48 protein-coding genes, 27 tRNA genes and 3 pseudogenes (1 of these 78 running past the window's edge) are annotated in these 54,771 nt (G+C 70.9%); 55 read left to right on the top strand and 23 right to left on the bottom strand.

The annotated features are described in order from the left end of the window. A pseudogene (locus MILUP08_RS35820) lies at positions 1 to 929 on the bottom strand (hypothetical protein); the annotation flags it as partial. Between the two features lie 356 nt (positions 930 to 1,285). Here MILUP08_RS35820 and MILUP08_RS33700 point away from each other — a divergent pair. Both MILUP08_RS33700 and MILUP08_RS10200 read left to right on the top strand, forming a co-directional pair. Continuing rightward, positions 1,286 to 4,450 (top strand): AfsR/SARP family transcriptional regulator, encoded by a 3,165-nt coding sequence (locus tag MILUP08_RS33700; RefSeq protein WP_007457287.1) that lies wholly within the window; start codon positions 1,286 to 1,288, stop codon positions 4,448 to 4,450. A gap of 119 nt (positions 4,451 to 4,569) precedes the next feature. Further along, entirely contained in the window at positions 4,570 to 5,163 is a 594-nt protein-coding gene (locus MILUP08_RS10200; RefSeq protein ID WP_007457289.1) for a hypothetical protein, read from the top strand. Positions 5,164 to 5,262: 99 nt separating this feature from the next. Here the strand turns inward: MILUP08_RS10200 and MILUP08_RS10205 are convergent, their stop codons facing one another. Then, positions 5,263 to 5,967: a class I SAM-dependent methyltransferase gene (locus MILUP08_RS10205; RefSeq protein ID WP_083915818.1), complete on the bottom strand. Its 705-nt coding sequence runs from the start codon at positions 5,965 to 5,967 to the stop codon at positions 5,263 to 5,265. A gap of 612 nt (positions 5,968 to 6,579) precedes the next feature. Between MILUP08_RS10205 and MILUP08_RS10210 the strand changes: the two genes are divergently transcribed. Then, on the top strand, positions 6,580 to 7,800 hold the full coding sequence (locus MILUP08_RS10210; protein WP_007457295.1) for an MFS transporter: 1,221 nt from the start codon (positions 6,580 to 6,582) through the stop codon (positions 7,798 to 7,800). Positions 7,801 to 8,221: 421 nt separating this feature from the next. After that, entirely contained in the window at positions 8,222 to 8,629 is a 408-nt protein-coding gene (locus MILUP08_RS10215; RefSeq protein WP_007457297.1) for a nitroreductase family deazaflavin-dependent oxidoreductase, read from the top strand. A gap of 12 nt (positions 8,630 to 8,641) precedes the next feature. Here the strand turns inward: MILUP08_RS10215 and MILUP08_RS10220 are convergent, their stop codons facing one another. Continuing rightward, a complete protein-coding gene (locus MILUP08_RS10220; RefSeq protein WP_007457299.1) occupies positions 8,642 to 8,977 on the bottom strand; it encodes a hypothetical protein in 336 nt (111 codons plus the stop codon). Positions 8,978 to 9,240: 263 nt separating this feature from the next. On the opposite strand from MILUP08_RS10220, the gene MILUP08_RS10225 reads away from it, so the two are divergent. The 32 genes and pseudogenes from MILUP08_RS10225 to MILUP08_RS10365 all read left to right on the top strand — a co-directional run bounded on the left by MILUP08_RS10225 (position 9,241) and on the right by MILUP08_RS10365 (position 15,714). Continuing rightward, a complete protein-coding gene (locus tag MILUP08_RS10225; RefSeq protein ID WP_039905762.1) occupies positions 9,241 to 10,470 on the top strand; it encodes a cytochrome P450 in 1,230 nt (409 codons plus the stop codon). Further along, positions 10,467 to 10,694, top strand: a complete 228-nt coding sequence (locus MILUP08_RS10230; RefSeq protein WP_007457303.1) for a ferredoxin — start codon at positions 10,467 to 10,469, stop codon at positions 10,692 to 10,694. The genes MILUP08_RS10225 and MILUP08_RS10230 overlap by 4 nt, the downstream gene beginning before the upstream one ends. A 127-nt stretch (positions 10,695 to 10,821) precedes the next feature. Then, positions 10,822 to 10,953 carry a hypothetical protein gene (locus MILUP08_RS37085; RefSeq protein ID WP_007457305.1) on the top strand — a complete coding sequence of 44 codons (132 nt, stop codon included), beginning with the start codon at positions 10,822 to 10,824 and terminating at the stop codon, positions 10,951 to 10,953. A gap of 73 nt (positions 10,954 to 11,026) precedes the next feature. Then, positions 11,027 to 11,099, top strand: a tRNA-Trp gene (locus tag MILUP08_RS10235). Positions 11,100 to 11,209: 110 nt separating this feature from the next. After that, positions 11,210 to 11,285, top strand: a tRNA-Pro gene (locus MILUP08_RS35680). Position 11,286: 1 nt separating this feature from the next. Further along, a tRNA-Ala gene (locus MILUP08_RS10240) sits at positions 11,287 to 11,359 on the top strand. Between the two features lie 16 nt (positions 11,360 to 11,375). Beyond that, a tRNA-Glu gene (locus MILUP08_RS10245) sits at positions 11,376 to 11,450 on the top strand. Between the two features lie 56 nt (positions 11,451 to 11,506). Beyond that, positions 11,507 to 11,582: transfer RNA gene (locus tag MILUP08_RS10250), tRNA-Thr, on the top strand. Position 11,583: 1 nt separating this feature from the next. Further along, positions 11,584 to 11,656, top strand: a tRNA-Gly gene (locus MILUP08_RS10255). Positions 11,657 to 11,719: 63 nt separating this feature from the next. After that, a pseudogene (locus tag MILUP08_RS10260) lies at positions 11,720 to 12,142 on the top strand (HNH endonuclease); the annotation flags it as partial. Positions 12,143 to 12,195: 53 nt separating this feature from the next. Beyond that, a tRNA-Gln gene (locus MILUP08_RS10265) sits at positions 12,196 to 12,269 on the top strand. Between the two features lie 62 nt (positions 12,270 to 12,331). Next, positions 12,332 to 13,126, top strand: coding sequence for a group I intron-associated PD-(D/E)XK endonuclease (locus MILUP08_RS10270; protein WP_007457310.1), 795 nt, complete (start codon positions 12,332 to 12,334; stop codon positions 13,124 to 13,126). 168 nt (positions 13,127 to 13,294) lie between these two features. Continuing rightward, positions 13,295 to 13,370, top strand: a tRNA-Thr gene (locus MILUP08_RS10275). A 5-nt stretch (positions 13,371 to 13,375) separates the two neighbouring features. Then, positions 13,376 to 13,448: transfer RNA gene (locus MILUP08_RS10280), tRNA-Thr, on the top strand. An 8-nt stretch (positions 13,449 to 13,456) separates the two neighbouring features. Then, positions 13,457 to 13,531: transfer RNA gene (locus MILUP08_RS10285), tRNA-OTHER, on the top strand. A gap of 10 nt (positions 13,532 to 13,541) precedes the next feature. Then, positions 13,542 to 13,617, top strand: a tRNA-Leu gene (locus MILUP08_RS10290). Positions 13,618 to 13,622: 5 nt separating this feature from the next. Continuing rightward, positions 13,623 to 13,695 (top strand) — tRNA-Ala (locus tag MILUP08_RS10295). Positions 13,696 to 13,721: 26 nt separating this feature from the next. Continuing rightward, positions 13,722 to 13,794, top strand: a tRNA-Asp gene (locus MILUP08_RS10300). A gap of 5 nt (positions 13,795 to 13,799) precedes the next feature. Continuing rightward, positions 13,800 to 13,889, top strand: a tRNA-Ser gene (locus MILUP08_RS10305). A 1-nt stretch (position 13,890) separates the two neighbouring features. Continuing rightward, positions 13,891 to 13,963 (top strand) — tRNA-Ile (locus tag MILUP08_RS10310). 189 nt (positions 13,964 to 14,152) lie between these two features. Then, positions 14,153 to 14,225: transfer RNA gene (locus MILUP08_RS10315), tRNA-Arg, on the top strand. 4 nt (positions 14,226 to 14,229) lie between these two features. Next, a tRNA-Pro gene (locus tag MILUP08_RS10320) sits at positions 14,230 to 14,303 on the top strand. Between the two features lie 5 nt (positions 14,304 to 14,308). Then, positions 14,309 to 14,381: transfer RNA gene (locus MILUP08_RS10325), tRNA-Pro, on the top strand. 616 nt (positions 14,382 to 14,997) lie between these two features. Beyond that, a tRNA-Lys gene (locus tag MILUP08_RS10330) sits at positions 14,998 to 15,068 on the top strand. 4 nt (positions 15,069 to 15,072) lie between these two features. Further along, positions 15,073 to 15,145, top strand: a tRNA-Arg gene (locus tag MILUP08_RS10335). A gap of 5 nt (positions 15,146 to 15,150) precedes the next feature. Further along, positions 15,151 to 15,224 (top strand) — tRNA-Glu (locus tag MILUP08_RS10340). 1 nt (position 15,225) lies between these two features. Then, positions 15,226 to 15,302, top strand: a tRNA-Asn gene (locus MILUP08_RS10345). A gap of 1 nt (position 15,303) precedes the next feature. Next, positions 15,304 to 15,375, top strand: a tRNA-Val gene (locus tag MILUP08_RS10350). Positions 15,376 to 15,395: 20 nt separating this feature from the next. Next, a tRNA-His gene (locus tag MILUP08_RS10355) sits at positions 15,396 to 15,471 on the top strand. Position 15,472: 1 nt separating this feature from the next. After that, a tRNA-Tyr gene (locus tag MILUP08_RS35685) sits at positions 15,473 to 15,556 on the top strand. Between the two features lie 5 nt (positions 15,557 to 15,561). Further along, positions 15,562 to 15,634 (top strand) — tRNA-Arg (locus tag MILUP08_RS10360). A gap of 9 nt (positions 15,635 to 15,643) precedes the next feature. Then, a tRNA-Cys gene (locus MILUP08_RS10365) sits at positions 15,644 to 15,714 on the top strand. A gap of 157 nt (positions 15,715 to 15,871) precedes the next feature. Here MILUP08_RS10365 and MILUP08_RS36605 read toward each other — a convergent pair. Beyond that, the gene (locus tag MILUP08_RS36605) at positions 15,872 to 18,142 is read right to left on the bottom strand and encodes a glycoside hydrolase family 44 protein (RefSeq protein ID WP_007457316.1); all 2,271 of its coding nucleotides are present in this window, start codon (positions 18,140 to 18,142) and stop codon (positions 15,872 to 15,874) included. 428 nt (positions 18,143 to 18,570) lie between these two features. Between MILUP08_RS36605 and MILUP08_RS10375 the strand changes: the two genes are divergently transcribed. After that, the gene (locus MILUP08_RS10375) at positions 18,571 to 18,900 is read left to right on the top strand and encodes a TraR/DksA family transcriptional regulator (RefSeq protein ID WP_007457320.1); all 330 of its coding nucleotides are present in this window, start codon (positions 18,571 to 18,573) and stop codon (positions 18,898 to 18,900) included. A 48-nt stretch (positions 18,901 to 18,948) separates the two neighbouring features. Here the strand turns inward: MILUP08_RS10375 and MILUP08_RS10380 are convergent, their stop codons facing one another. Further along, positions 18,949 to 19,191, bottom strand: coding sequence for a cation:proton antiporter regulatory subunit (locus MILUP08_RS10380; protein ID WP_007457322.1), 243 nt, complete (start codon positions 19,189 to 19,191; stop codon positions 18,949 to 18,951). Positions 19,192 to 19,352: 161 nt separating this feature from the next. Beyond that, a complete protein-coding gene (locus MILUP08_RS10385) occupies positions 19,353 to 19,562 on the bottom strand; it encodes a hypothetical protein (RefSeq protein ID WP_007457323.1) in 210 nt (69 codons plus the stop codon). Between the two features lie 180 nt (positions 19,563 to 19,742). On the opposite strand from MILUP08_RS10385, the gene MILUP08_RS10390 reads away from it, so the two are divergent. Then, positions 19,743 to 20,288 (top strand): GNAT family N-acetyltransferase, encoded by a 546-nt coding sequence (locus tag MILUP08_RS10390; RefSeq protein WP_237747051.1) that lies wholly within the window; start codon positions 19,743 to 19,745, stop codon positions 20,286 to 20,288. A gap of 133 nt (positions 20,289 to 20,421) precedes the next feature. Next, positions 20,422 to 20,502, top strand: coding sequence for a helix-turn-helix domain-containing protein (locus MILUP08_RS37375; protein ID WP_007457325.1), 81 nt, complete (start codon positions 20,422 to 20,424; stop codon positions 20,500 to 20,502). On the opposite strand, the gene MILUP08_RS10395 is transcribed toward MILUP08_RS37375, so the two are convergent. Beyond that, positions 20,499 to 21,407 carry a methyltransferase domain-containing protein gene (locus MILUP08_RS10395; RefSeq protein ID WP_007457326.1) on the bottom strand — a complete coding sequence of 303 codons (909 nt, stop codon included), beginning with the start codon at positions 21,405 to 21,407 and terminating at the stop codon, positions 20,499 to 20,501. The genes MILUP08_RS37375 and MILUP08_RS10395 overlap by 4 nt on opposite strands. A 274-nt stretch (positions 21,408 to 21,681) precedes the next feature. On the opposite strand from MILUP08_RS10395, the gene MILUP08_RS10400 reads away from it, so the two are divergent. Beyond that, entirely contained in the window at positions 21,682 to 21,951 is a 270-nt protein-coding gene (locus tag MILUP08_RS10400; RefSeq protein WP_007457327.1) for a hypothetical protein, read from the top strand. A 198-nt stretch (positions 21,952 to 22,149) separates the two neighbouring features. Here MILUP08_RS10400 and MILUP08_RS10405 read toward each other — a convergent pair whose 3' ends face one another. Together MILUP08_RS10405 and MILUP08_RS10410 are read right to left on the bottom strand one after the other, a co-directional pair. Continuing rightward, the gene (locus MILUP08_RS10405) at positions 22,150 to 22,977 is read right to left on the bottom strand and encodes an SAM-dependent methyltransferase (protein ID WP_007457328.1); all 828 of its coding nucleotides are present in this window, start codon (positions 22,975 to 22,977) and stop codon (positions 22,150 to 22,152) included. Between the two features lie 217 nt (positions 22,978 to 23,194). After that, a complete protein-coding gene (locus MILUP08_RS10410) occupies positions 23,195 to 24,568 on the bottom strand; it encodes a carbohydrate-binding protein (RefSeq protein ID WP_007457329.1) in 1,374 nt (457 codons plus the stop codon). A gap of 274 nt (positions 24,569 to 24,842) precedes the next feature. On the opposite strand from MILUP08_RS10410, the gene MILUP08_RS35825 reads away from it, so the two are divergent. Beyond that, on the top strand, positions 24,843 to 25,013 hold the full coding sequence (locus MILUP08_RS35825) for a hypothetical protein (RefSeq protein WP_007457331.1): 171 nt from the start codon (positions 24,843 to 24,845) through the stop codon (positions 25,011 to 25,013). 40 nt (positions 25,014 to 25,053) lie between these two features. Here the strand turns inward: MILUP08_RS35825 and MILUP08_RS10415 are convergent, their stop codons facing one another. Both MILUP08_RS10415 and MILUP08_RS10420 read right to left on the bottom strand, forming a co-directional pair. After that, positions 25,054 to 25,443, bottom strand: a complete 390-nt coding sequence (locus tag MILUP08_RS10415; RefSeq protein ID WP_007457332.1) for a hypothetical protein — start codon at positions 25,441 to 25,443, stop codon at positions 25,054 to 25,056. Between the two features lie 169 nt (positions 25,444 to 25,612). After that, positions 25,613 to 27,373, bottom strand: a complete 1,761-nt coding sequence (locus MILUP08_RS10420) for a DUF1996 domain-containing protein (protein WP_007457336.1) — start codon at positions 27,371 to 27,373, stop codon at positions 25,613 to 25,615. A 184-nt stretch (positions 27,374 to 27,557) separates the two neighbouring features. On the opposite strand from MILUP08_RS10420, the gene MILUP08_RS10425 reads away from it, so the two are divergent. Further along, a complete protein-coding gene (locus MILUP08_RS10425; RefSeq protein ID WP_007457337.1) occupies positions 27,558 to 28,778 on the top strand; it encodes a cellulose binding domain-containing protein in 1,221 nt (406 codons plus the stop codon). 52 nt (positions 28,779 to 28,830) lie between these two features. Then, a complete protein-coding gene (locus tag MILUP08_RS10430) occupies positions 28,831 to 29,967 on the top strand; it encodes a glycoside hydrolase family 53 protein (protein ID WP_007457340.1) in 1,137 nt (378 codons plus the stop codon). Positions 29,968 to 30,088: 121 nt separating this feature from the next. On the opposite strand, the gene MILUP08_RS10435 is transcribed toward MILUP08_RS10430, so the two are convergent. Continuing rightward, complete coding sequence (locus tag MILUP08_RS10435; RefSeq protein WP_007457341.1) at positions 30,089 to 30,511, bottom strand: hypothetical protein; 423 nt, start codon at positions 30,509 to 30,511, stop codon at positions 30,089 to 30,091. A gap of 135 nt (positions 30,512 to 30,646) precedes the next feature. On the opposite strand from MILUP08_RS10435, the gene MILUP08_RS10440 reads away from it, so the two are divergent. The 3 genes from MILUP08_RS10440 (at position 30,647) to MILUP08_RS10450 (ending at position 33,201) form a co-directional block, all read left to right on the top strand. Then, positions 30,647 to 31,804: a sensor histidine kinase gene (locus MILUP08_RS10440; RefSeq protein WP_007457343.1), complete on the top strand. Its 1,158-nt coding sequence runs from the start codon at positions 30,647 to 30,649 to the stop codon at positions 31,802 to 31,804. Continuing rightward, entirely contained in the window at positions 31,801 to 32,442 is a 642-nt protein-coding gene (locus MILUP08_RS10445; protein WP_007457345.1) for a response regulator, read from the top strand. The genes MILUP08_RS10440 and MILUP08_RS10445 overlap by 4 nt, the downstream gene beginning before the upstream one ends. 69 nt (positions 32,443 to 32,511) lie before the next feature. After that, the gene (locus MILUP08_RS10450) at positions 32,512 to 33,201 is read left to right on the top strand and encodes a phosphotransferase (protein WP_007457347.1); all 690 of its coding nucleotides are present in this window, start codon (positions 32,512 to 32,514) and stop codon (positions 33,199 to 33,201) included. A gap of 118 nt (positions 33,202 to 33,319) precedes the next feature. Here MILUP08_RS10450 and MILUP08_RS10455 read toward each other — a convergent pair whose 3' ends face one another. From MILUP08_RS10455 to MILUP08_RS33705, 3 genes are all read right to left on the bottom strand, one after another. Further along, entirely contained in the window at positions 33,320 to 34,201 is an 882-nt protein-coding gene (locus tag MILUP08_RS10455) for a fructosamine kinase family protein (protein WP_007457349.1), read from the bottom strand. A gap of 122 nt (positions 34,202 to 34,323) precedes the next feature. After that, positions 34,324 to 34,971: a response regulator gene (locus tag MILUP08_RS10460; RefSeq protein WP_007457351.1), complete on the bottom strand. Its 648-nt coding sequence runs from the start codon at positions 34,969 to 34,971 to the stop codon at positions 34,324 to 34,326. Further along, positions 34,968 to 36,074, bottom strand: coding sequence for a sensor histidine kinase (locus tag MILUP08_RS33705; protein ID WP_144056896.1), 1,107 nt, complete (start codon positions 36,072 to 36,074; stop codon positions 34,968 to 34,970). Before MILUP08_RS33705 ends, MILUP08_RS10460 begins: the two co-directional genes overlap by 4 nt. 138 nt (positions 36,075 to 36,212) lie before the next feature. On the opposite strand from MILUP08_RS33705, the gene MILUP08_RS10470 reads away from it, so the two are divergent. Continuing rightward, positions 36,213 to 36,806, top strand: a complete 594-nt coding sequence (locus MILUP08_RS10470; RefSeq protein ID WP_007457354.1) for a CDP-alcohol phosphatidyltransferase family protein — start codon at positions 36,213 to 36,215, stop codon at positions 36,804 to 36,806. A 17-nt stretch (positions 36,807 to 36,823) separates the two neighbouring features. Continuing rightward, positions 36,824 to 37,273, top strand: coding sequence for a VTT domain-containing protein (locus MILUP08_RS37380; protein ID WP_007457356.1), 450 nt, complete (start codon positions 36,824 to 36,826; stop codon positions 37,271 to 37,273). A gap of 351 nt (positions 37,274 to 37,624) precedes the next feature. Here the strand turns inward: MILUP08_RS37380 and MILUP08_RS37385 are convergent. Together MILUP08_RS37385 and MILUP08_RS10480 are read right to left on the bottom strand one after the other, a co-directional pair. Beyond that, positions 37,625 to 38,518 (bottom strand): annotated as a pseudogene (locus MILUP08_RS37385) (MFS transporter); the annotation flags it as partial. A gap of 50 nt (positions 38,519 to 38,568) precedes the next feature. After that, positions 38,569 to 39,093, bottom strand: a complete 525-nt coding sequence (locus tag MILUP08_RS10480) for a hypothetical protein (RefSeq protein ID WP_007457360.1) — start codon at positions 39,091 to 39,093, stop codon at positions 38,569 to 38,571. Positions 39,094 to 39,158: 65 nt separating this feature from the next. Between MILUP08_RS10480 and MILUP08_RS10485 the strand changes: the two genes are divergently transcribed. Further along, on the top strand, positions 39,159 to 39,656 hold the full coding sequence (locus tag MILUP08_RS10485) for a YcxB family protein (RefSeq protein WP_039907627.1): 498 nt from the start codon (positions 39,159 to 39,161) through the stop codon (positions 39,654 to 39,656). Positions 39,657 to 39,695: 39 nt separating this feature from the next. Here the strand turns inward: MILUP08_RS10485 and MILUP08_RS10490 are convergent, their stop codons facing one another. Beyond that, a complete protein-coding gene (locus tag MILUP08_RS10490) occupies positions 39,696 to 41,657 on the bottom strand; it encodes a GTP-binding protein (RefSeq protein WP_007457364.1) in 1,962 nt (653 codons plus the stop codon). A gap of 447 nt (positions 41,658 to 42,104) precedes the next feature. Between MILUP08_RS10490 and MILUP08_RS10495 the strand changes: the two genes are divergently transcribed. The 3 genes from MILUP08_RS10495 (at position 42,105) to MILUP08_RS10505 (ending at position 45,883) form a co-directional block, all read left to right on the top strand. Then, positions 42,105 to 43,421, top strand: a complete 1,317-nt coding sequence (locus MILUP08_RS10495; protein WP_007457367.1) for a cellulose-binding domain-containing protein — start codon at positions 42,105 to 42,107, stop codon at positions 43,419 to 43,421. A 169-nt stretch (positions 43,422 to 43,590) separates the two neighbouring features. Next, positions 43,591 to 44,202 (top strand): YdeI/OmpD-associated family protein, encoded by a 612-nt coding sequence (locus MILUP08_RS10500; RefSeq protein ID WP_007457369.1) that lies wholly within the window; start codon positions 43,591 to 43,593, stop codon positions 44,200 to 44,202. Positions 44,203 to 44,287: 85 nt separating this feature from the next. Further along, the gene (locus MILUP08_RS10505) at positions 44,288 to 45,883 is read left to right on the top strand and encodes a Na+/H+ antiporter (protein WP_007457371.1); all 1,596 of its coding nucleotides are present in this window, start codon (positions 44,288 to 44,290) and stop codon (positions 45,881 to 45,883) included. Between the two features lie 22 nt (positions 45,884 to 45,905). On the opposite strand, the gene MILUP08_RS10510 is transcribed toward MILUP08_RS10505, so the two are convergent. The 4 genes from MILUP08_RS10510 to MILUP08_RS10525 all read right to left on the bottom strand — a co-directional run bounded on the left by MILUP08_RS10510 (position 45,906) and on the right by MILUP08_RS10525 (position 48,566). Continuing rightward, positions 45,906 to 46,208, bottom strand: a complete 303-nt coding sequence (locus MILUP08_RS10510) for a winged helix-turn-helix domain-containing protein (RefSeq protein ID WP_007457373.1) — start codon at positions 46,206 to 46,208, stop codon at positions 45,906 to 45,908. 3 nt (positions 46,209 to 46,211) lie between these two features. After that, positions 46,212 to 46,667, bottom strand: coding sequence for a hypothetical protein (locus MILUP08_RS10515; protein ID WP_007457375.1), 456 nt, complete (start codon positions 46,665 to 46,667; stop codon positions 46,212 to 46,214). A gap of 137 nt (positions 46,668 to 46,804) precedes the next feature. Then, complete coding sequence (locus tag MILUP08_RS10520) at positions 46,805 to 47,557, bottom strand: GNAT family N-acetyltransferase (protein WP_007457377.1); 753 nt, start codon at positions 47,555 to 47,557, stop codon at positions 46,805 to 46,807. Between the two features lie 4 nt (positions 47,558 to 47,561). Continuing rightward, a complete protein-coding gene (locus MILUP08_RS10525; protein WP_007457380.1) occupies positions 47,562 to 48,566 on the bottom strand; it encodes an RNA polymerase sigma factor in 1,005 nt (334 codons plus the stop codon). A 261-nt stretch (positions 48,567 to 48,827) separates the two neighbouring features. Here MILUP08_RS10525 and MILUP08_RS10530 point away from each other — a divergent pair, with 261 nt between their 5' ends. Continuing rightward, positions 48,828 to 51,740 carry an AfsR/SARP family transcriptional regulator gene (locus MILUP08_RS10530; protein ID WP_007457384.1) on the top strand — a complete coding sequence of 971 codons (2,913 nt, stop codon included), beginning with the start codon at positions 48,828 to 48,830 and terminating at the stop codon, positions 51,738 to 51,740. Positions 51,741 to 51,925: 185 nt separating this feature from the next. Here the strand turns inward: MILUP08_RS10530 and MILUP08_RS10535 are convergent, their stop codons facing one another. After that, positions 51,926 to 52,909: an NADP-dependent oxidoreductase gene (locus tag MILUP08_RS10535; protein ID WP_007457386.1), complete on the bottom strand. Its 984-nt coding sequence runs from the start codon at positions 52,907 to 52,909 to the stop codon at positions 51,926 to 51,928. Between MILUP08_RS10535 and MILUP08_RS10540 the strand changes: the two genes are divergently transcribed. Together MILUP08_RS10540 and MILUP08_RS10545 are read left to right on the top strand one after the other, a co-directional pair. Further along, positions 52,890 to 53,954 carry a GlxA family transcriptional regulator gene (locus MILUP08_RS10540; RefSeq protein ID WP_337588106.1) on the top strand — a complete coding sequence of 355 codons (1,065 nt, stop codon included), beginning with the start codon at positions 52,890 to 52,892 and terminating at the stop codon, positions 53,952 to 53,954. The genes MILUP08_RS10535 and MILUP08_RS10540 overlap by 20 nt on opposite strands. A gap of 221 nt (positions 53,955 to 54,175) precedes the next feature. Beyond that, positions 54,176 to 54,771 carry the 5' end (the start) of an alcohol dehydrogenase catalytic domain-containing protein gene (locus MILUP08_RS10545; RefSeq protein WP_007457389.1) on the top strand. Its footprint extends 613 nt past the window's final position, so 596 of the gene's 1,209 nt are visible here — the first part of the coding sequence; it begins with the start codon at positions 54,176 to 54,178; its stop codon lies off the right edge, out of view.

Consider the following 54,771-nt stretch of genomic DNA (forward strand, 5'->3'; position numbering starts at 1 on the left):
GNGGCGAGGGCGGGTTCGGCTTTGCCGTCGCCGGTGAAGTCGGCGACGACGAGGCGTCCGTTGACGGGGCCGAGGCTGTAGGGGCCGGAGGTGTACCAGCGGCCGCGGCTGGTGAGGCCGGCGTCGAAGACGTAGAAGCCGAAGGTGCCGTTGCCGAGGTCGTAGGCCATCACCACGTCGTCGGTGCCGTCACCGTCCACGTCACCGGAGGCCATCCGATCGCCCACATTCGCGAGGTCGAAGGAACCCTCACCCTTGTAGTCGGTCGTGTGGTCGAACGCCGAACCGGTCGAATTCCATCGGTGGATGGTCATGGTGCCGTCACCGTCGTCGTGCCCCAGCGCCGGCGCCTTGCGTGCCGCCGCCCCGGCGATCAGGCCGGTGCGCCGGATCGGCTTGTACGTCCTCAGGTCGCTGGCGCTGTTGAACCCGCGCGAGCCGACGTTGTTGTCCTTGTACGGGTTCTGGACCGTCTGGCCGGTGTCGTTGAAGGAGTAGACGTAGGCGCCCTTGCTGTGGTCGCCCCGGTCGGCCCAGTGCGAGAAGAGCTCGATGTGGCCGCTGCGGACCATCGCGTCGCCGGCCTGGAAGCTGTCGATGCTGCCGAGGGTGTCCCAGCGGGAGTTGTCCCCCTGGAAGTCGTCGGTGACGTAGCTGGTGTTCAGGTGCCAGGCCATCGACACGAGACCGGAGCAGTCGCGCCGGTAGGTCTTGTCGCCGTCCACGTCGCTCGCCCAGGAGCCGGTCTGGGTGTAGGTGAGGTCCCGGTCCACCCAGTTCTGTGCACGGGACAGGATCTCGCTGCGGCTGATCGGGCCTTCGATGGTGGAGGCCTGGGCGGGCGCGGACGACACGCCGACCAGGCCTGCGGCGATCATCGTGATGGTGCCGAGGATCGCGGCCGGTCTGCGGGCTCGGAAGCGACGCATGGGTGTTCCCTTCGTGGTGGGGTTGAACGGGAGTGCTCGCGAACGTGAGTCGAGGTGCACGGCAGCCATTGGCTGGACCCGATGCGACAGGTAAAGTCGCAGCGCACGAGCCACCGTGGGGCCTGCCCCGATGGCTGGTCCCAATTGGTCCTGCTGTGCGGTTGTGTGTTCGCGACCCTTTCGTCGGAGGTGGGATGAGGGCCTGCCGCTCCGGTGAGTGGTCCGTGAGCTGCCGGTGCGGTGGCTGGCAGAACCCTCGCAGCCACATCGGGTAGCGAACCTGGATGGATCCTTGACAACTTCGGACGCCCTGCTCGCGGGCCGTCCAGCGGCGCTACGGACGCGGGGGCGAAGCCGTGGAACTATGCATACTGGGTGATCTCCGTGTGGTCGCGGCCGGCCGGCTGCTCGAGTTGGGTCCACCGAAGCAGCGGCTGGTGTTCGCGGCGCTCGCCGTGGACGTGGGCCGCAGCGTGCCGATCGAGGCACTTGTCGACCGGGTGTGGGACGACGCCCCGCCGGCCGACGCCCGGGGCGTCCTGTACACGTATCTCACCCGAATCCGGCGGATCCTGGTCGCGGCCCAGTCCGCCGAGACGGTCCCCATCACCGTCGGCCGCAGCCAGACCGGTTACCTGCTCGACGTCGACCCGGACCGCGTCGACCTGTACCGCCTGCGCCGCCTCGCTGAGCAGGCGCAGGGCCTCGCGGCCGACCACCCCGACCGGGCGGCGCTGCTGCGGGAGGCGGTCGAGCTGTGGCGGGGCGACCCGCTCGACGGGCTGCCCGGCGCCTGGGCGGCCCGGGTTCGGGAGAGTCTGTGCCAGCAGCTCGTCCGGGTGCTGCTCGACTGGGCCGACAGCGAGATCGGCCAGGGCCGGCCGGGGCAGGTCGTCGACCGGCTCACGGTGGCCCTGGAGCGCAGCCCGCTCATCGAGCCGCTCGCCGTGAGCCTGATGCGCGCCCTGTACTTCAACGGTCGCCGAGCCGAGGCGCTCGACCTGTACGCCCGGACCCGCGTCACGCTCGCCGACGAGCTGGGCATCGACCCGGGAACCGACCTTCAGGATGTGCACCGGGAGATCCTGCGGGGCACGCTGCGTGCGCCGAGGGTGGCTGCCACCCCTGTCGAGGCGCCCCGAGTGGCGCAGCCCGCGGTCGCCGTGCCCGCGCGTGTCGAGGCCCAACCGGAGCCGGCGCACCATGCTCCGACGGGGCCCGGCTGCCAGCTTCCGGCCGACCTGCCCGACCACGTCGGCTGCGAACCGGAGATCTCCTGCGCGTTGAGTGTGCTGCAACCCGCCGATGGGCGCCTCAAGGGCAACGCCGCGCCCGTGGTGATCCTCTCCGGCCCGGGCGGGGTGGGTAAGACGGCGCTCAGCATCCGGCTCGCGTACCTGCTGCGCCACTCGTACCCCGACGGGCAGATCTTCGTCGCCCTCGCCGGCCGAGGCGGCGACTCCGGGGAGGCCCTGGACCGGGTGCTGCGGGCTCTCGGCGCCACCAACATCCAGCAGTTGCCCACGCTTGAGGACAAGCTCGGACAGTACCGCGCCATGCTGAGCGGACGCCGGTTCCTCATCGTGCTCGACTCGGCGGTCAGCGCCGAGGAGGTTCGCCCGCTCGCGCCCGGTGGGCCGGGCAGCGCCCTGATCGTGTCCAGCCGGGCCCTGCTGACCACCATCCCGGGCGCCGAGCAGATCGAGGTGCCGCTGCTCGACCGAGCCGATTCGGTCGTCCTGCTGGAGCGCATCGTCGGGCCGGGCCGGGTGGCGGCCGAGCCGGAGGCGACCGCCGCGCTGGTCGAGATGTGCGCGGGGCTGCCGCTCGCCCTGCGGATCGTCGGCGCCCGGATCGCGGCCCGACCGCACCGCCGGATCGCCCGCCTGGCCGAGCGGATGCGCGACGAGCGCGCGAGGCTCGACGAGATGACCGCGGACGGGCTGGCCGTCCGGGTCAGCGTCGCGGTCGGCTACCAGGCGCTCGACCCGCCGGCCCGCCGGGCGTTCCGGTTGCTCGGCTTTCTCGGGGTGCCGAGCTTCGCGGAGTGGCTCGTGGCGGCACTCGTCGGTGGCTCGATGGACGACGCCGAGGAACTGCTGGAACAGCTCGCCGACGCCCGCCTGGTGACCGCCGTTCCGGACCCGACGCACCGGCTGCTCCGGTACCACATGCACGACCTGGTCCGGCTGTTCGCCAGGGAACGCGCCGTCGAGGAGGACAGCGACGGCGCGCTGCGCGCCGCGGTGGCCAGAGTGCTGGTGACGGCCACCGAGCTGGGCGAGCGGCTCAACCAGCGGCTGCCGTACGCCGTCCCGCCGCTCTACCGGCAGACGCCGCTGCCGGTGGACGTGCTGACCATTCCGCTCCCGGCGGACCACCAGCTGCCCGGTTGGCTGGAGGTCGAGGCGCCGACGCTGATCGTGGCGGTGGAACGGGCCGCGGAACTCGGCATGGACGTGGCGGCGTGCGCGCTGGCGGACGCGTTGGTCTACGCGTCCTTCGCGGTTCGCAACGACTTCGTCGGCTGGGGGCGCACCCACGCGGCGGCGTCGGCCGCGGCCCGGGCGGCCGGCAACGCGGTCGGCGAGGCGGTGATCGAGTGCGGCATCGGGCTGCTGCGTTACAAGGAGGACCGGTTCGCCGAGGCCGAGCGGAACTTCCGTACCGCCATCGACCTGTTCGGAGCCGCCGGCCACGAGCACGGGTCGGCCGCGGCGCGCAGCGGTCTCGGCACCGTACTGCGTGAGGTGGGCCGGCATCGGGAGGCGGTCCCGCTGCTGACGACGGCCGCCGAGGTGCTGGGCCGCTTGGGGGGCGAGAACGCCGCCGCGCACGCGACCTACGGCATCGGCTGCTGCCTGCGGGAGCTCGGCGACGACGAGGCGGCGCTGAGCTGGATCGGTCGTGCCGTGGACACCTACCGGTCGCTGGGCCACGCTCGCGGCGAGGCCATCGCCGCGCGGGGGATCGGCCTGGTGCACAGGGCCCGGGGTGAGCTGGCCGACGCGGAGCGCTGGTGCGCCCGCGGCCACGACCTGATCGTGGCGAGCGGTGACGAGCTGCTCGCCTGCTACACCGAGCAGGCGTTGGCGAAGGTGTGGATCCGGCAGGGCAGGATGAGCCGGGCGCAGGAGCCGTTGGAGCGCGTCCTGGAGACGTGCCGGCGGCTGCACGACCGGTTCGGGGTGGCGCTGGTCCAGCGAACCATCGGCGAACTGCACCTGGCGGCCGGCCGGCCGGACACCGCCCTGGAGAACCTTCGGCTCGCGCACGGCGGGTGGATCGAGCTGCACCACGATCTCGGTGCCGCACGGACGCTGCGTGACCTGGGTGCGGCTTACGCCGCGCTGGGCGACGTCGCGTCCACCCACCAGGCATGGGAGACCGCCGCGGCGACATTCCGCCGGCTCGGCACCCGGGAGGCCGGCGAGGCGCCCGGCTGGCATGAGCGGTGGGGGTGTGGGTGCGACGCGCCCACACCGGTGGGCGTGGCCGTGTCGGTCGCGCACCCGGCCTGAACCCGCCCTGGCCTGCGCTTCCAGGTTTCGTCCAGATCGCCGGCAGGCCGGCTCCCTAGCGTCGGAGCAGCACCGGGCACCCACCCGGGCAGCAGCTTCGACGATATGGAGAGACGTTCATGACGATCCGACGCAGCAGCGCGTACCTGGTGGTGGCGGTGACCCTGGCCCTTCCGGCGGCCGGATGCGCGCACCCCGACCGGACCGGTGCCACGGCCGGTGGCCCGGCGCCGGCCTCGTCCGGGTCGGCCGCCGCGCCGGACCCGGCGGGCATCGCCGTCGGACCGCAGGCGACGCCCACCACCTCCGGCGTCCCCACGCCACCGGCTCCCGTCCCCGACGCGGCCCGGCCCGGTACGGGAGCCGGCCGGGCGGCCGACCCCGCTCCCGCCGCCAGCAGGCCCACCCGGCTCGCCGCCCTGCCGACCACCGACACCGACCCGTCCTGCCGGCCGCCGGTCCTGCTCGAGGCCACCGGCGCCGCGCTCGACGGGCAGACCGTCGACGACGTGCAGGTGCTCGGCTGCCGCAACGGCTTCGCCCGGCTGATGGCGATCGCCCCGAAGTCGGCCGAGATCCCCGGCGGCGACCAGGTGTTCCTGCGCAAGGACACCAAGGGCTGGAGGGTCGTCGGACGTACCTCGGCGTCCACCGACTGCGGCGACCCGGGCCTGGTCACCGCGGTCCGGGCGGTCTGCACCGGCCTGGCCTGACGGCCGGCGGCGGCGGTCGCCACACCCGCAGCGGACTCACGAGCCGGGGAGCAGGCGGGAGCACAGGGTGAACTGAACGGCCTTCAACGCGGTACGTCCTCAGCGGTTGCGGTGCGGACGCCGTGCGCGAAGGAACGCGGTGGCCATCGTGCGCCGCGTCGGCGTGCCGGCCGCGGCCAGGGCGATCATGTACGTGTCGAGACGTTCGCGTTCCTCGTGGGTCAGGGCGGCGGCGATCGCTTCGCCGTACGTCGGGACCAAGGGGTTGGGCGCCACACACTTGAGTGTTTCCCAGTCCTCGATGGGGTCGGCGGGCACGTCGACCTGGGCGCGGTAGTCCAGTTCCACCGCCTCGAAGCCTGCGGTCACCGCCCAGTCGACGATGTCACGCTCGTCGAAGTCCATCATCGGTCGCGTGAGTTCCTCGTTGGTGCCCCGGTAGACGTCGCTCACCTTGGTGATCAGGTCGTGCACGGGCGCGGTGCCCACGCCGAACAAATCATCCGGCCGTAGCCGCATCACGAAGCGGTTGATGGGCTCGAACAGGGAAATCCGTCCGCCCGGCCGCAGGACCCGGAAGAACTCTGCGAAGGTGGCGGCCTTGCGATCGGAGTAGATGAGTACCGACCGAGTGGTCACGACGTCGACAGAGGCGTCAGCGATTCCGGCGAGATCGTCAGCCGACGCTTCCACAAAGCTGCACCGTCCGTCGCCACTGGCGGTGCGCCGGCACTCGTCGAGCACATCCAGTGAGACATCGCTGAAAAATGACCTGACCGTTCGGGCCGAGTCGATCCAGCGCACCGAACCCGATCAGACCCGTCCCGCAGCCCACGTCGAGGACCACATCGTCGGCCGCCAGGCCAGCTCCCTCAAGGACGCCGTCACGGAACGCCGCCACATCTCGGGCGTTGCGGGCGCGCAAGCCCGCGCTGTTGCCGTCCCGGCGGGTCAGGAGCCACTGTGCCCACTTGTCCGGTGTCACCGGGTCACCGTAGCCCGGACGCGCTCACGGACATTGGCGACGGCGCTCGGATCTGCCGCTGACAGGGCGCTGCGGCCGTGGGCGTGCTTCCCGGTCGACCGATGCGGATGCGGGAGCCAGCGCTGGTGCCAACCGAGACGCTGGGCTGACAGCTCACGATCGGTGGGCGGCCCGGTGCGAGCCCGGTTGGGGGAGCAGGTGGGGAGCAGGTGGGGTGACCTGAACGTCTTGAAGTGGGTGCGGTGTGACCTCCCAGTGACATCCGAAGCGGTCAGCCTGCTGCTTCCATGACAGCTACCGGTGCCGGACTTCATGTCGGAGGGCCTCTGGGGCAGGGTGTCGCGCAGCGATTGCGCGGTGCCGGGCGCGTACCAGGTGGTGCAGCGTTGGCCCAAGGTCAACATCCCCGGATCGAGTACTAGACTCCGGGGATGTCCGAGCACCGCCCCCTTCCTCTGTGGGCGGGACGCACGGCCGCGCTGCTGGGCATCGTGCTCGTCGCATTCACTCTGCGTCAGGCGGTGGCGACGATATCGCCGATCCTCGGCGACATCCGGGTGGACATCCCGATATCGAACATCGGCGTCGGGCTGCTCGGCACGTTGCCACCGGTCCTGTTGGCGGCATCCGGGTTCGTCGCGCCGCGCGTCGCCCGTGGCTTCGGCCTCGACGGCGGCATCATGCTCGCGCTGCTGCTCATGACCCTCGGCCATCTCGTGCGTGCGTTTGCCCCGGGCTTCGCGGTGCTGCTCGTCGGCAGTGTCGTCGCGCTCGCCGGTACGGGCATCGGCAATGTGCTGCTGCCGCCTGTCGTGCGGCGCTACTTCCCCGACCGGGTAGCGCTGCTGACCGCCGTCTACGTCTGCATCGTGGGCGTGGGCACTGCCGTGCCCGCCGCGGTCGCCGCTCCGGTCGCCGAGCAGATCGGCTGGCGGTTCCTGCTCGGTATCTGGTCAGTGAACTCGGTGGTCGCGCTCGTTCCGTGGCTCGTCATCATCGCGCGGGAACGCCGCCAGCGACTCGCGGCTGCCGTCGCCGTTGAGTCCCCGCCTCCCGCCCTCGTCACGCGACTGTGGCGGTCACGCGTGGCCCTGTCGATCACCGTCGTGTTCTCGACCAGCACGATCTGCACCTACGCGGCTTTCGCATGGCTGCCCGAGATCCTCGGCGACATCGCCGGCTCGACGCCGACCGAGGCGGGTGTGCTGCTCGCCGTCACCGGCATCATCAGCGTGCCCGGCGCATTCGTCGCGCCCCTACTCGTCGCGCGGCTGCGCAACGTGGGCTGGCTGATCGCCGCCGGTATCGCGAGCTTCTTGTGCGGGTACCTCGGCCTGCTGTTCGCGCCCGCGACACTCACACTGCTCTGGGTGCTGCTCATCGGCTCGGGGTCGATCCTGTTCCCGGTCTGCCTCGTGCTCATCAACGTTCGCACCCGTTCCCACGGCGGCACCGTCGCGCTGAGTGGCTTCGCCCAGGGGGTCGCGTACGCGCTCGGCGCGCTCGGTCCGCTGCTCGTCGGGCTGCTGCACGACGTGAGCGGCGGGTGGGCCCTGCCGCTGCTGTTCCTGCTCGCCGTCACTCTCGTGGCGGCCATCTCAGCGATCACGCTTGCACGACCCGCGTTCGTCGAGGACGAACTCGCCCGCTGACGCCCCGCCGGACCGCCCTGGCGATCCTTGCCCGCGCCGCCGCCCACCGCGATCAGCCCGACCCGCCTGGGGGATGGCGCTGACCGTCGACACCTGCTGGGGCTACCTGCCTTCGAGTGTGAGGTGGCCCCCAGGGCCGGACACCTCCGGAGTTGGAATCGGTGGGGTGGAACCGTCTGTGGCTTGCAAGGACTGTGGTGCCGTGGTCGCCTTGCGGACGGATGACTGCCGGGTGGCTCAGGAGACGTGCTTCCACCCAGCGGCGGTTGCCCGGGAGCCGTGTAACGATGAGCCTGGCCGCGACACCGAGCGCTACGCCTTGTGGTCGCTGGCCTCGTCGGTGCGTGTTCGTAGTGTCAGGCGCCGGCTAGGACTGTCAGAACCGTCTATAGGGGCCGGTTCGGGGAGGCGAGGAGAAGGCATGAGCGACTGGAACGAAAAGATCATCGCTGAGTTTCGCGCCAACGGCGGCCAGGTCGGCGGTCAGTTCGCCGGCGCGCCGCTGCTGCTGTTGCACACGGTCGGCGCCAAGAGCGGCGAGCCTCGCGTGCACCCGATGATGTACCAGAAGATGGATGGCGGCTACGCCGTGTTCGCGTCCAAGGGTGGCGCGCCCACCAATCCCGACTGGTACCACAACCTGCTGGCTCAACCGCACGTCCGCGCGGAGATCGGTACGGACAAGGTCGAGTTGGTCGCCCGAGTTGCCACGGGGAGCGAGCGGGAGCGGATCTGGAGCGCGCAGAAGGCCGCATATCCAGGCTTCGCCGACTACGAGCGGAAGACCAACCGACAGATCCCAGTCGTCGTACTGGAACCCGCGCCCTAGGCAGAGGGTGGATCAACCCACGGCGCGGCGAACTCGGTGCCGGGGTTGATGACCACCCAGACGGCGGCCGAAAATGACCTCGCTCGCGGCCGCCGCGGCGAGAACGACGATGCTCTCCGGGGCCGACTCGATCCGGTCGCACAGGTCAACAGCCCGCCAGGGCCACGCGACGCCGCAGACCTCGGCTTTCATGCTCCCGATCCTGTGCAGGTCGGCCAGGTCGACCGTCGCGAGGAAACAGCCGTCCGGGGCTTCGCCGGCGCCGGTCAGGTCGGCCGCCAGACCGATGACCCCTGTTTTCCTCGCGACGGTCGCGGGTGTCGGGCCCAGCTGCCGCTGGTCGCCCACCGCCAAGAAAATGGTGGCGACGCGGCCGCGCAGACCGGCCTTGGAGAGGCCCGCAGGCGGTACGCCACGAGAGCGCTGCCGCGTACGGACGCGGATGAACCTCCATGGCGATCATCGACGTCTACCGCTACGATCCGATATCGAAAGATTACTCAGCGTTGATGTGTGTGTGCTGTGTGTCGGCCCCGGATGCCGGCAGACCGGCGCCGCTGCGAACGTGGCGTCTGCCTCAGGAACACGCCGTCTCGACGAAGGGAATCCGGATGACGGAGAGCGCGCAGACCACCGAGAGCCGAACCGTTCCGCCCGCGCGGCCGTACCCGTTCAGCGTGCCCGACCGCCTTGTCGTCGATCCCACCTACGGCGAGCTGCGCGAGAACGAGCCGATGACCCGGGTACAGCTCCCCTACGGCGAGGAGGCGTGGCTCGCCACCCGCTACGAGGACGTCCGCACGGTCGTCGGCGACGTGCGGTTCGGTCGCGCCCCAGCGGTCGAGCGCGACGAGCCGAGGCTCACCCCGCGACAGCAGTACAGCGGCATGCTGACCATGGACCCGCCCGATCACACGCGGCTGCGCCGGTTGGTGGCGAAGGCGTTCACGGCACGTCGGGTGGAGGCACTGCGACCCCGAACCCAGGAGATCGCCGACAGGCTCGTCGACAACATGGTCGGGCTCGGTCCTCCGGCCGACCTGGTGGAGCACGTCGCGACGCCGCTGCCGATCCAGGTGATCTGCGAACTGCTCGGAGTCCCGTACGCCGACCGCGACCGCTTCCACATCTGGTCCGAGGCGATCGTCTCGACCACCTCGCTGCCGCTGGAAACGATCCAGGAGTACCTGAACAACCTCTGGGGCTACATGGGTGGTCTGGTCGCCGAGCGCCGCCGCGAGCCGGGAATCGACGACCTGCTCGGCGCGCTGGTGCGGGCCCGCGACGAGAATCAGGATCGGCTCAGCGAGACCGAGCTGGTGGAGCTGGCCGGCGGGCTGCTCGCGGCCGGCCACGAGACCACGGTGACGCAGATCCCCAACTTCGTCTACGTCCTGCTGCACAATCCGGACCAGCTCGCTCGGCTGCGTGCCGACCCGTCGCTGGTGCCGGCGGCGGTCGAGGAACTGTTGCGGTACGTGCCGCTCGGCGTCGGCTCCTCCTTCGCCCGGTACGCCAAGGAGGACGTCGAGGTCGGCGGGGTGCTGGTCCGGGCCGGTGAACCGGTTCTCGGCTCACTGTCGTCGGCGAACCGGGACGGGACGGTCTTCGCCGACCCGGACCGGCTGGATCTCGACCGCGAGCAGAATCCGCACCTGGGCTTCGGGCACGGCGTGCACCACTGCGTCGGCGCCCAGTTGGCCCGCATGGAGTTGCAGGTCGCCGTCTCCACCATCGTGACCCGCCTGCCCGGACTGCGGCTCGCCGTACCGGAAGAAGAGCTGCAGTGGAAGCGCGGCATGTTGGTGCGGGGCCTGCTCGGGATGCCGGTGGCCTGGTGAGCACCGCCTGGCGGATCGGGGTGGACGAGCGCCGCTGCATCGGCACGAGCATCTGCGCCGGTACCGCGCCCGAGCACTTCCGCCTGGTCGACGGCGTGTCCACGCCGCTGGCCGACGTCGTCGCCCCGTCCGAGGTCATCCTCGCCGCCGCCGACTCTTGCCCGGTGGAGGCGATCACGGTCCGCGACACCACCGACGACCGGCTGATCGCGCCGCAGGAATGACCCGAAATCGAGCCCGGCCGCTCGAACCGGCAAGGAGAAGGTAGCTCGGAATATCCGTTGCCATCCGATCGGCACAACGCCTACCTTGAATGAGCAAGGCAGTCCCGACCAACCCAAGGAGTTCCCCGTGTTGCAGCACTCCTACACCGAAACCACGCGGTTCATGCCGCGCGGCGGTGTCGTGCTGCCCTCGATCGGGCGAGCCCACGACCTGTGCGCGAGTGAGCAGAACTGGAAGCCGGGGTGGCGGCGCGAATAGCGCCAGCGCAAGCTGCGAAGCCGCCCACCCCGACAGGGACAGGGCGGCTTTCTCGTTACTGGAACAACTTCACAGGGGCGTAGCTCAACTGGTAGAGCACCGGTTTCCAAAACCGACGGTTGCGGGTTCGAGTCCTGCCGCCCCTGCTTTTCGCCCCGGCTGCGGCCGGCGGCGTCGCAAATTCTCAACTCCACAGTGGATGGCAGAAAGCGAGACCCCGGCCGGCGCCAGCGCGGGCCGGCCGGGGGCACCACCTCCGGGACGAGGGAGACGGCTGACCCGCTCGCTTTGGGAGCGAGAGACACGGGGTTCGACACCCCGGTCCCGGACCATGGGGTTGTAGCTCAGCTGGGAGAGCGCCGGTTCGGCAGACCGGAGGTCGAGGGTTCGAATCCCTTCTTCTCCACGCATTCACGCCCTCCGGGCCATTGGAGCTGTCGGCAAAGCTCACCTGGTTCTCAGCCAGGAGATCGTCGGTTCGAGCCCGACATGGCCTACGCACGAAGCTCAAACCTTCGTCGAGGCGGGTTCGAGTCCCGCCCTCGGCACACATGCCGTCGTAGCTCAGGTGGAAGAGCACACCCTTGGTACAAGTGAGGTCCGGGGTTCGAATCCCCGCGTCGACTCCACGCGGTTGTAGCGCAGTTGGTAGCGCGTCTCCTTGCCTAGGAGAAGGTCGCCGGTTCGAATCCGGTCAGCCGCTCTTGATTGACGGATCATCTGTCAATTCGTCCAACCACCCACAGCACCCGGAGGGAGGGACCTGGTGGACGCCGTACTCGTCATCAACGCCGACCTTGGACCCCTCCACCGGGTCACGGTCGCCCACGCGATCCGGATGCTGTGCCGTCGGGTCGCCGAGATCCACGAAGCCGAACCGGACCGGCACCTGGGCGCCTTCCCGATGCCCCGCGTCGTGCGGCTCGTCCGGTACGTCGTCACCCGGTGGCGGTACACGAAGGGCCCCGCCTGGTCCAAGGGCGGCGTCCTGGCCCGCGACAACCGGAAGTGCGGCTACTGCTCGGGTCCGGCCGCGACGGTCGACCACATCCTGCCCCGCTCCCGGGGCGGGCAGAACACCTAGCGGAACACCGTCAGCGCGTGCGCGCCCTGCAACCAGGCGAAGGGCGACCGGACCCCGGCCGAGGCCGGCATGGTGCTCCGCATCAAGCCGCGCGTGCCCGCGTGGGGTCGCTGGCGCAGCGCTGACCCGGCCGGCGGGCCATCACCCGCCGGCCACGATGGGAGCTGGTGCAATCTGGCAGCACATCCGGTTCTGACCCGGAAGGTTGGAGGTTCGAGTCCTCCGCTCCCAGCGCAATGCCCTCTCGTAGCCCAACCGCCGGAGGCGGCGACCAGATTGGGCTAGCATTGAGCTATGCCACGACCTCGCACATGGACGGACGATCAACTCCGCGAAGCGCTGCCTCATGCGCGGTCCTGGAAAGATGTATGCGAGGTACTGGCCGTGCCCGTCGGCGGCAAGACCTTTGCCAGCCTGCGGAACCGCGCCGACGCCCTCACGTTGGACTACGCGCACCTCTACGGGAGCGGCCAACGCCGACCGGTCATCGCGGCAATCACGGACGACAGGCTGCGTGACGTGGTTCCCAAGTGCCACTCGTGGAACCAACTCGCCATGGAACTCGGGTACTCCAACTCGCGAAGCGGCGGCTGGCGCACTCGGATTGAGGCACACATCGATGCTCTCGGTCTGTCTACCGAGCACTTCCAAGGTCGAGGATTCAACGGGCTCGTGCCACTGGACAACGAGCCCGTATTCACCGCAGATCCCACACCGGAACGATTGCGTGTCGCGGCGACGGGTAAGGCGATCGCATGGTTCTCCGAGCGCGGCTACGTCGTGTCACTGCCCGTCGAACCAGCGGTGTACGACCTCATCGTTGACTCACCCGAAGGGCTCGATCGCGTTCAAGTGAAGTCCTCCGCCGCCGCCAACCGGTCAGTCCAATTCAGCCGGACGCTCTACGACAAGACGCAAACAGGCAGCCGTTCAACGGGCCACTACACACGGAAGCCCTACGAGCCCGGCGAGATCGACTACTTCTTCGTCGTGATGGCAGACGGTTCCATGTACCTGTTGCCCTACGAGGTGATCGGCCGGTCAATGCAAATCACCTTGGGGAAACGGTATGAACAGTTCGTTGTCTAGGAGTGGAGGGCCTGGACAGTGCCCGTTCGAATCGGGCCGGGGGCACCACATTGGTCGGGGCGGGGCCGGCGACCGAGGGCAGCTCGGAAAACCCCGCGCCCAACCAGCCCTGGCGCGCTGACCTCGGTTCTTACCTGGCTGTCCGGCCAGCCCCGGATAGCTTGCCATGCCGGCGTAGCTCAGAGGCCAGAGCACCGCCCTTGTAAGGCGACGCGCGCCGGTTCGATCCCGGCCGCCGGCTCCACACCTGCCGCCGTAGCTCACCTGGTAGAGCGACGTCCTCGTAAGACGTAGGCATCCGGTTCGAGTCCGGGCGGTGGCTCTCCTCTCGCCGACGTAGCTCAGGTGGTAGAGCGGCCGGCTCTTAAAACCGGCAGGCCCCCGGTTCGACACCGGGCGTCGGCACGCAGCACATGCCCCGGTAGGCAAACTGGCAAAGCCGCCGCACTCAGACTGCGGAGATTCTGCGGGTTCGACTCCCGCCCCGGGTACGCATGGGGACGTGGCCCAGTTGGTAGGGCATCTGTTTCGCACTCAGAAGGTCAGGGGTTCGACTCCCCTCGTCTCCACTCCCCCGGCCACCGGCCGGGACCATGCTGGCGTGGCCTAGTGGCTAAGGCACCTCGTTGTCAGCGAGGGGATCGCGGGTTCGAGTCCCGTCGTCAGCGCGCACGAAGGGTTGGCCGAGTCTGGTCGATGGCGCCGCGTTGCTAGCGCGGAGCGGGGAAACCCGCCGGGAGTTCGAATCTCTCACCCTTCGCCAAGCCGTCGTAGCTCAGCGGTTAGAGCACCGACCTGATAAGTCGGGGGCCGGGAGTTCGATTCTCCCCGTCGGCACGCAGCGAGAATGCCAGCCAGGCGACCGCGTCGAGCCACCAGCTCGCCGAGGAACGTCCGGGCTCCGCAGGGCAGGGTGGTTCCTAACGGGCACCTGGGGAAACCCACGGGACAGTGCCACAGAGAACAGGCCGCCGGCCCTCGGGCCGGTAAGGGTGAAACGGTGGGGTAAGAGCCCGCGCACGACATGCCCCCGTAGCTCAGTGGATAGAGCGCTTGACTACGAATCAAGAGGCCGGACGTTCGAATCGTCTCGGGGGCACTTACGGGATATGGCGCAGTTTGGTAGCGCACCTGACTGGGGGTCAGGGGGCCGTCGGTTCGAATCCGGCTATCCCGACGCAACGGGTACTAGCTCAACTTGGCGGAGCGCCGCTTCGGGAGCCGGAGGATGGGCGTTCGAATCGCCCGTACCCGACTCACGGAGGATAGCGCCCAGTGGTGGGCAACCGGCCTCGAAAGCCGGGCCGCCGGAAACGGCGAGGGTTCGACTCCTTTACCTTCCGCGCTTGCTTGCGAGGCAGATCAGTGCTCGGTCAATGGCCACACGGCGGCGCGACTTCAGCCACGGCCGCAGTTCCAGGAGCAGTTTCGCGCAGCTCGTTGATGCGGCACGCGTTCCACGTCGCGGTTGGACGCCACTTCTCGTTCCGTGACGGCCGCTCGTAGACGCGCCCTATACCGGTCGCTGCGTGAAGCCGAACGATGGTGTCAAGGTCGGTCGAGTTCACTCCGAGAGACACGTCACCTCGGGCGGAGACGCTAACGCAGCCCTCACCTTCCACGATGCCGGCGACCCACGGGATGCTTTCGGCGGGCGTCAACTCCCGCCCGGCGGGGAAGGTGTCAGCCGGATGCCCTCCGGCCGACCAAAGGCCGATGGCAGCCGAACGGCGGCGGTGACCGAGTAGCGGTGCAAGTTCCGCGACCAGCCAAGCCGTGTGGGAGTGCGCGTTGACGGTCCAGTACCACGAAGGCTTGTCTGCGCGGTTCCTCGGTGTGTAGGCATTGACCGTGCCGACCCCGGTCATCTGGCGCCGGTAGCTGAGTGGCTTAGCTACGGACTCTTAATCCGAAGACGGGGGTTCGATTCCCTCCCGGCGCACTTCGCCCCGCTAGCTCAGGGGATAGAGCAGCAGTTTCCTAAACTGCGTGTCGCTGGTTCGAATCCAGCTCGGGGCACGCAACGCGCGTTCGGTTATGGGTAGGCCCTGGGTCTTTCAAGCCCATGAAGCGGGTTCGAGTCCCGCACGCGCGACCATTCCGGCGTCGCCCAAATGGCAGGGCAGCGCACTGTTAATGCGTACAGGTGCAGGTTCGAGCCCTGCCGCCGGAGCCAAGCCCGCGTAGCTCAACGGGAGAGCGCCTGGTTTACACCCAGGGGGTCGGAGGTTCGACACCTTCCGCGGGTACTGGCCTTCGGGCCGTAGTTGTGGCTGTAGCTCAGTGGTAGAGCGCCCGGTTGTGGCCCGGGAGGTTCGCGGGTTCGAGTCCCGCCAGTCACCCCAGGGGAGTGCGCCACCGATGGTGAGGTGGGCCGGGCTGTAACCCCGGTGCGTTCGCGCTCAGGGAGTTCGAATCTCTCCACTCCCACGCATGCCCGCGTAGCTCAGGGGACAGAGCACCAGCTTCCGGAGTTGGGTGTCGGGGGTTCGATTCCCTCCGCGGGTGCTTCTGCCTGGTCGTGTGCCCGAGTGGTCAGGGAGCGGTCCGCAAAACCGCGCACACCGGTTCGATTCCGGTCACGGCCTCGACTGCCATCCACTGTGGGTACTGGCGCGATCCCGCGCCGTCCTGTCGTGGGATTGCTCGGATCGCCGCTGAAGAGCGAGGGGTCCGGGGCGCCGCTGCGCCCCGGACCCCTCCCGTCTGCTCCGCCGGTGTGGTGCGGAGCAGGGGTCTCTCAGGTCATCCGCAGCGTTGACCGTTGAGGGTGAAGGCGGTCGGCGTCGGATTGGTGCCGCTCCACGTGCCGTTGAAGCCGGTGCTGGTGGACGCGCCGGGGGCGAGTTTGCCGTTCCAGCTCATGCTGTCCGCGGTGACGCTCGTTCCGGTCTGTTTCCAGGTGGCCGACCAGCCCTGGCTGACCTTCTGGCCGGTGGTGGGAAAGTCGAAACCGAGTTTCCAGCCGTCGATCGCGGTGGTGCCGGTGTTCTTGATCGTCACGGTCGCGGTGAAGCCACCCGGCCAACTGTTCGCCGTGTAGCCGACCGTGCACCCGACGGTCGGGGCGGTGGGTGCGGTCCGCACGGTCAGGCCGGGCGAGGCCGCCGAGACGTTGCCCGCCGCGTCGCGGGCGGTCACCACGAAGGTGTACGGGGTGTCGGGCGTCAGCCCGGTCACGGTGTACGTGGTGCCGGTGGCGCTGCCCACCTTCACGGTGCCCGTGGTGTCGACCCGGTGCACGTCGTAGCCGGTGACGGCGGTGTTGTCGGTGGACGGCGTCCAGGTCAGCGCGACGCTGTCGCCGGTGATCGTGCCGGCGGTCGGCTTGCCCGGGGCGGTCGGCGCCTGGGTGTCGCCGGGCGTGGTGCCGCGCGGCAGCACCAGGTGGGTGATCGAGTTGGCCGGGAAGGTCGCCGTGAGGCCGCCGGCGGTCACCGGCAGGTCGGCCTCCCGGACGACGCCGGAGAGGTCCGCCCCGCTGTAACGGTAGACCTGAGCGGTGCTGGCGGAGGCGCCGGTGAGGGCGACCGGGCTGGTCAGGTCATCGCCGGTCTTGTTGACCACGACCAGGGTGAGTGCCTTGTCGGCGCTGCGCTCGGCGGCGTACACCGCCAGCTTGCCCTGGTCCGCGCTTGTCGCCTGGACGGAGGTCTCGCCGAACGCGCCGCCCTTGCCGTCGTAGTTGCGGTAGATGCGGAACGCGTTGGCCACCGGCTGGTCGGCAGTGGGTGCGGTCCAGAGGGTGGCCAGGTCGAGCCCCTCGCGGCCGAAGATGCCGAGGACGTCAGCCTGGGCGAGCGCGCCGTTGAGCGACCCGAAGCCGCCCCAGTTGTACTCGGTCATCGCGACCTTCGTGCCCGGGTAGTGCTGGTCGACCAGCTCACGCAGGCGCGGGATGAACCGGACCGGACTGTTGATCCAGCTCTCGTCCACATAGGTGGGATCCCAGAGCTGGCGGGTCGAGCGCAGGCGCAGCGCCTGGGTGTTCGCGTCGCCGGCCGCCTCGCCCAACACTCCGGACTGCTGCGGGTAGAGGTGGACGTCGAAGTAGTCGAGGATGCGGGTGCCGTGCTGCTGCTCGTACTCGCGCATCCGGTCCAGGTACCACGGGCCGAGGTCCTGGCCGCCGTGCGCGGCCTTGTCCGGCGGGTTCGACCAGCAGCCGGTGCGCGAGCAGGTGTCCTGGTCGAGGCCCGAGTAGAAGATCGAGTTCAGGCCCCAGCCGACGGGACCGAGGGTCTTCGCGCCGGGGTCGGCGGCCTTGATCGCGGCCGCGTACTCGTAGGTGCGGTCGCGTAGCTCGTCGTAGCCCAGTCCGGTCGGGCGGACATCGCGGTGGGTGGAGTGCCACAGGTCCGGCTCGTTGTCCAGGTTGTAGAACTGGACCCCGCCGTCGGCGGCGGCGCCGAACCGCGCCTTGAGGTGGTTGACGAAGTCGGTGGCGTACTCCGGACCGACCGCGACGCTGGTGTCCTCCGGATCGTTGCCGGTGATCAGTGACCCGTCCGGCTTCTTGCCGTTGCCGCAGTCCGGTGCCCAGGTGTCGGTGGACTCCTGCGGACCGTACTTGGCGACACTGAAGCCACACGCCCGCGACCGGTCCTTGGCGATCCAGCCCAGCATCGGCATCGTCATGACCGTGGCGGCGCCGGTGGCCTTGTTCTCCTGTACGAACCGGTCGGACTCCGAGCCCTCCGGGAGGTCTTCCGGACTCGGGTTGTCGTTGGGGATGTTCTCGAAGTACCAGTCCGACGCGCGGTTGGTGGTGTCGGCACGGAAGTTGTAGCGGGTGGTGGCGTTGCCGCCGTAGCGGTGCACCGGCAGCCGCAGGTCGCGGGCGAGGGCCTGGTCGGCGAAGTTCATGCCGTAGATGTATGGGCTGATCTGGTGCCGGGTGGCGGTGGTGTCCACGGCCAGGGACGGGCCGGCCGCGGCCAGGGCGGGTGCCGGCAGGGCCAGGCCGCCGAGGGCCGTGGCGAGCACGACCGGGAGTAGAGCGGTGGTGGGACGCACGAGCATTCCTTTCGAATAGAAGCTCGACGATGGGAGCGCTTCCACAGCGTTGCGCTTTCCGGGCCCCGAGTCAACGCCGGAAGACTGGCCGTGGATCGTGGTAGGAGTGCGGCCCCGACGCAGGCGTTGGCATTGCTGCGGTCGCCGCCTATGGTTGGAGACATGTCTCCGGTGACGTTCCGCTCTCCTGCCGTCACCGGTGTGGCGGCAATCGGGGCTGCCTACGTGGCGACGGCGGCGTGCCGGATGGTCGGGATGCGGGTGCCGGTTGTCCGCGTGCTGCACGTCGCGCCCACGTCCCGGCTGTCGAGCCCGGCGCGAACCGGCCGAGGCCCCCCGCGGAATCGTTGCATCACAAAACGACCGCCAGGGCGAAGCTATCAAGCTTCGGCCCTTTTCTTTTTTTCCGTGAAAGGTAGAGGTAGACCATGAGCGTCGATCATCGAACTGTCGACCAGGGCTGGCTGGCTGATCTGCGAGCGTCCCTGGCGGAAGACTTTGCCACGCAGACGGCTCGGCTGCGGGAACTGACCGAGCTCAACGCGGACACCGGCGACCCGAGCGAGGCCCACAACCGCGCCGCACTGCTGGTGGCCACCCGCCGCAACATCGAGCAGATCACCGGTGCGCTGAGCCGCATCAGCGACGGCACCTACGGGGCCTGCAAGAAGTGTCACCAGAACATCCCGGCCGAGCGGCTCGAAATCCTTCCGCACGCGCAGTTCTGTGTGTCCTGCCAGGCGAAGCACAACGGCTGACCCGCGGTGTGGCTGCCGTGCCGCGGTGGGCACGGCAGCCACAGGCCGTCACGCGGGAGATGACTCCGCCATCGTGACCACGTCCAGGATTCCCAGGAGTCCGGCAAGGGCGACGGCCTCGGAGCGGGTCAGGGTCAGAGAGCAGGTGGCGTCGGGGTCGTCGGGGGACTCGTGGACGAGATCTCGCCGGCCGCCCGGATGGTGCGTGACCACGCCCACGCGGCGGCCGTCAGCGGTGGTGAACATCTGGCGTACCCCGATACCGGGCAGCGGGGTCAGTTCGACAATCATGGGGACTCCAGCGGGCAAGGCGGCGGATGTGCCCAGCGGCTCGGCAGCGGCCCAGGCCGGCGAGCGTGGCCAGACGACGTGCGGCGGCGCGTGACAGCGCGGCCGGTCCTGGCTGTGCGCCGGGCGGTACCACGGGACGGGCGCGAGCCGGGGCGAGTGGGTCAGGCGAGGCCCCGCGCACGGCGCGGGGGAGCGCGATCCGCCGACCAGGCGGGCACACAACCGGGGATCGCCCGCCGTGCGGAACGGAACACGATGCACAGCCCGACCGACCGGGTGGCAGAGAGCACCAGTACGAGCACGGCAAGCAGCACCATCGTCGGCAGCGGTGCTCGCTCGCCGACGCGCCGAAGGCTGCGTCGATCGTGCATGCCCAAACCATAGCCGTCGCCCAGAGTGTGGACCACATCCGCGTCGGGTGACCGGATAGCGCTCGCCGGCAACGCCGGTGTCAAGCGTTCTGCGCCTGTCGTACAAGGCCGAGACGCTGCGGCAGACCACCTTCCCGGCTGGCCCATCGCCCCGGGAGCGCCGGCATGCTACGAAGGGACGTGCCTGACACGACCAGTTCCCCTGCTGCCACGTCCCTGGAAACTCCACGGCTGCTGTTGCGCCGCTGGCACAGCGACGATCTGGACGGCTTCGCGGCGGTGAACGCACAGCCCGAGGTCATGCGCTACATCCATGACGGTCGCACTCTGGACCGGGCCGCGACCGCGGAGCGCCTGGCCACCTATCAGCGCCACTGGGATGAGCACGGCTTCGGCCTGTACGCGGTGGAGATCAAGGAAACCGGCGAGCTGGCCGGCTTCACCGGGCTGGCGGTGCCAACCTTTCTGCCCGAGATCCTGCCGGCCGTGGAAATCGGCTGGCGGCTCGGCCGCGCGTACTGGGGTCGGGGCCTCGCCACCGAGGCGGCCCAGTCCGTGGTCGCCCACGCTCGTGCCGCACTCGGACTGCGGCGGCTGGTCAGCATCCACGTTCTCGGCAACGAGGCGTCGGCGCGTGTGATGGTCAAGCTGGGCATGACGCTGGAACGCGAGACCGTGCAGCCGGACACCGGCCGACAGGTCCGGGTCTATGCGATGGATCTGTGAGCTGTCCACCCATCGACCGTCCCGACAGCTGCCGTCCGGGTTCAGTGAGCGCTGTAGGTCATGTCGACGGCGTACGCCTCCTCGCGTACGTCGGAATTCGGATGCCGGCGTAGCCCGATCAGAAGGTTTCGCCATGCTGCTGCGGGAACACCGCGGGGACGGTCACATCACCGCCTTCGTCGCCCACGGCATCGACGGCCTACGTCCTGCCTAGCCTGGGCGGCGTCCCCATGCCGAGATCAGTGGCGCGAGGGTGAGGTCGAGTTCGCCGGCATCGACGGCGGCCAGATGCGCGTCGATCTCGGCGTCGTCGGCCAGACCGGCGGCGAGCAACTCGGCGCGGACCATGCGCACCGTCGCCATCTCCAGCTTGTCGCAGGCCACCCCACCAACCGGGAAGCAGCCGGCCGCTGCCACGTCGACCAGGCCCGCCGCACGCAACGCGTGCGGCAGCGTACGGCCGTACCGCAGATCGGCGCCGCGGCGCGTCATCAACTCCCGGACGGCACGCCGCAGCCGGTTGGCGCGTCGCTGCACCGGACCGACCTCATCGAGGCAGGCCAGCGGCTGCAACTCGGTGTCGGCATCCTCGACCAACAACCAACCGCCGGGCCGCAGCGCCGCCACCATCGTCGCCAACGCCCGGGCACGGTCGGGCACGTGAACGAGCACGAGCCGCGCGTGTACGAGGTCGAACGTGCCGGACTGCGGCGGCGGGTCCCCCACGACGTCGTGGCGAAGCACCTCGTACCCGCCGTGCGGGTCCAACCAGGCCGGATTGATGTCGGTGGCCAGCACGTAACCGGTTGGTCCGACGGCCGTGGCCAGGGCCTCGGGAATGCTGGTACCCCCGGCACCGACTTCCCAGCAGCGCCAGCCGGCCCGCACTCCGAGCCGGTCGACGTGTCCACGCGTGACGCCGTCGAACAGCTCGGCCAGCCAGCTGAACCGCTCCCCGGCCTCATGCCGGGCATTGTCGAGCAGGTAGCGGTGATCCGGGGCAGGCTCGGGGGAGTGTGACGACGGGGTCCCGGCCTCGGTGCCCGCAGTCTGCACCGGCCCGCCCGTCGTCGAGTGCGGGTCGGGCCCGGGATCGGCGGCGGGCTGCGATGAACTCATGCCCACATCCTCACGCCTGACCGCGCGCGGTGTCAGCGCGACTCCGTCACAGCAACGCCTCGATCGGCCCGGTCGCGGGGCCTCACGAACCGACGGGTCGTACTGAAAGTGCCAGCGGAACGGCCGACCCCCGTCGCAGCACCGACCCCGTGGTTCCGGGAGCACCCGGAGCCGCGGGGTTTCGCTGGTGGCGGCGGTACGGGTGCGGACGGGCTGTGCGGTGACATCCGGGACGGTGGGAGCGGGTCGCCGGCGGTTCGCGGACAATGGGGGCATGAAGCGAGATGTTCGCCTGATGCGGTTGAGCGGGACGCGCGCCGACGGTGCGGTGGCGACGGGCGCGGTGGCTACCGGCGCGCGGGCTGCGGGGGCGGCGTCGTTCGGCGCCCTCGCAGTCGGGGCCCTCGCTGTCGGGGCAGTGGCCGTCGGGGCGTTGGCAATCGGGCGCCTGGCTGTCCGCCGGGCGGTCGTGCGAGAGCTGCGCGTCGGCCGCTTGGAGATCGACGAGCTGGTGGTGCACAGCCGACCCGCTGCCGAGGGATAAGCCGCCGCCACGGCGGGCGAGACCGCCGGTGGCGCCACGCGGAAACCGCAACGGCCGAAGCGGCCGGCCGCCGCCGGGACGTGTCCGGCGGCGGCGCGTCCGGAGACTGGCTGGCAGGTTCTCGCCCGGGCCAGATCCGACGCGGCGCGTCCGTCGGCGGGACGCGTTCGCGCCGACGGACCGCACCGGAAACGGAGCCTACGGTTTGCGGGCGAGCAGCCCGACGAAGGTGTGATAGGTGTCGGTCTGCGTCGGAGCCGGAGCATCCGGCTCCGGGCGCCACTCGGCCAGCGGCACCAGCCCCGGCTCCAGCAGCGTCAGGCCATCGACGAACGAGAGGATCTCCTCGTCCGTACGCCAGCGGCCGGTGCCCAGCGACTCGTTGAAGACCCGCTCGACCTCGCGGGCCTTGCGGGAGCCCTCCGGGTCTCGTTCACCCGGGTCGCGGAAGTGCGAGATCGCCACGTAGCTGCCGGAGGGCAGCGCGTCGATCAACTCCGCCGCCACCGCTCGCGGATCCTCGTCGTCACCGAGGTGGTGCAGGATCGCGAAGAGCAACAACCCGACCGGTCGGTCGAAGTCGAGGAACCGGCGTACCTCAGGATGGTGGAGGATTTCCTGCGGCGTCCGGACGTCCGCCTGGATCACCGTGGCGGTGCCCTCGGCGGCGAGCAGGGCCCGCCCGTGCGTCAGGACGATCGGATCGTTGTCCACATAGACCACCTGAGCCTTCGGGTTCTGCTCGGTGGCGACCTCGTGCACGTTGCCCTGGGTGGGCAGCCCCGATCCGATGTCGAGGAACTGGTCGATGCCCGCCTCGGCGACGAGGAAGCGAATCACTCGACGCAGAAAGGCCCGGTTCGCCTGGCCGGCTGCCGGCCCGTCCGGCGTGATCCGCAGGGCGTGCTCGGCGACCTTTCGGTCGGCCTCGAAGTTGTCCTTGCCGCCCAGGAAGAAGTCGTAGACCCGCGCCACGCTGGGAATGTGGGGGTCGATGCCGGGGGGTGCCGCCTTGTCGCGGGTCACAGGCGTCTCCATTCGATCGGTACGGGCGAAGGTTGAGGTCTGCGGGCGGTGCCGGGTTGCGGCGAGTCTAGCGATCGGGACGATCGAATTCCGCCCCGCTGGTATCGCTCCCAGCGAATCGTTCCCAACCGCAGACGAGGGAACCTCCACCGACGACGGATCGCCGGGCCCACGCCCCCCGGAAGGCCGGCTGACGGTGGGCCCGGCGCGTCATCCGTCAGCGGCCCTGCAGCCGCTTCACGTTGTCGCCGAAGGTCCAGCCCTTCGACCCGTCCCAGTTCGCCGACCAGGTCATCAGGCCCTTGAGACCGGGCACGGAGTTCCAGGCCTGCGTGACAAGCGACGTCGACAGGTAGCCGCCGCCGGCCCCGTTCTGCGCCGGCAGGCCCGGGACCTGCTTGTCGTACGGCACGCGGACGGTGGTGCCCTGGATGGTGAGGCCGTTGTTGAGGCACTGCGTCTGCACGGTGAAGCCCTGCACGGTGCCGGCGGGGTAGGAGTCGCCGGCGCAGCCGTACATGCTGCCGTTGTAGTACTGCATGTTCAGCCACCAGAGCCGGCCGTTGTCCACGTACTTCTTGATGATCGGCAGGTACGAGCCCCAGATCGAGCCGTAGACCACGCTGCCGCCGGTGACGTACGCCGTCTCCGGCGCCATGGTCAGGCCGAAGTTCGACGGCATCCGGGCCAGCACTCCGTCGATGATCCGGATCAGGTTGGCCTGCGACGTCGACAGAGTGTTGATGTTGCCGCTGCCGGTCAGGCCGGTCTCGATGTCGATGTCGATGCCGTCGAAGTGGTAGGCCGTCAGGATCGGCACGATCGTCGCGATGAACCGGTCGGCGACAGCGGTGGAGCTCAGGTCGATGCCCGCGGCGGCCCCGCCGATCGACATCAGGATGGTGGCGCCGGCCGCCTTGGCCTGGCACATCTCGGCGGGGGTGGCCACCTTCACGCCGGCGTCCATGCCGTTCTCCCAGAGGACCGTGCCGTCCGAGCGGATCACCGGGAACGCCGCGTTGATCACGTTGTAGCCGTGTTGGTTGAGCCGGCTGTCGGTGATCGGGATCCAACCGAGGCCGGGGTGTACGCCGTTGGAGGCGCCGTCCCAGTTCTCCCAGTAGCCCTGCAACACCTTGCCGGTGGGCCGCGACTTCACCGCGCAGGTGCCGCCGGTTGGCGGCGGGGTGGTGGGCGGAGGTGTGCTCGGTGGCGCCGTCGTGGGCGGGGGCGTGGTGGGCGGAGGAGTCGTGGGCGGCGCGGTCGTCGGTGGCGGCGTGGTGGGTGGCGGCGTGCTTCCCGAGCATGCGCCCAGGTCACGCCACAGCGACGGGGTCGCGGCGGGGTTCCAGCCGGCGCCGGCATACGCGGTGTGGGTGACCAGAGCCTGGTAGAGCCGACCGCCGTAGGTGACCTGGGCGCCCGCCTGGTAGGTGGTGCCCTCGGCCCAGGCCGGGGCGGCGCAGGCGACCATCGGAACGGCGCCCGCCGCCGAGGACACCGAGGCCATGCTGCTGGGTACGAAGGCGACGGCAGCCGTGACGGTCATCGCCGCCCCGGCCACCACTGCGAAAATCCGACGGCTTCTCATGGCTCACTCCCCAGGCTTCGACGACCCGCGACCTCCACATATTGACGTTCGTGGACCCTAATAGCAAGGGTTGTTTACAGATTGCGGGAGTGGGAGGCGACGTGCAGGTGGAGGTGTGCGTGGACAGTGGTCGGCGGAACGCGATGCGGGTCGTTGTCGACGTCGGCGGCTCCGGGGCGCCCGGCCGCACCCGGGCCGCCGAGGGGCCCGGGCCCGGGTGCCACGGCGACCGCTTCGACAGGCGGCGACAACTGTCGTGCCTGATACTTCCCCGATGACCAATCCTGAGCTCGATCCGGACGTCTACCCACCCCTCGATCCCCGTGAGCCCGTTCCGGAGACTGCCGAAGAGTTGCTTCCCGGTACGCCGAACGAACTGCCGGACGCGCCGACCGAACCGATGCCGGAGGACGGCGAGCCCGGCGGGGTGCCCGAGCCGGCGTGACGGTCGTCCGGCGACGCCGTCCCGCCCGCCGGGGTAGGGGTCAGCAGCTGCGCGGCTGCCAGCTCACCTTCGTCACGTACATGGGCACGTACAGGTCACCACTTCCGCCGGCTCGCGCGCAGATCGTCCCGGTGAGCGGCGTCCCGAGATAGTTGAAGGACCAGGTGATCTCGGCGTTCCGGGATGTGCCGTTGTAGAAGTTGAAGGCCGGGGCGTAGCCGGACCACTCGCTGTTGGTCAACACGGACGGAGTCTCGACCGGCCCCTCCGGCGGGTGGTTCCAGTTTGGCCAGATGCAGAGCATGCTCTGCGGGCAGTTCCCCTGGCCCCAGCCGCCGTCTGCCGCCTGGCTGGTCGCGGCCGAGGCGGCGGGGGCGGTGGCCAGCACACCTACGACGGACGCGGCTACCGCGATGGTCTTCCACAGCATGGTTCACCCACTCGAAATAGACGTCTGTGAATGGCAATAAGCTACTGCGGGAAAGTTGAGACGTCAAGTACCTGGGTGGGCCCGCCTCGGGTGGGTGACGGCAGGTCAGAGGCCGGTCGGACATCGTCCGGCCGGCCTCTTCGCTGCCCAACATCTCCCGCTCAGGGCGTCAGGAGCAGTTCTTGCCCTTGTTGATGCAGGCGGCGATGCGCTGCATGGTCTGGGCGGAGTTGACGTTGACGAAGTCGTTGTGGTCGGAGAAGGGGTTGTGGTTCTCCTCGGGGAAGGAGTCGAGGGCGTACTGGCCCTTGACCTGCACGTCGCGGGGGATGTCGTAGGCCACGGTGATCCGCAGTTGCGGGATCGCCCGGAAGCCCTGCGGACATGCGCCGGTGGCCTTGTCGGCGAACGCGACATGGTTGCGGTGGTTGTCACTGTCGATGTTCCTGCCGTCCCAGCAGCCGGGGAAGTCGTGCACGCGCTGCACCCGGCTGCCGGCGGGGCAGATCGGGTACTTGTCGGAGAGCCGGTCGGTGAAGCCGGAGCAGGTCCAGGTGGCACGGGCGTTGGCCGGACCACGGCTGGTGGGCTTGGCATCGCCGGTGAGAGCCCGGAGGAACTTCGGCATCGGCACCACCTTGCTGACGGGGTTTCCGCGATACTCGATCAGCACCTGCGCGGGGCGGACGATGCCGCCGGTGTTGCCGGGCAGCTCAAGGTTGGGTCCCTGCGGATCGGGGAGCGCGGTGGCGGTGGTGGGCGCGCTGCTCGGGGTCGCGGGGGTGGCGGGGGCCTGGTCCAGCGTGCAGGCGGCGAGCGCTCCGAGCCCCTGCGGGCGGGGGGCCTGCCGTCCGATCGCGATGGCGATCCGGTCGAGCGCAGCGGTCCGCTTGGCGCGCAGCGGCCCGAGGATGGCGTTGTCCACGAAGGCCGGGCCGCCCTGGCCGCGGCTGGTGACCAGGCGCTCGTTGGCCTCGGAGACCTGCCGGTCGAGGTCGTCGAGGGCGCGGTTCACCTCGGCGAGCGCCCGGTCGGGTACGCCCGGCAACCTGTCCCGTACGGCGGGGCACTGGATCCGCGGATTCGCGGCCCGGGCCGCCTCGGCGCTCGCGCGGTGGGCGCTGCCGGGCATCCGGGCGTGCATGTCGTCGTAGCTGACGTCGCAGTCCACAAGCGAGACCAGGCCGGGCTGGTTGCCGCCGGCGGCGGTGATCGTGCTGCTGATCTGCTTGATCATCGCGGCGCGGCGGGTCCGCAGCGAGTCGATGACCTCCCGGTTGAACGCGGCGTCGATGCGGCCCCGGGTGGCGGTCATACGCTGGTTCGCGGCGGCCTGCTGGCGATCCAGCTCGGCCAGCAGGCGGTCGACGGTGCTACGCGCCCCGGTGGGGACTGCCCGCAGCCGTTTGCCGACCGCGGGGCAGACCACCATCGGCTGGGTCTGGGCGAGGGCCTGCTGAACCTGCCTGCCGCTGCGAACGCTCCTGTCGATGCGCACCACCGGCCAGAAGTAGGACGACTTGTCGCCGTTGCGGCAGGTGGTGCCGGAGGCGTCCAGGTCGGCGTTGGAGGAGTTCGCGGTGATGGCCAGGTTGCCGACGAAGTCGTGGACATGTTCGGCGCCGTTGCGGATGCCGGGCTGGGCCACCGGATTGTCCGGGCTGAACTTGCCGTTGCCGTTCGTGCCGCAGTCGACGGTGAACCGGCCGGTCGATGCGCCGGCGGCCGGCCCCGGGGTCCGCACGTTCGGCGGCACCTTCTCGATCGACACGAACTGGTCCAGGCTGGTGGCGGCATCCGCGGTGCCCCTGCCGCCGCTGGAGACGAAGGTGGCGGTGAGCCCACCGGTGGCCGCCAGCACGAGCGCGGCCATGGCGAGCCTGGCCGGCCGGGTCCGGACCAGAGCGGTCCCGTTCTTTCTGCGGTTCATCGGTTTTCTCCTCAAAGCCGGAAACGGCTCCGGTGATGTGCTGTCGTGAATCGGTACGGGCCGGCCGCCGGTCAACGGTCAACGGTCGCCGGGTACGTCATGGTTCGGTAAGAAGTCGGGCGGGTCGCTGGCCGAGGTGTGGGACACGTTGGCGATCATCGATGTATTGCGCCATCGTCGACGTATGACAGGCGTCTTCTCGTCCTCGCTGTTTCGCCGTCTGCGGCCCGGTCTGCTGGCCGCCGCCGTGGTGTCGACGGCGGTGCTCGGATCCGCGCTGAGCGTCGCACCGGCGGCCGATGCCGGCACCGCGGCACCCGCCGCGTACCCGGGGGTCGCCCCGGCGCCCGGCGGGGCCGCCGTGTCCGTCGTGGAGCCGGCCGCAACCGCGCCGACGGGGCCCGGCACGCCGAACACCTCGCCCGGCCCGCCGAGCAGCCCGCCCGGCACGCCGAACACCTCGCCCTTCCCGCCGGGTGCGCCCACGAACCTGACCGCCAGCGAGGTCCGGACCGGATCGGTAACCCTCACCTGGACGGCCGCCAAGCCGGGTTGCTGCGCCGTTGCCGGCTACGACATCACCTACTACCAGGCGTTCGACGACGTCATCTACAGCGCCAGCGTCGGAGCCGTCACCACCACCACGATCAGCAACTACATCCAGCCGGGCCGGCAGTACTCGTTCCGGGTGGCCGCCCGGGACACCCTCGGACACCTCTCGACCTGGACGGACGCGCTGACCGTTGTCACCCCGGTGACGGACACCGGCCCGGACACCACCCCGCCGAGCGCCCCGCAGAACCTGACCGTCGGCGAGGTGACCGCCTCGACAGCCACGCTGTCCTGGTCGCCGTCGACGGACAACGTCGGCGTGCTCGGCTACAACGTCTACCAGTTCGACGGCTGGTTCAGCTCGAAGGTGATCGCCACCGTGCCGGGCACGACGTACACGGCGTCGCTACCCGCGTCGACGCCGCTGCGCAGCCTGTTCTACGTCCGGGCGCGGGACGCGGCGGGCAACCTGTCGGTCGCGTCAAACACGGTCGCTCTGCCCACGACGACCACCCCGTCACCCCCGCCGCCCTCGACCTGCCGCGTGACCTACCGGAACCAGTCCGAGTGGCAGAGCGGTTTCGTGGCCACGGTGACGGTCCAGAACACCGGGGCGGCACCGATCGACGGCTGGATCGTCACCTTCAGCTTCCCGGGAGACCAGCAGATCACCTCGGGGTGGAACGCCACGGTCGGCCAGACCGGTGCCACGGTGACCGCCCGGAACCTCGACTGGAACCGCGTTCTCGCGCCGAACGGCTCGACGAGCTTCGGCATCCAGGGGCGGTGGAGCACAAGCGACGCGGCGCCGACCAGCTTCTCGCTGAACGGTGCTTCCTGCACCGTGGGCTGAGCGCGGCCCGAGGGTCGCCGGCCGCGCCGCGCCCCCTGCCCCAAGGAGACTCGTGAGCACCCATCCGGCCACCCCCCGCCGCCCCAGGGCCCTGACCAGGGCTGTCACGGCCGGCATCCTCGCGCTCTGCGCCATCCTCGGCGGCGCGCCCACGCCGGCCTCCGCCGCGAACACGCTGAGCATGCGCGGCGCCGACGTCTCCTCGTTGCAACGCAGCCTGGACCTGGGCGCCAGGTACTACGACGCCGGCGGCGTCGCCCGCGACCCGCTGGACATCCTGAAGTCCGTCGGCGTCAACTACGTCCGACTGCGCGTCTGGAACAACCCGATCAGCGGCTACAACAACAAGAGCAGGGTGTTGGCCCAGGCGAGGGCGGCCAGGGCGAAGGGCTTCAAAGTGCTCATCGACTTCCACTACTCCGACACCTGGGCCGACCCCGGCAAGCAGTACAAGCCGGCCGCCTGGATCGGCCACAGCCTCAGCCAACTGCGCACCGACGTGTACGCCTTCACCTACGACGTCTGCGCCAGCCTCCGGGGGCAGGGCACCCCGCCGGACAGTGTGCAGATCGGCAACGAGATCAACGTCGGGATGCTGTGGGACGAGGGCAGGGTCGTCAACAACGACTTCGCTCCGCTGGCCGGCCTGCTCAAGCAGGGCTACAACGCGACCAAGGCGTGCGGCGGCGGCATCCCGGTGATGATCCACACCGCCGACGCCGACAGCAACGCCAACGCGCGGTGGTTCTACGACGGCATCCGCGCCCAGGGCGTGCAGTGGGACATCACGGGCCTGTCGTACTACTGCATGTGGCACGGCACCCTGGCGAACCTCTACAACAACATCGTCGACCTGCGCGGCCGCTACGGCAAGCCGGTGGTGATCGTGGAGACCGCGTACCCCTTCACCCGCGACAACGCGGACAGCGAGCCGAACGCCATCGGCGATGCGACCTGTGACGGCATCGGCGCGACCTGGTCCGGCCAGGGCCAGGAGTTCGACTGGGTCCAGAACACGGCCCGCAACGCGGGGGCCATCGGTGTCTTCTACTGGGAACCGACCTGGTACGCCGTCCGGGGCAACGGCTGGGACCCGGCCAACATCAACGGCACCGGTAACCAGTGGGACAACATGGCGGTCTTCGACTGGTCCGGGCGGGTGAACCCGCACGTGCGCTGGACGCCCTGACCTGTCGCCCCCGGCGTCGACCGGGCCGCGACGGGTTCGTGTGTCCGCCCGTGGGCGCCGCCAAGCGCACGACCGCCCGTGGCCCGCCGAACGAGCGGCGGTGCCACGGTCGCGGTCTGCGCTAGCGGCGGGCTGCCGCAGTGGCCGCCGCCTCCCCTGAGCTGTCCGCCATGGCCGACCGGACCACGCGAAGGTTCGTGCGGACCACGACGCTGGCCACGAACACGCCGCACACGGCCTGTTCGATGCGCAGCCAGACCGGGAACGCGCCCGGCCAGGCGACGACACCCACGATCGCGGCCAGCACCACGATGGCGATGATGCGGAGCCTGCGGAACGAGCCGCGGTGCCCCGCGGCTGCGCGCCGGGCCAGCAGCAGGAGCACCGCCGCGCTGGCGGCGACAAGTGGTGTGCGGATCCAGACGGCAGTGGTGACGAGCGCGGGGTTGTGGCGCAGGAGCACCACGGCTACGACGGTGGACAGGCTGATCACCAGGAAGGCGGCCAACAGTTTGACAACGGTGTTCAGGTGGTCGTTCCTCATGCCGTTCAGCCTGCGTGCGAAGGCCGGGGCGAAGCATCGGCGCGCGGATCGATGTTCCGTCTCCACCCACGGTTGCAGACGGGTCTGCAACCGTGCGCCGATGCTGCCGTGGCGACATCCGGCTAGTTTTCAACGGTGCAGACCGAAGAGCCCACGCTGACCCGCCTGCGGGTCGTGCGGTGGATGCAACTGCTGACACCACTGATGCTGGCGTGGTTCGTGTGGGCGGCCGCGACCGCCGAGCCTGGATTCGGGCTGACCGGCAGGCGGCTGATCGTCGTGCTGGCCACCGCGGTGTTCGTGGTCGGGGTGTTCGGCCGCAACGCGGTCGCCGACCTGCCGATCCGACCGGCGTACGTGGTCTTCGTCGGGGCGATGCTGGTCAGCTCGGTGACGCTGGTGGCGGTGCAGCCCGGCGGGCCTGCCTCGGTGGCGGTGCTGGTGGCGGTGCTGTGCGCCGCGACCGGACTGATGCCCGTACGGGTGGCCGTCCCGGTGTTGATCGCGGCGTTCGTGGTGCTCGAGATGGTGGCCTCGATCACCGGGCAGGACTTCGGCTTCCTGGCCGTGCTCGCCGGGTTCGCCGTGCTGTTCGGCCTGATGTATCTGGCGTTCCGCCTGGCCGAGGCGCAGCGTGAGACCAAGCGGCTGCTCGCCGAGTTGGAGGCCGGCCAGGTGGCGCTGGCCGAGGCGGCAGGGCTGGCCGAACGCCAGCGGCTGGCCCGGGAGATGCACGATGTGCTCGCCCACTCGCTGTCGGGGCTGTCGCTGCAACTGGAGGGCGCTCGCATGCTGATCGCCGAGGATCCGACCGATCCACGCCTGCCGGCGGTTGTCGACCGTGCCCACCACCTCGCCCGTACCGGCCTTCAGGAGGCTCGACGGGCCATCGGCATGCTGCGCGACGACGACCTGCCCGGACCGGACCGCCTGGCCGCGCTGGCCGAGCAGTTCACCCGCGACCAGGCCGTGCCGTGCGACTTCGTGGTGTCGGGGGAGCCGCGCCCGCTGGAGTCGGAGGCGCGGCTGGCGCTCTATCGCGTGGCGCAGGAGGCAATGACCAACGTGACCAGGCACGCGTCCCCGGCGCGGGTTTCGCTGCGCCTCACCTACGAGTCGACTGTCACCCGCCTGATCGTCGAGGACTTCGCCGCTCGACCGCCCGTGGTCCCCGACGAGACCGACGGTTACGGGTTGACGGGCATGCGTGAGCGGGCCGAGCTGCTCGGCGGGACTCTCAGCGCGGGCGCGACCGCCCAGGGGTTCCGGGTCGAGTTGGCGGTGCCGGCGTGATCCGGGTGCTCATCGCCGACGACCAGCGGGTGGTCCGCGAAGGGCTGGGCATGGTCCTCTCGCTGATGAAGGACGTCGAGGTGGTGGGTGGGGCCGCCGACGGTGCCGAGGCGGTCAGGCTGGTGCAGGCCGAGCGGCCGGATGTGGTGCTCATGGACCTACGGATGCCGCGATGCGACGGGATCGAGGCCACCCGCCGCATACGCGTCGAGGCACCCGAGGTCAGGGTGGTGGTGCTGACCACCTACTCGGACGACCGATCGGTGCTGGAGGCGTTACGGGCCGGCGCCCGCGGCTACCTGACCAAGGACGCCAGCGGCGAGCAGATCCACGAGGCGCTGCGGCAGGTGGTCGACGACCAGGCCGTCATCGACCCGGCCGTCCAGCGGCACGTCGTCGACGCCATCGCGGCCGACGCGACGCCACCGCCGAGGTTCCCCGACGGACTCACGCCGCGCGAGGCCGAGGTGCTGTCACTGATGGCCCAGGGCCTGGCCAACGCGGAGATCGCCTCTCGCTTGACGGTGAGTGAGGCGACGGTGAAGAGCCACGTCAATCACCTGTTCGCGAAGATCGGTGCCCGCGACCGGGCCCAGGCCGTCGCCTATGCCTTCCGACATGACCTGGGCGGATCATGACTCCCCGCTGACGCGGCGCCCCCACGATCAAGGGCGCTGCCGGCTGGTGGCGTCGTTTACTGTCGGAGCGTGGTGGATGCCGTCCCTCTGGCGTCGGGCCGGGATGCCGACGTCTACGCCATCGACGATCGACGTGTCCTTCGCCGCTACCGCCACGGCGGAGACGTGGCCGCCGAGGCCGCGGTCATGGTGTACGTGGCGGGTCTCGGATTCCCCGTACCCACCGTGTATCAGGCACGCGGGGTCGATCTCGTCATGGAACGACTGGACGGGCGCACCATGCTGTCGGCGCTCCTGGCCGGTGAGCTCGACGCCCTGGAAGCGGCCACCTGTCTGGCGGATCTGCAGCACCGACTCCACGCGTTGCCGCCCCGGCTCGGCGAACGCGACGACGACCGGATCCTGCACCTCGACCTGCACCCGGACAACGTCATGCTGACGTCGCGAGGGCCGGTCGTCATCGACTGGCGCAACTCCACCGAGGGGCCGGCGGACCTCGATGTCGCGCTCTCCGCGGTCATCCTCGCGCAGGTGGCCGTCGAGGAGGACCATCACCTGGCGTCGCCGGCCGCAACGCTGTTGGCCGCGTTCCTCGACCGCGTCGGCGGCGACCCGCTGAGCGTGCTGGACCGCGCCCTGGCGATCCGGCGCAACGACCCGGCTCTCACCGGCCGTGAGCGGGAGCTGCTCGGCGCCGCTGCCGCCCTCATCACCGATCACCGCCGAGGCCGGGAGACACCGTCGGTCGACGGCGTCTGACGGCGTGATGTCGCGGAAGCAGCGGTCCGCTGTCGCCGGCCGCGCCCTGTGCGGCGTCCCACCTGCCCCGGCGGTGCACCGGCAGGGAGTTGGGAACCTCGTCGCCGCCGGGCCGTCATCAGGGCCCCTTGCGGAACGGGGCGAGGACGGCGCGGATCTGGTCGGCCGCACCCCAGTCGTCGTCGAACTGGGCCAGCACGGCGAGGTGCTGTCGCAGCTGGACGATCGGCATACGGGCCTGCCAGCCACTGTCGAGCGAGGTCAGGTCCGCGTAGACCTCGAACATCCGTCGCGCCTCGGGCGGGGGCGAGGTCGACCACACGTGGGCGAGGTCGACCTCGGCCCACATGTACGACACGGCCGGGTCGATAAGCGCGGGCCGGCCGTCCGTGGTGGCCAGGATGTTCTGTGCCCACAGGTCGCCGTGCGTCAGGCAGGCCGGTCGGTCCGGCAGCAGCTCCGGCAGCCGGTCACACAAACGCTCCAGCGCCGCCCGGTCGCCGGTGTCCAGTGCCGCGTCGACGCGGGGCTGCCCGAGCCACCGAAGCAGCCGGTGCTGTGCGAAGAACGCGTGGCCGTCGTCGTTCCAGGTGTTGATCTGGCGGCGACGGCCCAGCCAGTTGTCGTGGTGCCATCCGAAGCGAGGATGGGTCGTGCTCAGGTGCATGCCCGCGAGGACGTGTGCGAACTGCTCCCAGAAGACCTCGCTGTCTGGCCTCGGTCCCAGCATCGACAACACGAGCAGTTCCCGGTCCGCCAGGATCACCTCGGGTGTCGCCACACCGCCGAGCTCGCGGAGGGCGGCCAGCCCTTCGGCCTCCGCGACGAAGACGTCGTCGGCCGGAGCCTCGGCGAAGGCCTTGACGAACACCGGCGGTGCGTCCCGGCGGGTGGCGATGCCCGCGAGCGCCGCGATTCCGCCCGTCACCGGTTCCACTGTGACGACGTCGCGCATCCTGGGCCGGAGCAGGCCTTCCAGCAGGACCGTCGTCGAGCGCATCAGGTCCGACTCCTCAGGTACGGCGATTCACGTCGCGCGCAATCCTAGGGCCTGTTTCAGCAGAACTGCCCGGCCTGCGGCGGGCCCGGACGACCGACGTCCGGTCCGGGTCCGCCGACGCGTCAGGGTGTGAGGCCGGCCTGGATCGCCAGGATGGCGGCGCCCACCCGGTCGCGGCTGCCGGTCTTGGCCAGCACGTTGGTGACGTGGGTCTTGACGGTGCTCATCGAGAGGTAGAGGCGCTCGGCGATCTCGGTGTTGTTCAGCCCGGCGCCGATCAGGGCGAGCACGTCGGTCTCCCGAGGGGTCAGCTGGTGGACCGCCAGGTCCACGCGGGTGGCCGGCCCGGTCGCGCGTACCCGGTCGAGGACGGCGCCGGTGACCTCGGCGGAGAGGACCGCCTCACCGGCGGCGACGGTGCGGACCGCGGCGACCAGGTCGGCGGCGCTGCACCGCTTGAGCAGGAACCCGCGCGCGCCGGAGGCGATGGCGTCCAGGACGTAGGCGTCGTCGTCGAAGGTGGTGACGACGATCACGGCGGGGGCGTGGGGGATCGCGGCCAGCTCGCGGGTGGCCTGCAGGCCGTCGAGGACCGGCATGCGGATGTCGACGAGGGCGACGTCGATGCGGGGGTCGCGTCGTACGGCGTCGAGGAACTGCCGGCCGTCGGCCGCCTCGGCGGCGACGTGGATGTCGGGCTGGGTCCGCAGGATCAGGCCGAAGCCGTCGCGGATCAGCTGCTGGTCGTCGGCGATCGCGACCCGGATCACGGGTTCGCCACCGGAAGGTTCGCCTGCACCATGGTGCCGCCACCGGAGCGCTGGCTCAGCTCCCAGCTCCCACCGAGAGCGCGAACGCGTTCCTCGATGCCGAGCAGGCCCGAGCCGCGCGTGGGTTCGTGGGGCGGCCCGACGCCGTCGTCGCTGACCCGCAGACGGGCGCGGTCGCCGACGCGGACCAGTTCGACCCAGGCAGCCGTGGCCTTCGCGTGGCGGGCGATGTTGGTGAGGGCCTCCTGGGCGATGCGGTAGGCGGTCAACACGCCGATCTCGTCCAGGCCCGGCTCGGGATCCAGAAGGACCTGCACCGTCACGCCCTGCTGCCGCAGCGGCTGCGCGAGCAGTTCGTCGATGTCGGACAGGCGGGGAGGCGCGCTGACGGCGATCGTGGCGAGCGGATCACGCAGGTGCACCACGAGCGTGTCGAGCTCGCTCAGTGCGGTGCGTCCGCTGTCCGCGATCGCCCGCAGCGCCGCCCCCGGGTCGGCGCTGAGCTGGCCCGCCTCGGCCTGGACCACCATTGCGGTGACGTGGTGGCCGACCACGTCGTGCAGCTCGCGGGCCAGGTTGGTGCGCTGTTCGAGCCAGGCCGCCTGGCCGCGCAGCTCGCCGGTCTCCCGGCTGAGGGCGTGGCCGCGTGACCATGCGCGCAACAGGATCGCCAGGAGGTAACCGACAGTCACGAAGACGAACGGCTGCTCGTACAGCCCGCGCCCGTTGAGGAGCGCGACGGCGAGGGCGCCGGCCGCGCCGAGCAGGCCGGCCAGCCACCCCAGCCACGGACGCCGGGCCGGGTCTTCGCAGCTCGACACGAAGACGAGACAGGTGGCCGCGAGGCCCACCTGGACCGACTCCCCGGTGCTCACGATCGCCACGAACCCGGCGCAGACCGCGAAGACCAGGGCGCGGTGGCGGGGCCGCAACGCCGTGGCGCCGAGGCCGACCGGCAGCACCAGCCACATCCAGCCCACCGGCACGGACAGGCCCCCCTCGGTGGTCGTGACCACGAGGGCGACGATCAACCCCGCCGTACCGTACGCCAGCCGGCGCACCCGCTCGGGGTCACGCAACCATTCCCGGATGTCGGTCCTCACCTGGACAGTCTCCGCGACCCGCTCGGGGACCGGCCAGTACCTGGGTACCAGATCGGGCGGCACTCCGGTGCTGCCCCGGCGAGCAGATCGGCACCGCGGCACGTTCCGTCGGGACGCTCACCGCACGACGCTTCTGGGGTGACTCTCGTCGACTCCCGCGCCGCCATCAGTGTCGGCCCTCTCCGTACGGTTCCCAACTACATCACCGCCGTCCGCACGGTCGCCGCTGTCACCGTGGGTATCGCCGCCCTCGTCGCCGGATCGGTGGCGTTTATGGCGGTAGCGTACGGTATCTACTGGATCGGGGACATGCTCGACGGCTGGGTTGCCCGGCGGCTCGGGCAGGAGACCCGGGCGGGGGCCGTCCTCGACATCGTGAGCGATCGCGCGTGCACGTCCGTACTCTGCGTGGGCCTGGTCTCCCTCGTGCCCGACGTCGCGGTAGTGGCCCTGGTGTTCCTGCTGTCGTTCCTGGTGTTGGACACCATGCTGTCGCTGTCGTTCCTGTGCTGGCCCGTGCTCAGCCCCAACCACTTCCACCTGGTCGACCGCCGGGTGTGGGCGTTGAACTGGTCGCCGCTGGCCAAGGCCGCCAACACCGCCGGGGTCATCGGCGCCATCGCGTTCGGGCAGTACCTGCTCGCGCTGGCCGTCGCCGTCGCCGTCGTCGTGGTCAAGCTGTGGTCGGTCGCGGCGGTGGCCCGGCTGCTGGACCGGGACGGCCGCGCGTGAGCAGCCTCGGCGAGGCGATGGCGGGCCTCGGGTACGGTCTCGCGTCGGCCCTCGTTCCGGTCGTCAACGCCGAGGCCTACGCAGTGGTCGCCGGGCAGCGTGGTGGCCACGTCGTCGTCGCCGTGCTCGCTCTGGCGCTCGGGCAGACCGCCGGCAAACTGCTCCTGTTCGAATCCGCGCGTCGCGGGACGGGTCGGCTGGCCCGGAAGCTCAGGAGCCGGAGCGGGTCAGGTCGTACGGCCGCACGGGCCGCCCGGTGGACCGGGCCGATCCGGCGCTGGCTCTCCCGCCGCCGCACCGCCCTTCCGACAGTGCTGGTCTCCGCCGCGGTCGGGGTCCCACCGCTGGCCGTGGTCAGCTTCGCCGCCGGCACCGCGGGCCTGCGGCACTGGGAGTTCGCCGTCGCCTGCCTGCTCGGGCGGGTGATCCGTTTCGCAGTCCTCGTCCTGCCGGCGACCCTGTTCTGAGTCGGCATCCAACCTGGCCCTCGGATCGTGGACACCTTCCGTCCGAACCTGACGGAAACCGTCCACGATCTGGAGTTCCCGATCGCGGATCAGCAGCGGGCCACGACGGCCCAGCGCCCACACGGCGAGCGCGAAGCAGCAGAGACCCATCCCCGTGGCCGTGACCGCTGTCCAGCCGCCCAGCGCCCAGAGCGTGGTCGCGGCGGTGGAGCCGACGGCGGCGCCGATGAAGTTGCCGGTCGCCAGCGCCGTGTTGAGCCGGCTGCGGGCCTCGGGGGAGAGGGCGAACAGCCGAGCCCGGTTGAGGAGGGCCTGCGTCTGGAGGGCGACATCGATCATGATGATCGCGATGAGAAGCAGTGCGACGGACCGGCCGGCGAACGCGGCGACGACGAAGGCGCCGAGGGCCAGCGTCCACGCCACCCCGGTGGCCGGGATCGACAGACCGCTGTCGTGCAGACGACCGCCGCGCAGGCCGGAGAGGACGCCGGCGAGGCCGGCCAGTCCGAACATCCCGATCACCGCCACCGGGTAGTGGAACGGCGGGCCGCTGAGCAGGAACGTCAGCGCCGTCCAGAACAGCGAGAACGCGGCGAACCCGGTGGCGGCCAGGGCCAGCGTCCAGCGGGCCGCCCGCTCGCGCAGGACCACCGCGCCGACCGAGGCGATGAGCCGCGGGTATGGCATGCGGGCGCGCGGCGCCAGCGGTGGAATCGCACGGTAGAGCAGGATCGCGAGCAGAACGGCGACGACCGCGGCGAGGGCGAAGGTCGTACGCCACCCGGCGGCACCGGCGACGAACCCGCTGATCGTGCGGGAGGCCAGGATGCCGCTGAGGGTCCCGGACCCGACGACGCCGACGATCCGACCGCGGTGGGCGTCGCCGGCCAGGTCCCCGGCGAGCGGCGTGAGAAGCTGCCCGGAGATCGTCGTGACGCCGAGGACGGTCAGGGCGAGCAGGAGCACGCCGAACGACGGCGCCAGCGCGCACAGCAGCAGCGCGGCGGCCGAGGCCACCAGCAGCATCGGAATGAACCGGCGGCGGTCCAGGACGTCGCCGAGTGGCACGAGCAGCGAAACGCCTATCGCGTACCCGATCTGCGTCGCGGTGACGAGCCAGCCGGCCCTCGCGGTCGCGGCGTGCAGGTCGTCGGCGATGAAGTTGAGCAGCGGCTGCGCCCAGTACAGGTTGGCGATCGCCGCTCCCGCCGCCACCGCGAGCAGGAACGTCAGCCGACGACTCATCCCGGATGGCGGTGCCGCGCCGGACACTGCCACCTCGCCACCGTAGTGGACTACGGCTTGCGGCGTAGTTCCCGCAGTACGCCGTGGCGGCGGACGGCCCACGCGAGGCGCCGGACGCTCGGGTGCCGCACGAACAGCGCGGCCGCCCGGCGGATCAGTCCGAACCGGTTGTCGCTCACCTGGTTCTCGACCGCCTGCCAGATCAGCTCGCGCACCTTCGCGCTGTCCAGAGCCGCCCGTACCTCACGTCGTACCGCCGGGTCCTCGGCGGCCGAGGCGATGGCGGCGGCGAGGCCCGGGCGGTCCGCAAGCGGCTCCACCGCCGCCGCGACGAGCGGCCGGCGCACCTCGTCCTTCTCCAACAGCAGCAGCACGGCCTCGCGGATCTCGGTCGTCTCCAGGCCGGAGCGCAGCAGGCTCAGCAGGCTGCGCTCGACCTCGCCGTCGGAATCCGGGACGGACAGCGTGGCCAGCAGCACGGACACCTCGTCGAGATCGATGAGGTGTCGCACCCCGCTGCGGAATTCCGGCAGCTCCCACGCGACCTGGAGAGCCTTGACGAGATCGCGATTCATACGCCATGCGCTACCCGGAAGCGACCATCGGCGAAACTCCGGCCGCCTGGCACTATCGTTTCGGGGTGCACATCCGTTTCGACGTCCCCGCCGATCCCACCTACCCGGGCCGCGTGGCGGCCACGCTCGGTGGCGTTCGGCTGCGCAGGTACAGCTATGTCGGCGCGGTGCTGGCGGTGGTGGGGGCGATCGGTCTGGTCGTCGCGCGGGGGTCGGCGTGGGCCGAGCGGGCGTCGCCGCTGTGGATGGCGATGCTCGTGGGCGGCGTGCTGTCGATGCTGTACCTGCCGTGGGTGCGGTGGCGCGCGCGACGCCGGTCCAGTGGCTACGCGGTCGAGGGCGCCTACGACATCACCGACGACAACATCATGATGCGCAGCGGCTCGGAGTCCGGTGGCATCGCGTGGGACGGCGTCGCCCAGGTGCAGGACACCCCGGAGTTCTGGATCGTGTACGTCGGCCGGATGCCGGCGACCGTGATCCCCCGGTGGCTGATGTCCGCCGAGGACGGCGAGACGCTGCGGGCATTCATGGCCGACCGGGGGCTGCTCCGACCGCGCTGACCCGGTGTGCCGCCGACGCGGCGGTGCAGGGCAGGCGTTTCAGGACCGGTTCCCTGGCTGGGCGAGGAAGCGCAGGTACTCCACCCGGTCGAACGGGTTGCCGTCGGTGCGGGGCCGGCGCGGCGGGTCGCCGGACACCGGACGGTCGCCGCCGGGCACCGACGACCACAACCCCTCCCCGCTGGCCAGGTCCGGCAGCAGCCGCTGCGCCCGGGGTTCGAGCCGCGCCGGCAGCACCCCGCTGACGCGCCAGCCGGCCGCGCTGTCGTCGGTGCCGTCGATCCGGGCGCCGAGGCGGCTCAGGTGCGACGTGACCGGGCCGAGCCGGTCGGCCGGCACCTCCGCCTCGAACCGGCGGCACGGCTCGAAGACCCGCGTGCCGGCTTCGGCGAGCGCCTGCATGAGGACGTACGGGGCCAGATCCCGGAAGTGCCCGGCCGTGGTGATCGGCGACCAGTAGCCGCTGTGGGTGAGGGTGACCCGGATGTCGGTGACCGGCCAGCCGTGTCGGCCCTGGTCGAGGGCCGCCCGGGTGGCCACCTCGATGGCCTTGTGGAAGGCCGGCGGCAGCGAGCCGAGCTCGACCTCCAGCCGGTAGTCCACGCCGGATCCGGGCTCGACCCGGAAACCGACAGTTCCGAAGAAGCCGTGCCCGATGATCTCCACGGCGGCGCCGGCGCCGGTGGGCCGCTCGACGTGCACGAGCTGGCCCGGCCCGAACTCCGCCTCGATCCCGTACGCCTCGGCCAGCGTCGCCGCCAGCACCTCGCGCTGCACCTCGCCGTAGAGCAGCACGCTCGTGCCGCCGTCCGGGGCCACCCGGGTCCGGATGAACGGGTCGGTGTCCGCGATGTCCAGCAGCGCGGCGTGCAGCGCCAGCGTCCGGGCCGGGTCCCGGGGGCGCACCACCGCCTCCACTTTCGGCGCCGGAAAGTACGACCGCCCGTCGAGACCGGCCGGGCTGCCGAGCTGGTCGCCGAGGCGTACCCCGGTCAGGCCGGCGACGCGGGCGATGTGGCCGGCGGACAGCGTGGTCGGGTCGGCCCGGTCGGTGGTCGCGCCGACCACGTCCAGCCGGGTGATCCGGGCGCGCGTCGCGGTCGTCCGGCCGTCCGGCTCCCGGCGGTACGCGACGATCCGCTGCCGCGCCCGCAGCTGCCCGCCGTACGACCGCAGGTACGCCACCCGCTCACCGGAGGGGTCGCGAACGATTGCGAAGACCCGGGCCCGCGGCTCGGGTTCGGCAGGCGGCGACGCCGGGAGCACTGTCGCGATGGTGTCCAGCAGCTCCGGTACGCCGGCCCCGGACAGCGCCGAGCCGAACAGCAGCGGATGGACCTGCCCGGTGGCGACCTGCGTCCGGAGCGCCTCGTCGATCCGGTCCGGGTCGGGTGGCAGGTCGTCGACCAGGGCAGCCAGCAGGTGGTCGTCGTGCTCGGCGAGGGCCTCGGCGAGTCGGCGGGCGGCGCTGTGGTCGTACCGCGGATGGTCAAGCCGGAAGGCGGCCTCGGCGGTGCCGGGCGCGCGGACCGCGCCCAGCGGGACGACGGCCGGGGTGAGCAGGCGGCGCACGTCCGCGACCAGCTCGTCGGTGCGGGCGCCCATCCGGTCGATCTTGTTGACGAAGATCAGCGTGGGCAGTCCGAGCGACCGGAGGATCCGCATGATCCGACGGCTGTGCGGCTGGACGCCCTCGACTGCCGACAGCACCAGGACGGCCGCGTCGAGCACCCCGAGCGCGCGTTCGACCTCGGCCACGAAGTCACTGTGCCCGGGGGTGTCGAGCAGGTTGACCTGGCGGTCGCCGACGGTGAACGCGGCGACGGCGCTGCGGATGGTGATGCCCCGGCGGCGCTCGATCTCGCCGGTGTCGGTCTGGGTGGTGCCCGAGTCGACGCTGCCGAGCCGGCCGATGACGCCTGTGGCGTAGAGCAGGCGTTCGGTGAGGCTGGTCTTACCGGCGTCGACGTGGGCGACGATGCCAAGGTTGACGGTCTGCATGGGCTGTCGGGTCCTCGAAAGCTCGCGTCCGGATGGGCGGGAAGGTTTCGAGTCCTCGCATTGCCGTGCTCCCGTCGGTCGGTTCGAGCCCGGCCTGGCGGCGGGCCGGCGGTGCCCGGGCGCGCCGGGTCCGTCTTCGGGTCAGGCTGGCACGGCCGGTGCCGGCCCGGCCACCGAATAACGCGCGGGCGGCGTGATCCCACCCGGAAGCGTGACGCTTGATTCGATAGGGATCTGTCAATAGATTGAGAGCGGGCGCCGCCGAGGTCCGGGCAACCGGGCCGTCGGCGACTGACAGGTCCACCCCGAGCCGGGCACGTCGGTCGTACGCATCGACCAGTCGCTGTGGCGCATCGCCGCGCCGCACCCGGTGCTGTGTCGCGCCGCGTCCGTCCCGGACGCGCGCCGCCGCGCCGGTTCCCCAGCTCGATGGCAGAAGGACTTTTCATGACGATTCTCCGTGCCCGCCCCGCCCCGACCCTGGCGGTCGTCGCCGCGCTGGCCGCCGCCGTGACCGCGACCGGAACGGCAGTGCTCGTCGTCCCCGCCGCGGCCGCCCAGGGCTGCCGGGTCGACTACACGCCCAACCAGTGGCCCGGCGGCTTCACCGCCGCCGTCAAGGTCACCCCCGGCGACAGCGCCGTCTCCAGTTGGACCGTCACCTGGACGTACGCCGGGGACGAGCGCGTCACGAGCGGCTGGAACGCCACGGTCAGCCAGTCCGGGTCGGCGGTGACGGCCCGCAGCATGTCGTACAACGGCAGCATCCCGGCCGGCGGCTCCACCGAGTTCGGCGTGCAGGGCACGTACGGCGCCAGTGGCGGCACGCCGACCGGGTTCACCCTGAACGGCGTGCCGTGCAACGGCGTCGGGCCGACCCCGACGGGCGTGCCCACCACGACGGTGCCGACGACGCCCCCGCCCACGACGCCTCCGCCGACCACGCCTCCGCCGACCACGCCTCCGCCCACGACACCGCCGCCCACGACACCGCCGCCCACGACACCGCCGCCCACGACACCGCCGCCCACGACACCGCCGCCCACCACCCCGCCGCCCACCACCCCGCCGCCGGTCGGGTGCGCCGGCGCGGTGCTCTGCGACGGCTTCGAGAACCAGACCGGCTCGACGCCGTCGGGGGACTGGACAGTGGTGAACCCGGACTGTTCCGGCGCCGGCACGGCCACCATCGACACGGCCACCACGCACAGCGGCAGCCGGTCGGTCCGGATCAACGGCGCCGCCGGGTACTGCAACCACGTCTTCATCAGGTCCACCAGGAACCTCGGCAGCGTGGGCAGTGTGCGGTACGGCCGGATCTGGGTACGGCACACCACCGCCCAGCCCACCGACCACACCACGATGATGGCGATGACCGACGCCGCCGACGGCAACAAGGACCTGCGGATGGGCGGCCAGAACGGCGCCCTGCAGTGGAACCGCGCCTCCGACGACGCGACCCTGCCCGAGCAGAGCCCGGCCGGGGTGGCACAGAGTGTGCCGCTTCCCACCAACAGGTGGACCTGCCTGGAGTTCATGGTGGACGGTTCGAGCGGTCAGCTCCGTACCTGGCTCGACGGCAGCGCCATCACCGGGCTGACCGCGGACGGCGTACCGACGCACGACATCGACGGTCAGTGGTACAACCGCACCTGGCGGCCGCAGCTCACCGACCTCAAGCTGGGCTGGGAGAGCTACGGCAACGGGGCCGACACCCTCTGGTACGACGACGTCGCGGTCGGGGCCAGCCGGATCGGCTGCTGACCCTCCGCTGAACGGGCGCTCCGGTAGCTCTGGTCAGGGGTGTGGCACGGTCGACGTGTCACACCCCTGACCGCCTCCGACCTTCCTCGGTCCGGGTGCCGGCCGGCCGGCGGATCGGGACGTCCCACCGGCCGAGGTTTTCGTCAGGGCCCAGCGATAGCCTGCTGCCATGGCGAGCGCCGAGCTGGAAGAGTTGATCGTGGCGGACGCCGACGCGCTGCGCGCGTGGCTGTCGGAGAACCACGCCACGTCGCCCGGCGTCTGGCTCGCTCTGACCAAGAAGGGCGGCACCGTCACCACGCTGACCTGGCAGCACGCGGTCGACGAGGGGCTGTGTTTCGGCTGGATCGACGGGCAGGCCCGCAAGCGGGACGAGCAGACCTCCTGGATCCGGTTCACCCCTCGCCGGCCCCGCAGTATCTGGTCGCAACGCAACGTCGCCCACGTGGCCCGGCTGGAGGCCCAGGGGCGGATGCTGCCGCCGGGCCGCGCCGCGGTGGAGGCCGCGAAGGCCGACGGCCGGTGGGCGGCCGCGTACGCCCCGTCGTCGGAAGCCGAGGTGCCGGCCGACCTGCTCGCCGCCATCGCGGCCGAGCCGGCAGCCCAGGCCATGTTCGACGTGCTCACCAAGACCAACCGGTTCGCGCTGATCCACCGCCTCAACGCCGTCAAACGGGCGGAGACCCGCGAGCGGAAAATCGGCGAGTTCGTCGCCATGCTGGCCCGTCACGAGACCGTCTATCCGCAGAAGGCCAGGCCGTCGATCCCGCCGCCGTCGTAACGGGGTACAGGAACCGTCAACTGGCTGTCCACTTCGTCGGGTGATCCTTGTCGGATCCGCGCCACCCGCACCGAAGGACAGGGGTATGTCCGGCCTCGCACTCGTCGTAGTGGTTGGTGTCGCCATCCTGGTCGGTACGGGTACCGCCCGTCGGCTCCGGATCGCCCCACCGGTACTGCTGCTGATCGCCGGCGTCCTCGTCGGGTTCGTGCCCGCGCTGCGCGTGGTGCACCTGCCGCCCGAGGCCGTCCTCCTGGTGTTCCTTCCGGTGTTGCTCTACTGGGAGGCGTTCTCCTCCTCGTTGCGCGAGATCCGGCGGAACCTGCGGGTCATCGTGCTGCTGAGCACCGTCCTCGTGGTCGCGACGGCGGCCGGTGTTGCGGCGGCCGCGCACGCGCTCGGGCTGGCCTGGGGGCCGGCGTGGGTGCTGGGCGCCGCCGTCGCTCCCACCGACGCGACAGCGGTGGGCGTGCTGGGTCGGATGCTGCCCCGGCGCATCGCGACCACCCTGCGCGCGGAGAGCCTGGTCAACGACGGAACGGCGCTGGTGATCTACACGCTGGCGGTCGGGATCACCCTGGGTGAGGAACACCTGAGCGCGGGTCGGGTCGCCGGGCTGTTCGCGCTCTCGTACCTCGGTGGCATCGCGTGCGGCGCGGCTGTCACGTTCCTCGTCCTGCAACTCCGTCGTCGGCTGACCGACCCGTTCCAGCACAACCTCCTCGCGCTGCTGACGCCCCTGACCGCCTATCTGATCGCCGAGGCGGCCGAGGTGTCCGGCGTCCTCGCGGCAGTGGTCAGCGGACTGTGGGTGGGTCGCGTCTCGCCGCGACTGTTCCCCGGCAACGCCCGCCGGTACGTCCAGACCGTCATGGACTTCCTGACCATGCTGGCGAACGCCGCGCTGTTCGTCCTGGTGGGGTTGGAGGCGCAGTCGGCCGTACGGGGGTTGGACACCACCGGGTTGGCACACGGGACGCTGGTGGCGGTCGTGGTCTGCGGGGTCATCGTCGCGGTGCGCTTCGGCTGGCTGTTCACCAGCCCGTACCTGATCCGGGCGATCGACCGCCGGCCGCAGCAGCGCGAACGGCGGCTGAGCGGGCGGCCGAGGGCGCTCATGTCGGCTGCCGGTTTCCGGGGCGCGGTGTCGATGGCGGCGGCGCTCGCCGTGCCCCACACCCTGCCCTCCGGGGCGGAGTTCCCCGGCCGGGACCTCATCGTCTTCGTCACGGCCATCGTGATCGCCGTGACCCTGCTGCTCCAGGCGCCGCTGATGCCCCGGGTGACGCGGTGGGCCGGCCTGGGCGCGGACGGGGAGGCCGAGCGGGAACGCCGGCAGGCGGAGATCCAGTCGATGGACCGGGCGCTGGCGTCCCTGCCGACGATGGCCGCCCGGTTGGGTACGAGCGGTGCCGTGCACGAGCAGTTGCGCACGGAGTACGACCGTCGCCTCCGCGTGCTGCGCGACGGTGACGCCACCTCCGGTCCGGACGAGGCCGCGGCCGACTACGAGCAGCAGTACGCCGATCTCCACCTGGCGGTCATCGACCACCGCCACGACACGGTCGTCCGGTTGCGCGACGAGGGTGAGATCGACGACGAGGTGCTCCGCCGCGTCCAGGACGGCCTCGACCTCGAACAGGTCCACATGGCCCAGCGCCGCGACAACGACACCCGCTGACCGTCCGCCGGCGCACGGGCCTTCAGTCGGCGCCGTCCACGCGGTCGGCGATGTCGCGCAGGGCGGCAATATGGCCGCTCAGGGCCGCCCGACCAGCGGTGGAGAGGTTGATCCAGGTGCGCGGGCGCTTGCCCACGTAGCCCTTGCGTACCTCGACGTACCCGCGGTCGCTCAACATCGAGATCCGCTTGGACAGGGCGGAGTCGCTGAGCTCCACGGCGTCGCGGACGAACGCGAACTCGGCCCACTCGGTCCCCGCCAGCAGCGCCAGTATGGCCAGCCGGGTGGGATCGAGCAGGGCCGGGTCCAGCTTCGGGTCGGCCACCGGTCAGGCCACGCGGGTGAGCACGCGACGCTGCCACCAGGGACCCGCGGCGGCCAGCAGGACACCGATGAACAGGCCGCTCCACAGCCAGACGTGTGGGACGTCCAGGGCGGTGGCGAGCGCCGTGCCGCCGATCAGCAGGGCCAGTACCAGCGCCGACAGCATCAGGGCCGTCGGGGCGGGGGAGAGGAGGGGACGCACCGGCCGGCGCAGCACTGTCGCTCCCCACCGGGTGTTGCCGGCCATGGAGAGGAGCAGCAGGAACACGACGATGGTGATGCCGTACGTGCGCAGGAAATCTGGATACCTGTCGGCGAGGACTCCGTAGGCCGCGACGAAGACGCCGGCGGCGAGCCACGTCCATCGTGACCGGCCGGCCGCCGCTGCCGTCTGGCCCCGGCGTCGGTCGACGTCCTGCAGGGCCTCGCGCGCCTCTTCGGGCGTTGGGGTGGTGCTCATCAGGCGACTCCTGGAGGGTTTGGAAAGTACTTGCTCCTATGGAAAGTTAGCATTCACTTTCCGCAGCGGCAAGTACTTGCCGGTTGGTGGCGCTGCCACCCGGTCCTGGTGGTCCCGAGCGGCAGCGCCGGGAAGACTCACTCCGGGAGTTGGTAGAGGCGGTAGCGGGAGACGGTCTCGAAGCCGATCTGCCGGTACACCGGCCCGCCCGCACTGCTCGCCTGGAGCGTGACGATCCGCCGTCCGGACTCACGGGTGAGGCGCAGCGCCTCGCGGGTGAGCGCCGTCGCGATGCCGCGCCGACGGAAGTCGGGGTCGGTGGCGATGCAGTACACGGCGCCGATGTCGGTGCCGAGCGACAGGGTGCACGTGCCGACGATGCGGCCGTCGATCCTGCCCGCGAGGCGGACCACGTCCAGGTAGGCGAAATTCAGCTCCCGGTCGACGACGAGCCCTCGATCCCCGGGGATGCCCAGCGGCCCGGCGTACGCCTCGACGTACTCCCGCAGCTCGGACGGCTCGACGGCGAGCCCGATCTCCAGATCGGTGGGCGCCGCGACGTCCGCCACGGTGGTCACGTCCACCGCCATGATCGGCATGTCGGCGATCTGCTCCGCGCCGCGCTCGAGCAGGCCCTCGGCGGTGCCCTCGTCGCTGTCCGCGCCCACCCACCAGCCCCAGTGCGAGCCGGTCAGGTGCTTCCTCGCCTCCGTGATCGCCTCGTCCAGCGGCCGATCACGGACGCGGAGGACCGCGTTGAGCAGCGGGTGGGGAACGTCGGTGCGATAGGTCGGCAGGTCGGTGTCGGGATCGGTGCCCGCCCAGCCGCACCAGTACCGGCGGTTGGCGGCGAGCTGCGGCTCCAGGTCGTGGATGGAGTACGTGTTCATACCCTCAGGACAGCGCTGGGCAGCCCGAAGTTCGACTCGCCGCGAAAGAATTTTCCGGCCGGGGCGGCCGCGGCGTGTGCAGGAGGCGCACCTCGCGCACCAGGCCATCCTTCTCCCGGAGCAGCCAGGTCGCGCCGGGTGGGCAGTGGAACGGATCCTCCGGCGGGTTGAGGAAGGCGTTCTCCCAGATCGTGATGCCGGCGCCGGCAAGCACTCCGGTGATCCGGTGACTGACGCCCGCGTCGTTGTCCTGCCGAATGACCGCGAAGAGTGGTTCCCGACCGATCGTCCGGGTGCCGTCCGGCCACCAGAAGACCATGTCCTCGGCCCAGCGCGCGGCCACCCTGGCCGGTGCCGCCCCATCGGCCACCGCCGACAGGATCGTCGCCGCCTCCGCGCGCCGCTCGGCACGCAGAGGCCCGGTTCCGTCGTGGCGCTCGTCGCGTACGCGGGGGAGGATCTCGGCCAACTGCCGACGGGCCTCGCTCAGGCGACTGCGGACGGTGCCGACCGGGGTTCCGCACAACTCCGCGATCTGCTCGTACGAGTTGTTCTCGGTGAAGTAGCGCAGCAGCGCCACCGTCTGCGCGGCCGGCGACAACTGCTGCAGCCCGTGCCAGACCCAGTCCCGCACGGCGCTCTGCTCGATGCGGGCGACCGGGTCGTCGAGCCCGGAGGCGAGCAGGTTCTCGCCGGCCACTCCGACCGGGACGGGCACGCGTGCGCGCAGCAACGTCCGGCAGTTGTTGCGCACGATGGCATGCAGCCACGGCCGTACCGCGCTGGGGTCGCGCAGCTCACCGATCCGGCTGAACGCCGCGATCGCCGCGTCCTGGCAGGCGTCCTCGGCGTCGGGCCCACCGCCCAGGATGCGGTGTGCCACGGCGAGCATGCCGGCGTAGTGCCAGTCGAAGAGCAGCGCGAAGCTGCGCGGATCGCCCTGCTGGGCGCACCGGACCAACTGCGCGGTGTCGCCGGCCGACACGGATCCCGAGGTCGAGAGGAGCATCCCGGAACGCTAGCTCGACCCCGGCGGAAACTTTCTTCGACGGATCGAACTTTCGTCCCGCGGGAGGCGTCTCCCTTGCATGCGTATCGAGACAGGGCAGGACCATGGCGCCGCGGAGCCGGTGGAAACGTGCCGTCTTCAGCCCCGGCGTCGGTTTTGTCGGTCCCGGCATTCCCCGCTCTATCCCGCAGCACCACCCGACGGTCGATTCAGTCACTGTCAACTGAGCCTTCACCAGAGGGCTCTCCGCGGAGCAGCGGCATGATCGTCGGGAGGAGCGACGTCCGCTCCGCTCGGGCGGAGGAGCCGTCGTCCGACGGTGGACCGCGCCTGCAGATCATGGGCCCGCTGCGGGTCTGGCGCGGCGGGAACGAGGTTGTCGCGGGTCCGCGTCAGCAACGTCGTCTGTTGGCGGTTCTCCTGGCTCGGGAGGGACGGCCCACCAGCACCGACGACCTGCTGGACCTGCTCTGGGGCCCGGAGACGCCGGCCAGCGCGGTGAACGTCATCCACAAATACGTCGCCGCGCTGCGCCGCCTGCTCGAACCCGATCTGCCCGCGCGTGCCGCCGGGTCCTACCTGCTCCGGCACGGCGACGGATATCTCCTCGCGGCCGGGCCGGAGACACTCGACCTCGTCGCGTTCCGCCGCGACGTCGCGGCGGCGAAGGTCAGCCTGCGACAGGACCGTCCGGTCGACGCGCTCGAGCACTATCTCGCCGCCCTGGGGCGGTGCCACGGTCGGTCCGCCGACGGTCTGGTCGACAGCGCCGTGGCGGCGGCCCTCCTCGCGGGCATCGACGGCGAGTTCTTCGACGCCACCATCGCGGCCGCCGCGGTGGCCACACGTCTGCGCCAGCCCGCGCGGGTGCTCGCCCCCCTGCGGCTGGCGGCGGAGATGAGCCGGCTCAACGAACCGGTCCACGCGAGCCTCGTGACGACCCTCGCCGCGGCCGGCCAGCAGGCCGAGGCGTTGGCGGTCTACGGCGCGATCCGGGCGCGACTGAACGAGGAGCTGGGCATCGATCCCGGCTACCAACTTCAGGACGCCCAGCGGCGGGCCCTCACCCAGGCGGTCCTGCCACCCGTCGAGGACGCGGCCCTCGCGGTGTCCCGGCCGGCGCCGCTGGTACGCCCGGCGCAGCTCCCGCCGGACCCACCCCTGTTCGTGGGTCGCGAATCGGAGCTGCTCATCCTGCGCGACCTCGCCGCGGGAATGCGGGCCCCGGGTCGGACCAGCCCGCTGGTGGTGGCGATGGACGGCATGGGTGGAGTGGGCAAGTCGACGCTCGCCACGCACTTCGCGCACCGGGTGGCCGACGAGTTCGCCGACGGGCAGCTCTACCTCGATCTGCAGGGTCACCTCGGCGAGGGCGAGAGTGTGTCGGCCGACGAGGCCGTGCGTTCGCTCCTGCACATGGTGGGCGTGCCCGCCGCCGACGTCCCCGACACGTTCGACGCGCGAATCGGGTTGTACCGCAGCATGACGGCCGGCAAGCACATCCTGTTCCTGCTGGACAACGCCCGCGACGCCGCCCAGGTACGCCCGCTGCTGCCGAATTCGGCGCAGAGTCTCGTGCTCGTCACCGGCCGGCGGGCGCTCGTCGGTCTCGCCGCGTTCGACGGCGCCCACCTCCTCCGGGTCGACCTGCCCGACCTTCCGGCGGCCCGTCGGCTGCTCGCCCGTCGACTCACCGGCCTGTCCAACCGGTCGACCGGAGGCGTGGCGTGTGCCGCCGCGGTCGCCGACGAGATCATCGAGCTGTGCGGCCGGCTCCCGCTGGCGCTGGCCATCCTGGCCGCCCGGATCGCCGCCCGTCCGCGGTTGTCGCTCGCCACCATCGCCGCCGAACTGCGCGACGGCGCCCGCCGGCTCGAGGCGTTCCCGGGTGGCCGGGGCCTCACCGATCCGCGTACCGCCTTCTCGTGGTCCTACCGGCAGCTCAGTCCCGGCGCGGCCCGGCTGTTCCGGCTTCTGTCGGTGGCCCCGCCGTCGGGTGTCACGGCCGAGGCCTGCGTGAGTCTCGTCGACCGCGACCCCGACAGCACGCGTGCGGAGCTTGCCGAGCTGATCGAGGCGGCCCTGGTGACCGAGCACCACGATGGCCGGCTCACGTCGCACGTGCTCGTCAAGGCGTACGCCCACGAGCTGTTCCAGGCGCAGGAACCGGCGGCCGAACGGCAGGCGGCGATCAGCCGCCTGCTGCAGCACTACCTGCACAGCAGTTTCCAGGCACAGGTGGCCCTGGACCCGAACCGGCCGCCGATCGAGCCACCGGCGCCGCTGCCCGGTGTGGTCGCGGAGCGGCCGGGCACGTACGACGAGGCCATCGCGTGGTTCGGCAGCCAGCGGGAGGTGCTCAAGGAGGCGGTGCGTCTCGCCGCCGACGTCGGGTACGGCATCGTGCCGTGGCAGCTCGCCATCGCGATGCAGCAGTATCTCCAGTGGGCCGGACGCTTCCAGGACTGGGAGGACGTCATGCGGGTCGCGCTGCGCGCGGCACGCGAGCGCCACGACGCCGTCGGGGAGGCGCACGTCCTGCGCAGCCTGGCCGGCGCGCGGCACTACTTCGGCGCCCACGACGAGGCGCTCGGCCTGCTCGGCGAGGCCGCGCGGATCTACCAGGACCGGGACCTACGACTGGAACAGGCGTTGGTGCACAACAACTGTCATCAGGTGTTCAGCGCGCTGAACCAGCATGACCGTGCCCTCGACCACAGCTTGCGGGCGCTGTCCCTGTTCCGCCTCCTCGACAATCGTCGGGGCGAGATGTCCAGCCTGTTGTTCAGCGGAAAGTCGCTCACCGCCCTGGGCCAGGTCGAGAAGTCGGCCCAGGCGCTGCGGGAGGCCCTCGATCTCAACCAGCGGATCGGCCGCGCCCACGAGGAGAGCGACATCCGGACCTCCATCGCGGACAACCTGGTCGTGACCGGGCGGGTCGACGAGGCGGTCGAGCAACTGGAGTTGGCGGCGGACGCGGCCCGACGCGTCGGGAACCGCCCCTCGCAGTTCGACGCGCTACGGCAGATGGCCGACGTTCTCATCACCGCCGGTGATCAGCCGGGCGCGCGGCGGGCGTTCGAGCGGGCAGGAGCGGTGCTGCGGGAGTTGCAGGACGGCGGCACCGACGGCATGCGCGCCTCGGTCACCCGCCTCGCCGCGAAGTTGGCGTGACCGAAGCTGTCCGCTTCGTTCAGGGCCTGGGTCAAAGTCCTCGGTCGAGCCGAGGCGGAGTCCAGGCGGCGATCCGGCAAGGCGGATACTCGTCCGGACACCGGTGTTGTATCCGGACGAATATCCAAAGCGGCCGGTCGTTGTCCGGGCCCGCCGCAGGTCGGCCAGGGGCTTTGACCCACGCCCTAGCAGGCTCGGTCGTCCGCGACGCGGAGCACGATCTTTCCCCGGGTGTGACCCTGCTCGCCTTCGCGGTGGGCGGTCGCGACCTCGGCCAGCGCAAGGACCTTGGCGACCTCGACGGTGACGGTGCCCTGCTCGATCAGCGCGGCGATCCGCGCCAACGCCGGACCGTCCGGCTCGACCAGGAAGCCGGTGACGCGGACTCCGGCGGCGGCCGCGGCCGTGGCCAGCTCCGGCGAGACCCCGGCCGGCACGGCCACCAACAGCCCGCCCGGACGCAGCGTCTCGACCGACCGGGTGCTGGTGGCGTCGTACGCGTCACCGACCAGATCGAGCACCACGTCGACGTCCCCGACCTCCTTCTCGAAGCGGCCGGTGGTGTAGTCGACGACCTCGTCGGCACCCAGTTCGGCGAGCCACTGCTGGTTGCGCGGGCCGGCCACCGCGATCACGTACGCGCCCAGGTGCTTGGCGAACTGCACCGCGAGGTGCCCCACCCCACCGGCAGCAGCAGTGATCAACACCCGCTGCCCCGGCCGCACGCCGGCGGTGTCCACAAGCGCCTGCCACGCGGTCAGCCCGGCCAGGGGCACCGCAGCCGCCTGCTCGAACGTGCGGCCGGCGGGCATCCGGGCGAACTGCCGCGACGGCGCAGTGACGTACTCGGCGTAACCGCCGCCGGCCCGCGGGAACCAGGGCATCCCGTAGACCCGGTCGCCCGGGGCCAGGGTGGTGACGCCGAAGCCGACCTCCTCGACCACACCGGCGACGTCCCAGCCCAGAACGAACGGCGGCGCGCCGAGCACCCCAGCCATGCCGGTGCCACCGCGGGTCTTCCAGTCGACCGGGTTGATCCCGGCGGCGTGCACCCGAACCAACACCTCGGTGGGCAGGGGTACGGGGCGCTCGACGCGCTCGACGGACAGGACCTCGGGACCGCCGAAGGTGTGTTGACGGACCGCGTTCATGGTGTCGTTCTCGCTCATGATCCCAGTCTTCATACCGCGGCCGTGCTTCAACAGTGTCCTTAAAGACGTCGTGCGTAAGATTCGTGCCATGCCCCATCGCGTTGCCGTGCTCGCCCTCGACGGCGTCATCCCCTTCGATCTCGGCATCCCGGCCCGGGTGCTCAGCGAGGCGCACGACGCGGCCGGCCGGCCGCTCTACGACATCGTCACCTGCTCCCTCGACGGCACGCAGGTCCACACCAACGCCGGATTCACCATCCAGGTACGGCACGACCGCGACGCGCTCGCCCAGGCCGACACGATCGTGGTCGCCACCCAGGAGCCGTCCACCGCCATGCTCACCGCCGGCGAGCTCGACCCCCGGGTCGCCGAACTGCTGCAGACCCTGGATCCGGCCACCCGCGTGGTGAGCACCTGCACATCGGCGTTCAACCTCGCCGCAGCCGGTCTTCTCGACGGGCTCGCCGCGACCACCCATTGGGCGCTGAGCGACCGGTTCGCCGCGCTGTTCCCCGCCGTCGAGGTACGGCCGGATGTGCTGTTCGTAGACGCCGGTCGTGTCCTGACCTCGGCGGGAGCGGCGGCCGGTATCGACCTGTTTCTGCACATCGTGCGCACCGACCACGGCGCGTCGATCGCCAACGATGCCGCCCGCCGCTGCGTCGTGGCCCCTTGGCGAGACGGCGGCCAGGCCCAGTTCATCGCCCATCCGACTCTGCCCGCGTCGTCGGCGGGAACCGGCCCGACCCGGGCGTGGGCGCTGGCTCGGCTGGACCAGCCACTTTCCCTGGCCGATCTGGCCGGGCACGCCACCATGACGAAGCGGACCTTCAGCCGGCACTTCGTCGCCGAGATGGGCGTGACACCGTTGCAGTGGCTGATCGCCCGGCGCATCGACCGCGCCCGAACCCTGCTGGAGAGCACCGACCTGCCGGTGGAACGGATCGCCACCGAGGCAGGCTTCGGCAGCGCCACTCTGCTGCGACAACACATGCACGCGGCGCTGAGAGTCACGCCGCAGCACTACCGACGCACGTTTCAGGCCCCGGTCCCGAAGACCTGACCGGCGAAGCCGGCGTTGATTCCCCGCAGGGACAAGGGGAACCGCCTACATCTCGACGTTGATGTTGCCGTCTCGGAACCTGCCACTACCGACGACACGGCTACCCCTGACCAACTGCCGTTGCAGTACTGGGTGCGGGTTTGCCGTGCCGGGTCCGGGGAAGCCGAATTTCCCGTTCGTGGCCCCCAGCGCCCCGACACCAGTGCGGATGAGGAGTGCCCATGAAGGCTGTCGTCTATCACGGCATCGGCGACATTCGCGTCGACGACGTGCCGGAGCCCCGCATCGAACAGCCCACGGACGCGATCGTGCGAATCACCACGGCCGCGATCTGCGGGACCGACCTGCACTTCGTACGCGGCACGATGTCCGGGATGAAGCCGGGGAAGGTGCTCGGCCATGAGGGCGTCGGGGTGGTCGAGGAGGTGGGCACGCAGATCCACAGCTTCAAGCCGGGCGACCGGGTGGTGATCTCGGCGGTGCTGGGCTGCGGATCCTGCGGCTACTGCCGCCGGGGCCTCTTCGCGCAGTGCGACAACGCCAACCCGTACGGGCCGCGCTCCGGCACCGCCTCGTTCGGCTCACCTGAGGCGCAGGGCCCGTTCAACGGCTTGCAGGCCGAGTACGCCCGGGTCCCCTTCGCGCACACCAACCTGGTCCGCCTCCCGGAGAACGTCACCGAGGCGCAGGCGATCACCCTGTCCGACATCTATCCCACCGGCTACTTCGGGGCGGTGCTCGCCGACGCCAGCGACGGCAAGATCGTCACCGTCTGGGGTTGTGGCCCGGTGGGTCAGTTCGCCGTCCTCTCCGCGTA

This window comes from Micromonospora lupini str. Lupac 08, from assembly GCF_000297395.2.
Lineage (GTDB): Bacteria > Actinomycetota > Actinomycetes > Mycobacteriales > Micromonosporaceae > Micromonospora > Micromonospora lupini.

Excerpts from the sequence above, each read along its gene's own strand:
- MILUP08_RS10520 (WP_007457377.1), bottom strand. The coding sequence starts at position 47,557 with ATGAACACGTACTCCATCCACGACCTGGAGCCGCAGCTCGCCGCCAAC.
- MILUP08_RS10200 (WP_007457289.1), top strand. The coding sequence starts at position 4,570 with ATGACGATCCGACGCAGCAGCGCGTACCTGGTGGTGGCGGTGACCCTG.
- MILUP08_RS10395 (WP_007457326.1), bottom strand. The coding sequence starts at position 21,407 with ATGAGTTCATCGCAGCCCGCCGCCGATCCCGGGCCCGACCCGCACTCG.
- MILUP08_RS10400 (WP_007457327.1), top strand. The coding sequence starts at position 21,682 with ATGAAGCGAGATGTTCGCCTGATGCGGTTGAGCGGGACGCGCGCCGAC.
- MILUP08_RS37375 (WP_007457325.1), top strand. The coding sequence starts at position 20,422 with ATGCTGCTGCGGGAACACCGCGGGGACGGTCACATCACCGCCTTCGTC.
- MILUP08_RS10490 (WP_007457364.1), bottom strand. The coding sequence starts at position 41,657 with ATGCAGACCGTCAACCTTGGCATCGTCGCCCACGTCGACGCCGGTAAG.
- MILUP08_RS10270 (WP_007457310.1), top strand. The coding sequence starts at position 12,332 with ATGCCACGACCTCGCACATGGACGGACGATCAACTCCGCGAAGCGCTG.
- MILUP08_RS10435 (WP_007457341.1), bottom strand. The coding sequence starts at position 30,511 with ATGAGGAACGACCACCTGAACACCGTTGTCAAACTGTTGGCCGCCTTC.
- MILUP08_RS10515 (WP_007457375.1), bottom strand. The coding sequence starts at position 46,667 with ATGAGCACCACCCCAACGCCCGAAGAGGCGCGCGAGGCCCTGCAGGAC.
- MILUP08_RS10215 (WP_007457297.1), top strand. The coding sequence starts at position 8,222 with ATGAGCGACTGGAACGAAAAGATCATCGCTGAGTTTCGCGCCAACGGC.
- MILUP08_RS10375 (WP_007457320.1), top strand. The coding sequence starts at position 18,571 with ATGAGCGTCGATCATCGAACTGTCGACCAGGGCTGGCTGGCTGATCTG.
- MILUP08_RS10210 (WP_007457295.1), top strand. The coding sequence starts at position 6,580 with ATGTCCGAGCACCGCCCCCTTCCTCTGTGGGCGGGACGCACGGCCGCG.
- MILUP08_RS10540 (WP_337588106.1), top strand. The coding sequence starts at position 52,890 with ATGGTGTCGTTCTCGCTCATGATCCCAGTCTTCATACCGCGGCCGTGC.
- MILUP08_RS37380 (WP_007457356.1), top strand. The coding sequence starts at position 36,824 with ATGGCGGGCCTCGGGTACGGTCTCGCGTCGGCCCTCGTTCCGGTCGTC.
- MILUP08_RS10535 (WP_007457386.1), bottom strand. The coding sequence starts at position 52,909 with ATGAGCGAGAACGACACCATGAACGCGGTCCGTCAACACACCTTCGGC.
- MILUP08_RS10500 (WP_007457369.1), top strand. The coding sequence starts at position 43,591 with ATGGCGAGCGCCGAGCTGGAAGAGTTGATCGTGGCGGACGCCGACGCG.
- MILUP08_RS10420 (WP_007457336.1), bottom strand. The coding sequence starts at position 27,373 with ATGAACCGCAGAAAGAACGGGACCGCTCTGGTCCGGACCCGGCCGGCC.
- MILUP08_RS35825 (WP_007457331.1), top strand. The coding sequence starts at position 24,843 with ATGACCAATCCTGAGCTCGATCCGGACGTCTACCCACCCCTCGATCCC.
- MILUP08_RS10425 (WP_007457337.1), top strand. The coding sequence starts at position 27,558 with ATGACAGGCGTCTTCTCGTCCTCGCTGTTTCGCCGTCTGCGGCCCGGT.
- MILUP08_RS10225 (WP_039905762.1), top strand. The coding sequence starts at position 9,241 with ATGACGGAGAGCGCGCAGACCACCGAGAGCCGAACCGTTCCGCCCGCG.
- MILUP08_RS10480 (WP_007457360.1), bottom strand. The coding sequence starts at position 39,093 with ATGAATCGCGATCTCGTCAAGGCTCTCCAGGTCGCGTGGGAGCTGCCG.
- MILUP08_RS10380 (WP_007457322.1), bottom strand. The coding sequence starts at position 19,191 with ATGATTGTCGAACTGACCCCGCTGCCCGGTATCGGGGTACGCCAGATG.
- MILUP08_RS10525 (WP_007457380.1), bottom strand. The coding sequence starts at position 48,566 with ATGCTCCTCTCGACCTCGGGATCCGTGTCGGCCGGCGACACCGCGCAG.
- MILUP08_RS10385 (WP_007457323.1), bottom strand. The coding sequence starts at position 19,562 with ATGCACGATCGACGCAGCCTTCGGCGCGTCGGCGAGCGAGCACCGCTG.
- MILUP08_RS10410 (WP_007457329.1), bottom strand. The coding sequence starts at position 24,568 with ATGAGAAGCCGTCGGATTTTCGCAGTGGTGGCCGGGGCGGCGATGACC.
- MILUP08_RS10530 (WP_007457384.1), top strand. The coding sequence starts at position 48,828 with ATGATCGTCGGGAGGAGCGACGTCCGCTCCGCTCGGGCGGAGGAGCCG.
- MILUP08_RS10415 (WP_007457332.1), bottom strand. The coding sequence starts at position 25,443 with ATGCTGTGGAAGACCATCGCGGTAGCCGCGTCCGTCGTAGGTGTGCTG.
- MILUP08_RS10505 (WP_007457371.1), top strand. The coding sequence starts at position 44,288 with ATGTCCGGCCTCGCACTCGTCGTAGTGGTTGGTGTCGCCATCCTGGTC.
- MILUP08_RS10455 (WP_007457349.1), bottom strand. The coding sequence starts at position 34,201 with ATGCGCTCGACGACGGTCCTGCTGGAAGGCCTGCTCCGGCCCAGGATG.
- MILUP08_RS10495 (WP_007457367.1), top strand. The coding sequence starts at position 42,105 with ATGACGATTCTCCGTGCCCGCCCCGCCCCGACCCTGGCGGTCGTCGCC.